The 57,671-nt window shown below is 62.6% G+C and carries 46 protein-coding genes and 2 tRNA genes (1 of these 48 only partly in view); 37 read left to right on the forward strand and 11 right to left on the reverse strand.

What is annotated here, in order from left to right; genetic code table 11:
• The first annotated feature begins 37 nt into the window (after window positions 1–37).
• The 9 genes from hfq (at window position 38) to BUA69_RS14085 (ending at window position 12,231) form a co-directional block, all read left to right on the forward strand.
• Window positions 38–289: an RNA chaperone Hfq gene (gene hfq / locus BUA69_RS14045; RefSeq protein ID WP_046136099.1), complete on the forward strand. Its 252-nt coding sequence runs from the start codon at window positions 38–40 to the stop codon at window positions 287–289.
• Window positions 290–297: 8 nt separating this feature from the next.
• A complete protein-coding gene (gene hflX, locus BUA69_RS14050) occupies window positions 298–1,677 on the forward strand; it encodes a GTPase HflX (RefSeq protein WP_046136100.1) in 1,380 nt (459 codons plus the stop codon).
• Between the two features lie 257 nt (window positions 1,678–1,934).
• Window positions 1,935–2,444, forward strand: a complete 510-nt coding sequence (gene ssb, locus BUA69_RS14055) for a single-stranded DNA-binding protein (protein WP_046136101.1) — start codon at window positions 1,935–1,937, stop codon at window positions 2,442–2,444.
• 275 nt (window positions 2,445–2,719) lie between these two features.
• Window positions 2,720–4,426, forward strand: coding sequence for a methyl-accepting chemotaxis protein (locus BUA69_RS14060; protein WP_046136102.1), 1,707 nt, complete (start codon window positions 2,720–2,722; stop codon window positions 4,424–4,426).
• 238 nt (window positions 4,427–4,664) lie between these two features.
• Window positions 4,665–5,171 carry a GbsR/MarR family transcriptional regulator gene (locus BUA69_RS20790; RefSeq protein ID WP_046136103.1) on the forward strand — a complete coding sequence of 169 codons (507 nt, stop codon included), beginning with the start codon at window positions 4,665–4,667 and terminating at the stop codon, window positions 5,169–5,171.
• Window positions 5,161–6,363, forward strand: a complete 1,203-nt coding sequence (locus BUA69_RS14070) for an efflux RND transporter periplasmic adaptor subunit (RefSeq protein ID WP_046136104.1) — start codon at window positions 5,161–5,163, stop codon at window positions 6,361–6,363. Before BUA69_RS20790 ends, BUA69_RS14070 begins: the two co-directional genes overlap by 11 nt.
• Window positions 6,364–9,495, forward strand: coding sequence for an efflux RND transporter permease subunit (locus tag BUA69_RS14075; RefSeq protein WP_046136105.1), 3,132 nt, complete (start codon window positions 6,364–6,366; stop codon window positions 9,493–9,495).
• A gap of 165 nt (window positions 9,496–9,660) precedes the next feature.
• Window positions 9,661–10,740, forward strand: a complete 1,080-nt coding sequence (locus BUA69_RS14080) for a PLP-dependent cysteine synthase family protein (protein ID WP_046136106.1) — start codon at window positions 9,661–9,663, stop codon at window positions 10,738–10,740.
• An 18-nt stretch (window positions 10,741–10,758) separates the two neighbouring features.
• The gene (locus BUA69_RS14085) at window positions 10,759–12,231 is read left to right on the forward strand and encodes a pyridoxal phosphate-dependent decarboxylase family protein (protein ID WP_046136107.1); all 1,473 of its coding nucleotides are present in this window, start codon (window positions 10,759–10,761) and stop codon (window positions 12,229–12,231) included.
• A gap of 49 nt (window positions 12,232–12,280) precedes the next feature.
• Here the strand turns inward: BUA69_RS14085 and BUA69_RS14090 are convergent, their stop codons facing one another.
• The 3 genes from BUA69_RS14090 to BUA69_RS14100 all read right to left on the reverse strand — a co-directional run bounded on the left by BUA69_RS14090 (window position 12,281) and on the right by BUA69_RS14100 (window position 16,654).
• On the reverse strand, window positions 12,281–12,805 hold the full coding sequence (locus tag BUA69_RS14090) for a hypothetical protein (protein ID WP_046136108.1): 525 nt from the start codon (window positions 12,803–12,805) through the stop codon (window positions 12,281–12,283).
• Window positions 12,806–12,996: 191 nt separating this feature from the next.
• Window positions 12,997–15,387, reverse strand: coding sequence for an efflux RND transporter permease subunit (locus BUA69_RS14095; protein ID WP_046136109.1), 2,391 nt, complete (start codon window positions 15,385–15,387; stop codon window positions 12,997–12,999).
• Window positions 15,388–15,595: 208 nt separating this feature from the next.
• Window positions 15,596–16,654 carry a S66 family peptidase gene (locus tag BUA69_RS14100; protein WP_046136110.1) on the reverse strand — a complete coding sequence of 353 codons (1,059 nt, stop codon included), beginning with the start codon at window positions 16,652–16,654 and terminating at the stop codon, window positions 15,596–15,598.
• A gap of 236 nt (window positions 16,655–16,890) precedes the next feature.
• On the opposite strand from BUA69_RS14100, the gene gyrA reads away from it, so the two are divergent.
• The 10 genes from gyrA to map all read left to right on the forward strand — a co-directional run bounded on the left by gyrA (window position 16,891) and on the right by map (window position 28,353).
• Entirely contained in the window at window positions 16,891–19,641 is a 2,751-nt protein-coding gene (gyrA, locus tag BUA69_RS14105; protein ID WP_052950660.1) for a DNA gyrase subunit A, read from the forward strand.
• 139 nt (window positions 19,642–19,780) lie between these two features.
• A complete protein-coding gene (locus BUA69_RS14110) occupies window positions 19,781–21,067 on the forward strand; it encodes an MFS transporter (RefSeq protein ID WP_046136112.1) in 1,287 nt (428 codons plus the stop codon).
• Between the two features lie 12 nt (window positions 21,068–21,079).
• Window positions 21,080–21,571 carry a pantetheine-phosphate adenylyltransferase gene (gene coaD, locus BUA69_RS14115; RefSeq protein ID WP_046136113.1) on the forward strand — a complete coding sequence of 164 codons (492 nt, stop codon included), beginning with the start codon at window positions 21,080–21,082 and terminating at the stop codon, window positions 21,569–21,571.
• Complete coding sequence (locus tag BUA69_RS14120) at window positions 21,568–22,149, forward strand: peptidylprolyl isomerase (RefSeq protein WP_046136114.1); 582 nt, start codon at window positions 21,568–21,570, stop codon at window positions 22,147–22,149. Before coaD ends, BUA69_RS14120 begins: the two co-directional genes overlap by 4 nt.
• A 204-nt stretch (window positions 22,150–22,353) precedes the next feature.
• On the forward strand, window positions 22,354–22,833 hold the full coding sequence (locus BUA69_RS14125; RefSeq protein WP_046136115.1) for a peptidylprolyl isomerase: 480 nt from the start codon (window positions 22,354–22,356) through the stop codon (window positions 22,831–22,833).
• Between the two features lie 138 nt (window positions 22,834–22,971).
• The gene (queA, locus tag BUA69_RS14130; protein WP_046136166.1) at window positions 22,972–24,045 is read left to right on the forward strand and encodes a tRNA preQ1(34) S-adenosylmethionine ribosyltransferase-isomerase QueA; all 1,074 of its coding nucleotides are present in this window, start codon (window positions 22,972–22,974) and stop codon (window positions 24,043–24,045) included.
• A complete protein-coding gene (locus BUA69_RS14135) occupies window positions 24,042–24,680 on the forward strand; it encodes an exopolysaccharide biosynthesis protein (protein WP_046136116.1) in 639 nt (212 codons plus the stop codon). Before queA ends, BUA69_RS14135 begins: the two co-directional genes overlap by 4 nt.
• A gap of 112 nt (window positions 24,681–24,792) precedes the next feature.
• Window positions 24,793–25,920, forward strand: coding sequence for a tRNA guanosine(34) transglycosylase Tgt (gene tgt / locus BUA69_RS14140; protein WP_046136117.1), 1,128 nt, complete (start codon window positions 24,793–24,795; stop codon window positions 25,918–25,920).
• A 32-nt stretch (window positions 25,921–25,952) separates the two neighbouring features.
• Window positions 25,953–27,593, forward strand: coding sequence for a glucose-6-phosphate isomerase (pgi, locus tag BUA69_RS14145; protein WP_046136118.1), 1,641 nt, complete (start codon window positions 25,953–25,955; stop codon window positions 27,591–27,593).
• A 4-nt stretch (window positions 27,594–27,597) separates the two neighbouring features.
• A complete protein-coding gene (gene map, locus BUA69_RS14150; protein ID WP_046136119.1) occupies window positions 27,598–28,353 on the forward strand; it encodes a type I methionyl aminopeptidase in 756 nt (251 codons plus the stop codon).
• A 317-nt stretch (window positions 28,354–28,670) separates the two neighbouring features.
• On the opposite strand, the gene BUA69_RS14155 is transcribed toward map, so the two are convergent.
• The 3 genes from BUA69_RS14155 to BUA69_RS14165 form a co-directional block, all read right to left on the reverse strand.
• Window positions 28,671–29,198, reverse strand: coding sequence for a hypothetical protein (locus BUA69_RS14155; protein WP_046136120.1), 528 nt, complete (start codon window positions 29,196–29,198; stop codon window positions 28,671–28,673).
• Window positions 29,199–29,228: 30 nt separating this feature from the next.
• Window positions 29,229–29,303 (reverse strand) — tRNA-Lys (locus BUA69_RS14160).
• A 77-nt stretch (window positions 29,304–29,380) separates the two neighbouring features.
• On the reverse strand, window positions 29,381–30,148 hold the full coding sequence (locus BUA69_RS14165) for a hypothetical protein (RefSeq protein ID WP_143154522.1): 768 nt from the start codon (window positions 30,146–30,148) through the stop codon (window positions 29,381–29,383).
• Window positions 30,149–30,288: 140 nt separating this feature from the next.
• On the opposite strand from BUA69_RS14165, the gene glmU reads away from it, so the two are divergent.
• Together glmU and glmS are read left to right on the forward strand one after the other, a co-directional pair.
• Window positions 30,289–31,641: a bifunctional UDP-N-acetylglucosamine diphosphorylase/glucosamine-1-phosphate N-acetyltransferase GlmU gene (glmU, locus tag BUA69_RS14170; protein WP_046136167.1), complete on the forward strand. Its 1,353-nt coding sequence runs from the start codon at window positions 30,289–30,291 to the stop codon at window positions 31,639–31,641.
• 2 nt (window positions 31,642–31,643) lie between these two features.
• Window positions 31,644–33,470 (forward strand): glutamine--fructose-6-phosphate transaminase (isomerizing), encoded by a 1,827-nt coding sequence (gene glmS, locus BUA69_RS14175; protein ID WP_046136122.1) that lies wholly within the window; start codon window positions 31,644–31,646, stop codon window positions 33,468–33,470.
• A gap of 228 nt (window positions 33,471–33,698) precedes the next feature.
• Here glmS and recG read toward each other — a convergent pair whose 3' ends face one another.
• Window positions 33,699–35,807, reverse strand: a complete 2,109-nt coding sequence (gene recG, locus BUA69_RS14180) for an ATP-dependent DNA helicase RecG (RefSeq protein ID WP_046136168.1) — start codon at window positions 35,805–35,807, stop codon at window positions 33,699–33,701.
• Between the two features lie 149 nt (window positions 35,808–35,956).
• Between recG and BUA69_RS14185 the strand changes: the two genes are divergently transcribed.
• The 4 genes from BUA69_RS14185 to BUA69_RS14195 are packed head-to-tail and all read left to right on the forward strand — an operon-like array spanning window position 35,957 to window position 40,624.
• The gene (locus BUA69_RS14185) at window positions 35,957–36,235 is read left to right on the forward strand and encodes an FAD assembly factor SdhE (protein ID WP_046136123.1); all 279 of its coding nucleotides are present in this window, start codon (window positions 35,957–35,959) and stop codon (window positions 36,233–36,235) included.
• Window positions 36,232–39,711, forward strand: coding sequence for a transcription-repair coupling factor (gene mfd / locus BUA69_RS14190; RefSeq protein ID WP_046136124.1), 3,480 nt, complete (start codon window positions 36,232–36,234; stop codon window positions 39,709–39,711). Before BUA69_RS14185 ends, mfd begins: the two co-directional genes overlap by 4 nt.
• On the forward strand, window positions 39,711–39,902 hold the full coding sequence (locus BUA69_RS20795) for a hypothetical protein (RefSeq protein ID WP_143154523.1): 192 nt from the start codon (window positions 39,711–39,713) through the stop codon (window positions 39,900–39,902). Before mfd ends, BUA69_RS20795 begins: the two co-directional genes overlap by 1 nt.
• Window positions 39,899–40,624 carry an invasion associated locus B family protein gene (locus tag BUA69_RS14195; protein WP_072866565.1) on the forward strand — a complete coding sequence of 242 codons (726 nt, stop codon included), beginning with the start codon at window positions 39,899–39,901 and terminating at the stop codon, window positions 40,622–40,624. The genes BUA69_RS20795 and BUA69_RS14195 overlap by 4 nt, the downstream gene beginning before the upstream one ends.
• A 273-nt stretch (window positions 40,625–40,897) precedes the next feature.
• On the opposite strand, the gene BUA69_RS14200 is transcribed toward BUA69_RS14195, so the two are convergent.
• Window positions 40,898–42,061 carry an FAD-dependent monooxygenase gene (locus BUA69_RS14200; protein WP_046136125.1) on the reverse strand — a complete coding sequence of 388 codons (1,164 nt, stop codon included), beginning with the start codon at window positions 42,059–42,061 and terminating at the stop codon, window positions 40,898–40,900.
• A 245-nt stretch (window positions 42,062–42,306) separates the two neighbouring features.
• On the opposite strand from BUA69_RS14200, the gene BUA69_RS14205 reads away from it, so the two are divergent.
• The 8 genes from BUA69_RS14205 to BUA69_RS14235 all read left to right on the forward strand — a co-directional run bounded on the left by BUA69_RS14205 (window position 42,307) and on the right by BUA69_RS14235 (window position 47,440).
• Window positions 42,307–43,182 carry a TerC family protein gene (locus BUA69_RS14205; protein WP_082093905.1) on the forward strand — a complete coding sequence of 292 codons (876 nt, stop codon included), beginning with the start codon at window positions 42,307–42,309 and terminating at the stop codon, window positions 43,180–43,182.
• The gene (locus BUA69_RS14210) at window positions 43,179–44,150 is read left to right on the forward strand and encodes a quinone oxidoreductase family protein (protein ID WP_046136126.1); all 972 of its coding nucleotides are present in this window, start codon (window positions 43,179–43,181) and stop codon (window positions 44,148–44,150) included. Before BUA69_RS14205 ends, BUA69_RS14210 begins: the two co-directional genes overlap by 4 nt.
• 52 nt (window positions 44,151–44,202) lie before the next feature.
• A tRNA-Ser gene (locus BUA69_RS14215) sits at window positions 44,203–44,292 on the forward strand.
• Window positions 44,293–44,313: 21 nt separating this feature from the next.
• A complete protein-coding gene (locus BUA69_RS14220; protein ID WP_143154524.1) occupies window positions 44,314–44,550 on the forward strand; it encodes a hypothetical protein in 237 nt (78 codons plus the stop codon).
• A gap of 117 nt (window positions 44,551–44,667) precedes the next feature.
• On the forward strand, window positions 44,668–44,844 hold the full coding sequence (locus tag BUA69_RS21025; protein ID WP_157959773.1) for a hypothetical protein: 177 nt from the start codon (window positions 44,668–44,670) through the stop codon (window positions 44,842–44,844).
• A gap of 258 nt (window positions 44,845–45,102) precedes the next feature.
• On the forward strand, window positions 45,103–45,789 hold the full coding sequence (locus BUA69_RS14225; protein ID WP_046136128.1) for a 5-oxoprolinase subunit B family protein: 687 nt from the start codon (window positions 45,103–45,105) through the stop codon (window positions 45,787–45,789).
• The gene (locus BUA69_RS14230; protein WP_046136129.1) at window positions 45,786–46,682 is read left to right on the forward strand and encodes a 5-oxoprolinase subunit C family protein; all 897 of its coding nucleotides are present in this window, start codon (window positions 45,786–45,788) and stop codon (window positions 46,680–46,682) included. Before BUA69_RS14225 ends, BUA69_RS14230 begins: the two co-directional genes overlap by 4 nt.
• Window positions 46,679–47,440 (forward strand): 5-oxoprolinase subunit PxpA, encoded by a 762-nt coding sequence (locus BUA69_RS14235; RefSeq protein WP_046136130.1) that lies wholly within the window; start codon window positions 46,679–46,681, stop codon window positions 47,438–47,440. The genes BUA69_RS14230 and BUA69_RS14235 overlap by 4 nt, the downstream gene beginning before the upstream one ends.
• A gap of 55 nt (window positions 47,441–47,495) precedes the next feature.
• On the opposite strand, the gene BUA69_RS14240 is transcribed toward BUA69_RS14235, so the two are convergent.
• Complete coding sequence (locus BUA69_RS14240; RefSeq protein WP_046136131.1) at window positions 47,496–48,971, reverse strand: AMP nucleosidase; 1,476 nt, start codon at window positions 48,969–48,971, stop codon at window positions 47,496–47,498.
• A 488-nt stretch (window positions 48,972–49,459) separates the two neighbouring features.
• Here BUA69_RS14240 and BUA69_RS14245 point away from each other — a divergent pair, with 488 nt between their 5' ends.
• Window positions 49,460–50,362, forward strand: a complete 903-nt coding sequence (locus BUA69_RS14245; protein WP_046136132.1) for a bifunctional methylenetetrahydrofolate dehydrogenase/methenyltetrahydrofolate cyclohydrolase — start codon at window positions 49,460–49,462, stop codon at window positions 50,360–50,362.
• On the forward strand, window positions 50,359–50,910 hold the full coding sequence (locus BUA69_RS14250; protein ID WP_052950654.1) for a DUF1643 domain-containing protein: 552 nt from the start codon (window positions 50,359–50,361) through the stop codon (window positions 50,908–50,910). The genes BUA69_RS14245 and BUA69_RS14250 overlap by 4 nt, the downstream gene beginning before the upstream one ends.
• Before the next feature lie 195 nt (window positions 50,911–51,105).
• On the opposite strand, the gene BUA69_RS14255 is transcribed toward BUA69_RS14250, so the two are convergent.
• A complete protein-coding gene (locus BUA69_RS14255) occupies window positions 51,106–51,465 on the reverse strand; it encodes a P-loop NTPase family protein (protein WP_046136133.1) in 360 nt (119 codons plus the stop codon).
• Window positions 51,465–55,232 carry a methionine synthase gene (gene metH / locus BUA69_RS14260; protein ID WP_046136134.1) on the reverse strand — a complete coding sequence of 1,256 codons (3,768 nt, stop codon included), beginning with the start codon at window positions 55,230–55,232 and terminating at the stop codon, window positions 51,465–51,467. The genes BUA69_RS14255 and metH overlap by 1 nt, the downstream gene beginning before the upstream one ends.
• Before the next feature lie 248 nt (window positions 55,233–55,480).
• On the opposite strand from metH, the gene BUA69_RS21445 reads away from it, so the two are divergent.
• Together BUA69_RS21445 and BUA69_RS14270 are read left to right on the forward strand one after the other, a co-directional pair.
• A complete protein-coding gene (locus BUA69_RS21445; RefSeq protein WP_143154525.1) occupies window positions 55,481–56,539 on the forward strand; it encodes a septal ring lytic transglycosylase RlpA family protein in 1,059 nt (352 codons plus the stop codon).
• Between the two features lie 49 nt (window positions 56,540–56,588).
• Window positions 56,589–57,671 carry the 5' portion of a D-alanyl-D-alanine carboxypeptidase family protein gene (locus tag BUA69_RS14270; RefSeq protein ID WP_244468791.1) on the forward strand. The gene runs 63 nt beyond the window's last position, so 1,083 of the gene's 1,146 nt are visible here — the first part of the coding sequence; it begins with the start codon at window positions 56,589–56,591; the stop codon falls past the right edge of the window.

The following is a 57,671-nucleotide window of genomic DNA, read 5'->3' on the forward strand; positions in this document are numbered from 1 at the left end:
ATAACAGCGACAACAAAAGCCGCGAAAAGAGGCCTGAATGGCTAGTGAAAAACAACAAAATCTGCAGGACTCTTTCCTTAATCACGTCCGCAAGCAAAAAGTTCCGGTTACGATATTTCTCGTCAACGGCGTCAAGCTGCAGGGCGTGATCACCTGGTTTGACAATTTCTGCCTGTTGCTGCGCCGGGATGCTCAGTCGCAACTCGTTTACAAGCATGCGATTTCGACCATCATGCCGGGCGCGCCAATCCAGCTGTTCGATCCTGAGCAGAACCAAGATAGCGACTGATCGCATATATGAGTGACCACGAAGGCGACGAGGCCGGCCACAAGGGCGGCCCGAAGGCATTTATCGATCGGCGTCAGCTCGCGACCCGGGTCGGTCTGGTTTGTCCTGATGTCCGCGGCAGTTTCTCTCAGCACAGCATCGAGGCCCGCAAGTCCGAGTTCGAAGGCCTCGCTGGGGCCATCGAGCTGGACATCGTGTTTTCGGAAGTTTTCAAGGTCCGTGAAGTCAAGCCTGCGACCTTCATCGGTGGCGGCCATGTCGAGACACTGGCGCAGCGCGTCAAGGATGAGGACATCGATCTCCTGATCATCGATGCCGCGCTGACCGCCATCCAGCAGCGCAATCTTGAGAAGGAAACCGGCGCCAAGGTCCTGGACCGAACGGCGCTTATTCTCGAAATTTTCGGTGAGCGCGCTGCCACGCGCGAAGGTGTGCTGCAGGTCGAACTGGCGCATCTGAACTATCAGAAGGGCCGCCTGGTCCGCTCATGGACCCACCTGGAGCGCCAACGCGGCAGCGGTGGCTATGGCTTTATGGGTGGTCCAGGCGAAACCCAGATCGAAAGCGACCGGCGCCAGATCACCGACCGCATCGTGCTGCTCGAAGAGCGGCTGGAAAAGGTCAAGAAAACGCGCGCCCAACAGCGCCGGCAGCGCGACGACACGCCGTTCCCGATCGTGGCTCTTGTTGGTTATACCAATGCCGGCAAGTCCAGCCTTTTCAACACGCTGACCGGGGCAGGGGTGTTCGCTGAAGACCTGTTGTTCGCGACCTTGGACACGACCGTCCGTAAGCTGGAATTGCCGCATGGCCGCGAGGTCATGCTGAGCGACACGGTGGGCTTTGTTGCCGATTTGCCCACCGACCTCGTCGCCGCCTTTCGGGCCACGCTCGAAGAAGTCGTAGATGCCGACGTCGTCCTGCATGTGCGCGACATTTCCAATCCCGATCATCTGGCGCAGGCGCAGGATGTGCTCAAGGTCCTGGGCGATCTGGGGGTTTCATCAGAAACGACACCGGTTATCGAAGTCTGGAACAAGATCGACCTGCTGACTGCAGGCAGTGAAGACGGCGAAGACGTGCTGGCGTCGGTCACGCCTGCCGGCCGGGTCGCCGCGGTCATCCGGGCTTCGGCAAAGACCGGTGACGGGCTCGCAGCCCTCAAATTGGCCATCGAAGCGGCGCTTTCGGAGAAGAGCCGCACTTATCACGTCCATGTCCCGCACAGCGCCGGCAGCGATATCGGCTGGTTGCACAGCCACGCTGAAATCATCTCGCGCGATGAGCCCACCGAACAGGGCTCGGGCTTCGTCGTGAGGGTCGATCCGCGTCATAAGACAGCGTTTCTTGAGCGGTTCAATGGCCGCATCGAAAGCTCCGACGCTTAACGCGGCGACGTCAAGAACCTTCGTCTGGGACAGTGCACTGCTCTTGTTGAGTGTGGGCTTGATCAGGTTTGGAGTAGCCTTGACAAACCCGTCGATATTCGGAACATAAAGAGAACATAAATTGGCCGCGCGCAGCGATCCCGGCCACAAGCAACTGTTGATGACGGCAGCTTTAGGCGCGCATCCGGCAACGTAAGGCGCTAAACTGCGCGCAAACGGCGGCAGGACCGTCACTCTGGATTGGAAGGAATATCGCCATGGCGGGCAGCGTCAATAAAGTCATTCTGGTCGGCAATCTTGGTGCCGATCCTGAAGTGCGCAGCCTGCCCAGCGGCGGCAAGGTGGTGAATCTCTCCATCGCGACTTCGGAAAGCTGGAAAGACAAGAACTCCGGTGAGCGTCGCGAAAAGACCGAGTGGCACCGCGTGGTGATCTTCTCCGAGGGGCTGGCCCGGGTTGCCGAGAGCTATCTGCGCAAGGGCAGCAAGGTGTATATCGAAGGCCAGTTGCAGACCCGCAAGTGGCAGGACCAGAGCGGCGCCGACAAGTACTCGACCGAAGTCGTGTTGCAGGGATTCAATTCGAACCTGACCCTGCTCGACGGTCGTGGCGACGGCGACAACGCCGGCGGCGGCGACAATGGTGGCTTCCGCGGCACGCGTCAGTCGGACAATGCCGGCGGAGCCGGTGGTGGCGGTGCCCGTCGTCCCTCCAGCAATGCGCCAGCTTTTGAGCCAGGTGGCATGGATGACGATATCCCGTTCTGAGCCCTGCTGGGGGAACGTGTCTCTATGATCAGCCAATGAGTTGATCTTGGTTTCGGAAATGGGTCGCTTCGGCGGCCCATTTTTGCAATATGGCGCCGATGCGGGTCTAGCCATCCCGGCGGCGTCAGCCTAGCTCGAGTGTCCCCTGAACAATCAAGCCGACGAAGACATTCCAGGGGCTTCTCAGTTCGATAGAGCGAGAGGTCCGACGGTTCACCGCTCTTTAAGATTGAACACTCTATGAGCCTAGGGTTGTTCATCTGGAAGGTGCCGTAATGTTTACCCGCAAGCCAAGGCCGCCAGCCTCGGGTGTGTTTACGGTCAATGACCGACAATTGACCCAGGCGCTGCACCGCGCCCAGGCGGTCATTGAATTCCGGCTCGATGGAACCGTCGTTGCGGCCAATGAAAATTTCCTGGCTTGCATGGGTTATGCGCTCGATGAAATCGTCGGTCGGCATCATTCCATATTCGTCGATCCGAGCCACGCTCAGTCACCGGAGTACAAGGCTTTCTGGAAAAGCCTGGCCGCGGGTGAATATCAATCGGCCGAGTATCGCCGATTTGCCAAGGGCAAGCGGGCGGTGTGGATACAGGCCACATACAACCCGATTTTTGACAGGAATGGCGAGCCCTGTGGCGTTGTAAAATTCGCCACTGATGTCACGGCGCGCAAGCGCAGCGACGCCGATGCGCGCGGTCAGATCGATGCCATTTCGCGCTCGCAGGCGGTGATCGAATTTGAGACCGACGGCACGATCATTACCGCAAATGAGAACTTCTGTTCCGCACTTGGCTACAGTCTCGAGGAGATCGTAGGACGGCACCACCGGATCTTCGTTGACCCCGCTGAAGTGGCAAGTGCGGCCTATACCAGTTTTTGGAATCGCCTGCGGGATGGTCAGTATCAGAGTGCCGAATATCGCCGCATCGGCAAGAATGGTGCCGACGTGTGGATCCAGGCCACCTATAATCCTATTTTTGCGCCGTCTGGCCGCATCTACAAGATTGTGAAGTTCGCCACCGACATCACCGCGCGCAAGAACGCGGTGCGCGTGCTGGGCTGTCAATTGGAGGACATGGCCAACGGCACCATCGTCGACACGCTGTCGGAGCCCTTGCCCCGGGAGTTTGACGATATCCGACTTGCACTTAAGTCCACCTTGGCGCGCTTCGTCAGTTTCGTGCAGGATCTCAAGGCCACTGCCCATGAGCTGCGCAGCGCCACCGCTAGCATCGCGTCTGGTGCGAGGGACCTTGCTGGCCGAACAGAACAGCAGGGGCGGGGCGTCGACGATCTGTCTCGCGCGACCGCGCAATTGTCAGGCACAATCACCGCCAACGCGCAGCGCGCAGAATCGGCGAGCCAAAAGGCCCGATCCGCCGCGGCCATCGCCAGCGAGACCGACGCAGTCGTCGGGGATGCCAACAAGGCCATGATTTCTATCTCTGAATCATCAGCGAAAATCTCCGGCATTATCGGCATCATCGACGACATCGCCTTCCAGACAAACCTGCTTGCCCTCAACGCTTCGGTCGAGGCAGCACGGGCAGGTGAGGCCGGCAAGGGCTTTGCTGTTGTTGCCGTCGAAGTCCGTCGCCTCGCTCAGTCGACTGCAACCGCATCCTCACAGATCAAGGGTCTGATCGAGACTTCCGGCAGGGAAGTCGATCGCGGTACCCGCTTGGTCTCTGAGACCCACGACAGGGTTGAGGCACTGTTAGGCTCTATTGCCGACGCCAGTCGGCTGGTGGCGGAAATCGCCGACGCCACCAGGGAGCAGGCGGCCACGATCGGCAACGTTTCTGATGCAGTGCGCCTCATCGACCAGATGACACGCCACAATAGCGGCCTTGTTCGCGAAACTAATCAAGCCGTATCGATCGCGGACAGTGAAGCCATGACCCTGGACCACATCGCCGACAGCTTCACCGTCGATGCGGCAGCAAGTGACAAGCTGCGCATGCGCCAGGCGGGATAGTTCGTCCCTGGGGAATGGACTGCCAACCCATCGGAACGCGGGTCGCGTAAGCGGCCCGTTTGCTTTTTCGGCAACCCAAACCCGAGGTCCCTAAATGTACCCTGGATTGTGCCGCTTGGGCTTTCGCCATAGTTTGGCAGGGTAAGCCTAGGCAGTGCTCGCCCTCTGTCGGCCCAGATCTGTAGCATTCATTTCGTTCAGTATTGACTGAACGATACCTCTTCGGTACGGGGACCTTATGCAGTCGACCGACCCAATTGACAGATTCGTCGAACAGATGGGGCTGATCACTCAGTCCGATGGCGGACCACGCATTGCCGGTCGGATCTTCGGTTTGCTGCTGGCCGAAGGGCGCCCTTTTGCTCTCAACGAGATGGCTGAACGTCTGAAGATCAGCAAGGCCAGCGCCAGCACCAATGCCCGCCTCCTGCTCAGCGCCGGCATGGTGCAATTGGTCGCCAGACCCGGTGATCGACAGGACTATTATGAAATGGGCGCCGATCCTTATGGCCGGATGGTCGATACCATCAGCGCGCGCATGCGGCGCTCGGCCAAGCAGGTGCTCGAGGCAGAAGCATTAATCCCCGACAGCCAGGGCGATGCGAAGCGACGCGTGCGAGAGTTGGCAATTTTTTACGACCGCTCCGCCGATTTCTTTTCGACTTGGGCCGCGCATCTGGACCAGAGCGCTGCCGACACAGATTTTGGACAACAGACCGAAACGGTACCGAGCCATGACCGCTAATTTTTCCAAGCCCGATTGGGCGCAAAGCAAGCACGACAAGGAAAACGTGGCCCGTATTGCCGCAGGGGAGAAGCCTCGCCGTCGACGTTGGCCGCTGATCCTGCTCGGCGTGGTCGTGCTCGCAATCGTCGGATTTGTTGCATTCCAGCTGTTGAAGCCGCCGGCTGCTGAGCCGGATGTGGTGGCGACCGTACCCGTCATGCAGCTCAATCCGGCCGAAGTCGCCACGATAGAGCCTCAGGTGCTGGCCCAGACAGTCCGGGTCACCGGTTCGCTGGAGCCACAGCGCCTGACCCAGCTTGGTTCGCAGGTGTCTGGTCGGGTGATTGCGGTTATGGCCCGCGCTGGCGACGCGGTGAAGGAAGGCGATGTGCTGCTGCAGATCGACACCGAAAGCTTGCTCATTCAACTCAATCAGCAGACCAGCACGGCAGATGCAACCCGGGCGCAACTGGCTCTGGCAGAAAGCCAGTTGCTGCGCGCCACGGACCTGACCGAGCGCGGCCTTACCGCCTCATCGAATCTCGAACAGGCCCAGTCGAGCGCCAATGCGCTGCGCGCCAATCTCGCGGCGCTTGAAGCGCAGGTGGAGGGGGCTCGCATCGCCCTGCAGAACGCCACAGTGAAGTCGCCGATGGATGGGATAATATCCGACCGCGCGGTGCAGCCGGGCCAAACCGTACAGCAAGGTGCCACGCTCTTTACGATCGTCGACCTTGATCAGCTTTATCTCAATGGCTCGGCCCCGGTGGGCGCCAGCGCCCAGATTGCCAAGGGTCAGGCGGTCAGCATCGCGGTCGAAGGTTTCCCCAACCGCACCTTTGAGGGCACGGTCGATCGCGTCAATCCCATTGCAGTCGCCGGCACCCGCACCATCCCGGTCTACATTATGCTCTCGAACGACGAGGGGCTTTTGCGCGGCGGCATGTTTGCCACGGGTCAGATCGTTGTTGCAGAACAGGTCGACGGCATTGCCATACCGGCCGTGGCCATTCGCGAGGATGCCGATGGCTACTTCGTGCTCAAGCTTGTCGATGGCACTGTCGAGCGGCAGGCCGTGGAGCAGGGGGCTTCCTGGAATGGCGGCCGCCTGATCGAAATCGCCGCCGGCCTAGCGCCGGGCGATCTCGTCGTTACTGCGGCGCTGACCCAGCTGCAGCCGGGCGACAAGTACGAAATGGTGGAGGGCTAGATGTTCCTCACCCGCATCAGCGTCAACCAGCCGGTTTTCGCCACCATGATCATGGTGGCGATGCTGGTCTTCGGTATCTATTCCTATCAACGCCTGCCCATTGAGCAGCTACCCGATATCGATCTGCCGGTTGTGGCAGTCGTCGTCGGCTATCCCGGCGCATCGCCTGAAGCCGTCGAGAACGATATCGTTCGTCCCATCGAAGAAGCCGTTAATACGATCAGCGGCCTCGACACCATCCAGTCGACCTCGCGGGCCGGCCAGGCCATGGTCATCATCCTGTTCGACATGAGCGTCAACTCGCAGGCCGCTGCGCAGGACGTGCGCGACCGTTTGGCGACCGTCGAGGCAGGCTTCCCCAACAATGCCGGCGATGCCCAGGTGCTGCGCTTCGATCCGTCGGAACTGCCGGTGATGTCGCTGGCGGTCAGCTCCGACACGCTCTCGCCCCGCGACCTGACCGCGCTGACCGAAGACGTCATCGTCGCCCGCCTCTCCAACATACCCGGGGTTGGCCGTGCCACAGTGGTTGGTGGCGTACCGCGCCAGCTCAATGTGCTGATCGATCCCGATCGCCTAACTGCCTTCAATGTCGGTGTTGGCCAGGTCGTGCAGGCTTTGTCGCAGGAAAACCAGAACCTGCCAGCCGGCTCTATCACCGAGGGCGCGCAGATTCAGTCCATCCAGGTCGAAGGCCGGATCGAGGATGCCGATGACTTCCTCAATATCGTCATCGCTCGCCTGGGCGGTCAGCCCGTGTATCTGCGCGACGTCGCCACCATCGAAGACGGTCAGGCCGACGTCTCCAGCCTCGCGCTGCTGAACGGCGAGCGGGCGCTGGCCATCGACGTGGTCAAGACTCAGGGCGCCAACACAGTTGGTGTTGCGGCGGCCATCCGCAAGACAATCGCGGAAATGCAGGCCAAGGAACTGCCTGAGACCGTCCATGTGGAGGTTGTTCGCGACAATGCCGTGCCGGTCGAAGAGTCCTTCCACGCCGTGCAGAACATGCTGATCGAAGGCGCCATTCTGGCGGTTTTCATCGTCTTCCTGTTCCTCAATTCATGGCGCTCGACGGTAATCACCGGCCTGACCCTGCCGATCTCGATCATCGGGACGATGGTCGTGCTCTACTTCCTCGGCTTCACTCTCAACATGATGACGCTGATGGCGCTGTCGCTGGCCGTGGGCATTCTGATCGATGACGCCATCGTGGTGCGTGAGAACATCATGCGCCATCTGCATATGGGCAAAAGCCACCGCCAGGCGGCGCTCGACGGTACCAATGAAATTGGTCTGGCCGTCCTCGCAACCACGCTGTCCATCGTCGCCGTGTTCCTGCCGGTGGCCTTCATGGACGGCATTCTCGGTCGGTTTTTCCTGCAGTTCGGCGTCACCGTATCGGTGGCGGTGCTGATATCGCTCTTCGTGGCGTTTACGCTCGATCCGATGATGTCCAGCGTCTGGTACGATCCGGCGGCCAATCCCAATGCCAAGCGCGGCCCAATCGGCCGCGCCATCGCCGGCTTCGATCGCTTCTTTGAGCGTATCAATGGCGGCTATCGCGGCGTGCTGCGCTGGTGTCTCAAACACCGCAAGACCACGCTCTCGGTCGCATTGGCCTCGTTCATTGGCACCTTCTTCATGTTCCCGCTGGTCGGGGTGGAGTTCGTGCCGGCGACCGATACCGGCGAATTCCAGGTCGACGTCGAGACGCCCACGGGCTCGTCCATCGACTACACCGCCAGCAAGATCCGCCAGGTGGATGCGACGCTCAAACGCTTTCCCGAGGTCGAGGGCACCTATGCCACGATCAATGCCGGCACCACGTCCGGGGACAACCGGGCAACGATTGTCGTGACCATGGTGGACCAGTCCGAGCGCGATCGCTCGCCCCAGGACATGACCGGACCCGTCCGTGAAGCCCTGGCGCAGATCCCGGGTGCAGACTTCATGGTTGGTGCTGCCGGTGGCCTGGGAAGCGTCGCTGCCCCGATTTCGATCACCATCTATGGCGACAACTTCACCGTGCTCGAGCAACTGGCTGACCGCCTCGTGGGCAGCATGCGGCAGATCGAGGGTCTGGAAGATATCGAGTCCAGCATGGATGCGGCCCAGCCGGTGATCGGCGTGCGGATCAATCGCGATCTGGCGAGCGATCTGGGCGTTAGCCTGCAGCAGATCGGCTCCACGCTTGGACCGATGCTCGGCGGTGAGGAAGTCACCGATTGGACCGCGCCGAACGGCAACAACTATACCGTTACGGTGAGACTGCCGGAATGGGCCCGCGACAATGTGGAGGCACTTGGCTCCCTGCCGATCACTCAGAGCGGTGCAACGGGCTCAAATGCCATGGTGCGGCTCGATCAGGTTGCCGAGATCGTCCAGTCGCAGGGACCGGGCGAAATCCTGCGTCAGGACCTGTCGCGTCAGGTCAGCGTCACCGCCAATATCTCCGGCGTGGAACTGGGGGCGGTTACCGGCCAGCTGCAGTCGGCGGTCGATGCGCTCGATCTTCCGACCGGCTACCGTGTCTCCATGGGCGGTGATGTCGAACAACTGGCCGAAACGGCTGGTGCCGCGGGCTCGGCGTTGCTGCTGGCGGTGATCTTCATCTATCTGGTGCTGGCCAGCCAGTTCGGCAGCTTCCTGCAGCCTGTCGCCATCATGGTATCGCTGCCTCTGGCGCTGATCGGCGTCATGGTGGGCCTGCTGATCGGCGGATCGACGCTGAACATGTTCTCGGCGATCGGTTTCATCATGCTGATGGGATTGGTGGTCAAGAATGCCATCCTGCTGGTCGATAATGCCAACCAGCACGTTCGCGCCGGCATGAACCTCTACGATGCGCTCGTCGAAGCCGGGACCACCCGTTTCCGGCCCATCATCATGACCACCCTGGCCATGATCTTCGGCATGCTGCCATTGGCACTCAGCCTGCACGAAGGCAGCTCGCAGAACGCGCCGATGGCCCATGCGGTGATTGGCGGGCTTATCAGCTCGACGGCGCTTACCCTGGTGGTTGTGCCTGTGATGCTGACCTATATCGAAACCTTCGGCCGCTTTATCAGCCGCTTTCTGCCCAAGGGGCCCGATGATGAGCACCTGAACGAATCCGTCGCCGCCAAGTAATACGGCAGCCACACTCACTCGACAGCCGGCTCCGCAAGGGGCCGGCTGTTGCCATTTAAGGGAACTTTGTCGCGGCTCTCCCATCTTCGTGCAGATAGGCGTAAACTGCGGCACCGACAGTATGCTCCCGGCGGCGATGGCCGCCTCCACACCGAGGAGATCACTATGTCACCCGTTCGCAGCACTACTGGCCGCGGCCGATTGTTTCCGAGCATTCTCGACACCGTCGGCGATACGCCCGTTATCCGGATAAACAATCTGGGCGTGGTGGGGCGGACGCTGTACGTCAAGGCGGAGTTTTTCAATCCGGCCGCCTCGGTCAAGGATCGCCTCGCCATCAACATCATCGAGGCTGCCGAACGCAGCGGCGCGCTGAAGCCCGGCCAGACGGTGGTCGAGGCGACCAGCGGTAATACCGGCATTGGTCTTGCCATGGTCTGCGCCCAGAAGGGATATCCGCTGGTCGTCACCATGGCTGACAGCTTCTCGGTCGAGCGTCGCAAGCTGATGCGCATGTTCGGGGCCAAAGTCATCTTGACGCCGCGGGCCCAGAAGGGACTGGGCATGTATAACAAGGCTGTCGAGCTCGCCGAAGCCAATGGCTGGTTCCTGGCGCATCAGTTTGAAACCACAGCCAATGCCGACATTCACGAAGCCACCACCGGTCGCGAGATCATCAATGATTTCGCCGGCCAGCGCCTCGACTATTTCGTCACCGGCTACGGCACTGGCGGAACACTCGTCGGCGTCGGCCGCGTGCTTCGCAAGGAGCGCTCCGACGTCAAGATTGTGCTGACCGAGCCTGCCAATGCCCAGTTGATCGGCAGCAGCAAGCCGCAGGAGCGCAATGCCGATGCGTCGCCGGCCTCCAGCCATCCCGCCTTCGAGCCGCACCCGATCCAGGGCTGGACGCCGGACTTCATTCCAAAGGTTCTGCAGGAAGCCCTCGATCGGCACCTCTATGACGAATTGGTTCCTATAGCCGGACCGGATGCAATGCGGTGGGCCCGCGAACTGGCCGCCAAGGAAGGCATCCTGACCGGCATTTCCGGCGGCGGCACCTTTGCCGTGGCCCGATTGATAGCCGAACGGGCCCCGGAAGGCTCGGTCATCCTCTGCATGCTGCCCGATACCGGTGAACGCTATATGAGCACGCCATTGTTCGAGGCCATCGAGGCCGAAATGGATGAGGCCGAGATTGCGCTGTCGCGCTCGACCCCGGGATATCAACTCGCCGCCGAATGACGGCCCAGGGAGGATGCGATGCATGCGGCGGACCAGACGGAGAGTGCCTTAACCGAAGAAACCCTGGACCCCGATGACTGGGATGGGACCAGCGAGCTTGCTCACCAGGTCATCGAGGACGCGATTGCCTATCTCCGTGACGTGCGTGACAGGCCAGCTTGGCAAGATATGCCGGACGACATTCGCGCCGCCTATACTGAACCGCTGCCCCATGGGCCAACGCCGCTGAGGAATGTCTACAGACAGGTCAGCGAACAGTTGATGCCATACCCGATGGGAAACGTGCATCCGCGCTTCTGGTCCTGGTACATGGGGTCAAGCAACTTTACCGGCGCCCTCGGCGACTTCCTCGCCGCCATCCTGGGCTCCAATCTGGGCGGTGGCAACCATGCTGCGGCCGCCATGGACCAGCAGGTGGTCGAGTGGTGCAAGCAGATGCTGGGATTTCCTGCCAGCGCCAGCGGCACACTGGAGAGCGGCGGTTCGATGGCCAATATTGTCGGGCTGACTGTCGCCCGCAATGTCATGGCCGGCATCGATGTGCGCGAGGAGGGCATGGCGGCGCTGCCCAGGCCGCTGCGCTTCTATGGCTCCGAACAGCTGCATTCCTGCCATCGCAAAGCGGTCGAGGCCCTTGGACTAGGCAATCGCGCACTCCGCCGCATTCCGACCGATCCTGCCTTGCGCATGGATATCGACGCACTTCGCCAGGCGATCCGCCATGACCGGATCAACGGCTTCAAACCAGCCTGCATCATCGCAACCGCCGGCACCGTCAATAGCGGGGCCATCGATGATCTTGATGCCATCGCCGATCTGGCCGCAGAGGAGGGGCTCTGGTTGCATGTCGATGGTTGCATCGGTGCGCTCATCGCCATTGCCCCGATCAATCGCGGTCTGGTCGCCGGGATCGAGCGGGCTGACTCCATCGCCCTCGATCCACACAAGCTGCTGCATGCGCCTTTCGAAGTCGGTTGCGCCCTGGTGCGCGACTCTGGAGCCCATCATGGCGCTTTTGCCGTGACGCCCGAATATCTGGAATCCACCCCGCGCGGTCTGGCTTCGGCGGTCTGGCTGCACGAATATGGTATGCAGACCACACGTGGGTTCCGGGCGCTCAAGGTGTGGATGGCCCTCAAGCAGCACGGTATCGAGAAGTTCGGCCGCCTGATCGACCAGAACATTGCCCAGGCGCTCTATCTCACCACACTGATCGAAACAGAACCCGAACTTGAGTTAGCCGCGCCGAACAGCATCAATATCGTCTGTTTTCGGTACCGCCCGGTGCCCTGGACCGGTGACCTCAAGGCCCTCAACACCGAGATCATGCTGCGCCTGCAGGAGGCCGGAACGGCGGTACTGTCCGACACCACCATCCATGGCGAGCATTGCCTGCGGGTCGCCATCACCAATCACCGCACCCGACGCGACGACCTCGATCTGCTGGTGCGCGAAGTGCTGCGCCTCGGCGCCATCATCTTGGCGGAATAGAAAAGGGCGGCCAGGGGCCGCCCGCATCCTCTCAATCCACGCGCTGTCGCTATTTGCTGAACGGCACCTCAGCCCGCAGGCTTTCTCCGGTCTGGTCATAGACCACCTGGAACTGCACATCGATGGCATCGTCGTTTAAAGCGATCTGCGCCGTGATCGTCAGGTCCTTGCCTTCCTCCACCTCCTTTTCGCGGAGATTGAAGATCAGCCCGCCGCCACGCTTCTGGCCAACAGCAATACCGCTGAAGGCGGCATTGGTGGTCATCGCAGCTTCATAGCGCCGCTTCGCGTCGATATAGGCAATGGTGCCGTTGATGGACAGCGTTTGCCCGGCCAGCGTACAGCGGCCGGAATAGTTGACCTTCTCGCTGTTGCCTTCCTTCAGGGACATGCGGCACACGACGGTTTCGGTAGATGCGCCGATAAGGATGCCACGGCCGCGCCAGTCGCCAAGATAGGACTTGAGCAGCGCGATATCGGCAGGCGCCGCCAGAGCAGGCGTGCTGCCAGCTGCGGCAGCGATCAGCAGACCAGCGAGCGCCGCAGCGCGCTGCAGGGGTCCGAAAAAGCTCATATGACTAGGCCTCCAACTGAGAATTAGCCCCCGGCAAATTCCATTCCGCGACAGATATCAAATCTGATCCACGCTTGCATAATGACGTCGCAGTGGCACGCCCCCTAACAACCATCAAATCCCAGTTGCGCCAAGTCGATCCGCGACAATTGCCTCACGAATCAACCGCGTCAGAGGCACCTGCGCCACGCCTAGACGGGCGATGAGCGCGGATTGGCCCCCTCGGTCGTCGTCGCGCCGGCCGGAGCGTCGGGCTCCGCCAGGTGGTCAGCGTTGCGCGCGCGCAGTTTGCCCAGCGGGTGGAAGAACCTGCCGCCCGCCACCAGCAATGACGGTAATATGAACAGGTCGCCCAACACTGCCAGCGCCAGCGTCACGACGAACAGCGCGCCAAACAGCGCCACCTGCGGCAAGTCCGAGAACATGAGGATCGCCGTGCCGGCGCAGAGGATGATCGTGGTCGCCACGATCGCCCCGCCAATGCGCTCGAGCGTGTGCCTGACCGCTTCCAGGTGCTGCCGCCCTTCTGCGCGCCGCGCGTGCAGATAGTGCGACAGGAAATGCACCGTATCGTCGACGGCGATACCAAAGGCGATGGTCAGTGCGATCACTGTGGTCAGTTGCAGCCCGGAACCCGACCACCAGAGCCAGGCCTCCGCCCCCAGGATCGGGAACAGGTTGGGAATGGCCGATGCCAGCGCCACGCGAAAGGATTGAAACGCAAAGCCGATCAGCGCCAGATTGACGAGCACGCTGATCGTCAATCCGAGCTGCAACCCGCGCACGATATCGTCGGTGGCAAACGTGGTCAGGATCTTGAACCCGCCAATCTCCGCCTGCGTCACCCCGGCCGCTGCGAGGGCGACTTCAACCCGGGTCACCAGCTCCCTTAGCTTGTCGCTTTCGATCACCGTGGGCATGAAGCCCGTCACCAGCGCCTGCGCGCCATCTTCGGTAATGAAGCGCTTGCGCATGAACGGCCCCACCGAGTCGAATACGTCCTCCCGGGTAAACCCGCCCTCGGTCGCGTAATTGGCCAGGCTCGCCGCCGAAATCACTTTGTTTTCGCCCAGCTCCGCCTCAAGAATTTCGTGCACGCGCACGATTGCATCATAGTCGCGGGCACTGACATTGGGGTCGTTGTCCCGCAGCGGCACCCGGACGTAGAGAGGCGCCACCCCGCCGACGCCCGCATCGATACTCTCGGCGGCGCTCAGCGCCTGCGATTCCTTGGCAACGAAGTCTTCGAACGAGAAATGCGGCTTGATCAGAAAATACGGGATGAACAGCAGCACGGTGACCGCGATGGCTATGATCGACATTGGCCGCGCAAATTTGCTGGCAATGAACCACGACACCGGCAGCGGTGCCGTCAGCACCAGACTGGACCGCGCTGGCGGTTTGAAGCCCAGCCGCACCGCCAGCTTGAGCAACAAGGGCAGGAAGGTCATGAGGCAGACAAACATCAGGACCGAGCCGATCGCACCCGCCATGGAGAATTCGCGAACACCCTGACCGGGCGTCAACGATAGCGCGGCGAACGAGACCAGCGTCGTCAGCATGGTCAGCGCCGTGGCCGGGCCCACCAGTCTGACGGTGGCATCGACCGCCTTGTCCGGGTCCATGCCATCGTCGCGCCAATAGGCCAGCCAGTTGAAGACGAAGAACATCGACTCGGCGAAGGAGATCACCAGCACCAGCGTCGTGACGATGATAGTCAGGAAGGTGAAGGAGCCGAAGCACAGAACGATGATGCCCATCGCCCACATCACCGCCAGAAACGGCGTTGCCGCCACCAGTAGCGCCCCGGTGAGCGAGCGCAGCGCCAGCAGCGCGATCAACGATCCCAGCGCAAAGCCGTAGACGGTAAACTTCACCTGGTCGCTAACCGAGGCGTCGAGCATTTCCGTGGTCCAGATCGGCGGTCCCGTCAGCTCGATCTGCAGGTCCTCGCCCTCATAATAGGCCAGGGTTTCGCGGATGCTTTCGATCATCCGCTTGGTGCCGTCGCCCTTGGTCATCTCCGCATTGGGAAACATGATCAGGACCACGCCCATCAGGTCGGGCGTAATCAGGTTGCGCATCATCGGGTCGTTCTGCTGCAACTCGCTCAGAGCAATCGCAACCTCGACATAGTCCTGCATGCCCTCGGGCACAGCCGGCACCGAGCCGCCATTGCCATCCGGCTTGCGCAAGGTGAACGGCGACATGGTCCCTACGGCAAACTCGTTGAGCTCAAGATCGAACGCCAGTTCGCGCACCCGCTCCAGAACCGCCGGTTCGGTCAGGTTTTCCGAATTGACCAGCACATAGACGTCGTTCTCGAAGGTGCCGAAAGTCTCGGAGAGTTCTTCATAGGCGTCGTAATACTGCCCGGAATGGGCATAGACCCGCATAAGGTCGCCATCGACACTGGCGCGTGGAATCTGCGAAAAACACAGGATCGAGAACGCCAATACGGCCAGGGCAATGGCACGTGGATATCGCAGCGTTGCCAGCCCGATATTTTCGAGCCCGAAGCCAATCGACCGATCATAAGTAAGATGCGCCAGCAGGCGCTTGAAAACCGACCCAGTAGCCAACAGACTTGCTCCGAAAGGACCGCGCCACAGTGCAGCGATTCCTGCGGTGGCGTAAGTCAGCTGCCCCGCCAGCACACTGCTAAGTTGCAGCACGCTCGCAGACCGCCCGAGGACGCTTGAGCCACAGCGCCTGGTGTCAGCGCCCGATCACTAGCCACGGTGTCATCTCCGGGCGGGCGAGTGTCGCCTCCAGCGACACTGCTGTCCATCACACCACCCCTGCCTCAAGCACCCGCAGGGTCGCCGACGCGCAATCAATCTCGGCTATTGCTCCAAAGGGCAGCGTCAGCATCGGCTGCGTATGCCCGAAATCCAGCCCCGACAGCACCGGCAGTTCAGTCAGTGCCGCCTCCGCCAGGACGTCGACAACAGCTGCCTCAATCCTCGCCCTATAGCCCTCGTCGCCCTGCGGATCCGGCCGCGCCAGCAGGATACCGGCCAGCCCACCCAAAATGCCCTTCGCCGCGTAGTTGCGCAGCCAGTAGCGGATGAAATGCGCAGGTGGTGCATCCTCGGAGGTCTCAAGGAACAGAATGGCGCCACGCCAATCGGCAGCGTTCGGCCACCAGGCCGTATCCTTGACCATCTCCAGTACCTCGGCACAGCCGCCCAGCAGGTGCCCACGCACCACGCCTTCGCCCTGCAACACGCGGGGCGTCTCAGCCGGCCGCAGCACACGACGCTGCGCCTGTACCGCAGGGGCGCTCCAATCCGTCCGCTCGCTCGTCCAGCCCTCGTGGTTGATGGGGATCTCCCCAATCGGCGCCACTTCGATCAGCGCCTTGCGCAGCGCCGCCAGCGTATAGTCATGCATGCCGCCATTCTCGGCAAAACCAGCCATGATGCTGGGACCATAGAACGACGCTAATCCCGCAGTGTAGCAGGCCATGTGCAGACTCGTGGTGTCTGAAAACCCCAGGAACACCTTGGGATTGGCTCTGATTACTTCGCGGTCGAGATAAGGCAGCAGCCGGATCGAATCCTCGCCACCAATGCTGGCAACGATGCCCGCGATAGACGGATCGGCGAACGCCGCCATCAGGTCTTCCGCCCGCGCCTTGGGATTGCCGGCGACCCAATCAGCCGGTGCCAGAGTATGGGCCATCTCCACAACCTCAACGCCCAACGCCGCCTCAAGCTGGCGCTTGCCCGCCCCGTAGCGCTCGGGCACCGTTCCCGGTCCACCCCATGATGGCGAGACCGCTGCGATCCTGTCGCCAGGCTGCAGGCGCTTCGGTTTGATCAGGGCTGTGCGTGCGGCAGTCATCAGTGCAATTCCTGTTGCAGTTCCAATGCCATAACGGCATCGGCGGATTCAGCATTACAGCTTGAGGCGGGCAGGGTGGTCAACCACAGCGCGGCGGCACTGGCTCTCCACAGCTTCGCGCGCCGCCGCGGGCCCCGAAATTAGCAATTTGCGCCGGAATCGCCTATCTAGAGAGCTAGTTTGGCCAAAGTAGAATCAGCCCAGTGACCGATACGCCCGAAGACGTGACCGGCGCCATGCCGCCGTCCGATATCACCATGATCTCGATCACCGACGAGATGCGCCAGTCCTATCTCAGTTACGCCATGAGCGTGATTGTGAGCCGCGCACTCCCCGATGTCCGTGACGGCCTCAAGCCTGTGCACCGGCGCATCCTGTTTTCGATGAGCGAGAACGGCTACGAGTACAACAAGCCATACCGTAAGTCGGCCCGTGTGGTCGGCGATGTTATCGGTAAATACCACCCGCATGGCGATCAGTCGGTCTACATGGCCTTGGTCCGTATGGCCCAGGACTTCTCCATGGGTCAGCTGCTGATCGATGGTCAGGGCAATTTTGGCTCGGTCGATGGCGATATGCCGGCGGCCATGCGTTACACCGAAGTGCGCATGCAGCGCATTACCGGGAGCCTTCTCGACGATCTCGACAAGGACACCGTCGATTTCAAGGACAACTATGATGGCTCCGAGCATGAGCCTGCGGTCCTGCCGGCGCGCTTCCCCAATATGCTGGTCAATGGCGGCGGCGGCATCGCCGTTGGCATGGCCACCAATATCCCGACCCACAATCTGGGCGAAGTGATCGACGCGACGCTGCTCGTCCTTGATCAGCCCTATGTGACAGTCGATGACCTGCTGGCCGTCATGCCCGGCCCAGACTTTCCCACCGCGGGCCTCATCCTCGGTCGCCACGGCATCCGTTCGGCTTACGAAACCGGTCGTGGCTCGGTGTTGATGCGCGGCCGCGTCGCTGTCGAGGAAGTCCGCAAGGAACGCGAAGCCCTGATCATCACCGAGATTCCGTATCAGGTGAACAAGGCGTCGATGATCGAGAAGATCGCCGACCTGGTGCGCGAGAAGCGCATCGAGGGCATCGCCGACATTCGCGACGAAAGCGACCGCAACGGTATGCGCGTCGTCATTGAAATCAAGCGCGATGCGCTGCCAGAGGTGGTGCTGAACCAGCTTTACCGCTTCACCCCGCTGCAGTCTTCATTTGGCTGTAACTTCGTGGCGCTCAACGGCGGCAAGCCGCAGTTGATGAACCTGATGGAAATCCTGACGGCGTTCGTGCATTTCCGCGAGGAAGTGGTCACCCGCCGCGCCCGCTTCATGCTGAACAAGGCCCGTGACCGCGCCCATATCCTGGTCGGTCTGGCTGTTGCCGTCGCCAATATTGATGAAGTCATTGCCCTGATCCGCACCGCGCCAGATCCCGCGACGGCGCGAGAGCAGTTGATGACCCGCCGTTGGCCTGCCGAAGACGTGGCGCCCCTGATCAAGCTGATCGACGACCCGCGTCACCGCATGAATGACGATGGCACCTTCAATCTCTCCGAGGAACAGGCCCGCGCCATTCTCGAGCTGCGTCTGGCACGCCTGACCGCCCTTGGCCGCGACGAAATCGGCGATGAGCTCAATGGCCTGGGCACCGAGATTGCCGACTATCTGGATATCCTGCGCTCGCGCGAACGCGTCATCACCATCATCCGTGATGAGCTGACCGCCATCCGTGACCAGTTCGCGACTCCGCGCCGCACTGAGATCACCGATAGTGCCGCCGATTTCGAGGACGAAGACCTCATCGCCCGCGAAGACATGGTCGTCACCGTGACCCATGGCGGCTATATCAAGCGCGTGCCGCTCTCGACCTACCGGGCACAGAACCGCGGCGGCAAGGGCCGTTCGGGCATGGCCACGCGCGACGAAGATTTCGTCAGCCGCCTGTTCGTCGCCAATACCCACACGCCGATCCTGTTCTTCACCAGCCGCGGCATCGTCTACAAGCTCAAGGTCTGGCGCCTGCCGTTGGCAAACGCTAATGCGCGTGGCAAGGCCCTGATCAATATCCTGCCGCTGGAGCAGGGCGAGCGCATCACCTCGATCATGCCAATGCCCGAGGATGAGGCAACGTGGGTCGATCTCGACATCATGTTCGCCACCGATCGCGGGACCGTCCGCCGTAATTCGCTGGCCGACTTTGTCGAAGTTCGCCAGAACGGCAAGATTGCCATGAAGCTCGAAGAGGGCGACGGCATCATCGGCGTCGACACCTGCTCGGCCAATGACGACGTACTGCTGACCACCGCCCAGGGCCAGGCCATCCGCTTCCAGGTCGATGAAGTCCGCGTCTTCAAGGGCCGCGACTCGACCGGCGTGCGCGGCATCCAGCTGGCCGAGGGCGATATCGTCATCTCCATGGCCATCCTCCGCCACTTCGAAGCCACTTCCGAAGAACGTCTGGCCTACCTCAAGATGAGCCGCGCGGTGCGTGGCGAAGGCGAGAGCGACGAGACTGCAAGCGATGACGGCGAAGACAGCGTCGCCGGCGAACTCGGCCAGGACCGGTATGTCGCCATGAGCGAAGCCGAGCAGTTCATCCTGACCATTTCGGAAAACGGCTATGGCAAGCGGACGTCCAGCCACGAATACCGGATCACCGGGCGCGGCGGCAAAGGTATCACCGCCATGGCGGTCAATAAGCGCAATGGCAAGCTGATCGCCTCCTTCCCCGTCGAGGGCGAGGACCAGATCATGCTCGTCACCGACAAGGGCCAGATGACCCGCATGCCCGTTGAGGGCAAGAAGCCCATCCGCATCGTTTCGCGCGGCAGCCAGGGTGTCATCGTCTTCGATACTGCTGACGACGAAAAAGTCGTGTCGGTTGAGCGGATTAGCGAGCCCGAGGAAGACGAAGACCTCGAAGTCCAGGCCGGTCAGGATACGCCTGAGGCGCCGGAAAATCCGGATGAGCCGGCGGCGGAATAGGTACGGGGAGGGGCGCTGCGGCGCCCCTTGTCATGTGCGATGATCATTGGTTTGGATCGGCGCTGCCAGGAGTGGCCATTATGTTCAGCCTCGCGAGGTTATCCCCTATTTTGGCGCCGGTTCTCTGTTTCGCGTTCAGATGGACCAGCTGAGTCCGGATAATGCCGGCCACGGTGGCTATCGCCGGCTGCTCGCCCTGCCGGTACCCCGCCGTTTAGCGCTGGCCAGCATCCCGGCCGACTTCGCCGACTGGCTCGATTATGCTGCGATCATCGCGCTCCTGGTTTTTGCCTGGGGCGAAGGCCCGTTCGTGCTGGCCCTGTTCGCGCTGGCGCTTACACTGCCCTATATTGTGGTCGGGCCGCTGCTGGCGGTGGTTGTGGACCGGACGCCGCTGCGGCGGATCCTGGTGCTGAGCAATCTGGGGCGCGGGCTGACCACGCTGGCGCTGATCTTCGCGCCCAATACGGCCTTGGTGCTGCTGATCGTCTTTGCCCGCGCCTGCATCGACTCGGCATTTACCCCGGCGCGACAGGCGGCCATCCAGGCATCGACCCCGCCCGAACTGCTGGGCAGCGCCAATGGCCTGCATCAGGCGATCAACCAGACATCCAAGATCGCCGGCCCGGCGCTGGGCGGACTATTGCTGGCTTTTATCCCCGCCCAGGCTGTGTTCGGAATCAACGCTCTTTTGTCCCTGCTGGGGGCAATGATTTGCCTCGGCATGATCCTGCCACCCAAGCCGAAAACCAGCCAGCATGCTGGACTTCTTGCCGAAGCTGCTGCTGGCATCAGCGAATTCCGCCGCAGCCGCCGTCTGCTCGCAGCCCTGATCTTTTCGGCGTTCGCCTATTTCTCGTTCTTTCTCTATGACGCCCTAATTGCCCTGCTGGCTCAGGAGTTTGGACTGGACGCGACCGCTTTTGGCATCAGCATTGCCGCTTCGGGCGGCGGCGGCCTGCTCGGGGCCTTCTGGGCCGGCAAGCTGGCGGGGAGCCATCCCATGCAGACCATGATTGCAGCTGCTGCTTTCTCCGGCTCAGTCACTGTCTTCATCGCGACAGGCGCCCTGATCGGCATCGCCGTTCCAGCCTTGCCCTTTTACCTGGTGCTGGCGCTGATGGGGGGCGCCACCGCCTTCATGCTGGTGCCCTATCGGACCATCGTGCAGAGTGAAACGCCACCCGACCGTATCGCCCGGGTCTTCGCCACCGGCGAGGCCGTCATCACCGCTGTCATGCTCTCGGCGCCGTTCATCGGCAGTTTCATCGCCAGCACCTGGGGCACCGCCATGGCATTCCTGTGTGGCGGCGTCATGCTGGTTACGCTCGGTCTCGTCGGCGCCATGATGCGGATTATCACCCCCTCGCTGCCACCCGCCAACTTGCCTAAACCGCCTGCCCGTGACAAAACCGCGACGAGGTAAGGGGAGGGCGCATTGAGCAAACTGGTCGGCTTTTATCCCGGGTCATTCGATCCGGTGACCAATGGGCACCTCGATGTGATCGAGCGGGCCTGCAAGCTGGTGGACACGCTGGTGGTCGCTGTCGGGATCAATCCCGGCAAGAAGATGCCGCTCTTTGCCCACGAGGATCGCCTGGCGCTGCTCGAGCAGGTGCTGGCGCCGGTGGGCAAGCGCACCGATACCGAATTCCGCATCGTCGATTTCAGCGGTCTGATGGTCAATGCCGCGCGCGAGAATGGCGCCAAGCTGATCATTCGTGGCCTGCGCGATACGACGGACTATAATTACGAGATGCAGATGGTGGGAATGAACGCCCAGATGGCGCCCGATCTGCAGACCGTATTCCTGCCGTCCAGCCCACCTGTACGGCACATCTCGGCCACATTGGTGCGCCAGATAGCCGAAATGGGCGGCGATATTTCCGCCTTTGTCCCCCAAATAGTTCTCAAGGCACTGAAAAAATGAGCGCCATTTCCCGTCCAGCCAGCCGCTTGGCTGGCCTCGCCTTCGCTTTCGCCGCCGTGTTTGCCGCTGCCTTTGCAGCGCCCGCAGTTCAGGCCCAGACCCCGACCGGCACCCCGCATCTGATGCTGACGCTGGAAGATGGCGTCGTCGATATCGAATTGCTGCCTGCACTGGCGCCCAAGCATGTCGAGCGCATCGTGACCCTGGCCAATGAAGGCTTTTATGATGGCGTGGTGTTCCATCGCGTGATCGACGGCTTCATGGCCCAGACTGGCGATCCGACCGGCACCGGCATGGGCGGCTCCGACTATCCGGACCTGCAGGCCGAATTCACCAATGCCGAGAGCTTCCAGCGCGGTGTGCTGGGCATGGCCCGGTCGCAGGATCCCAATAGCGCCAATTCGCAGTTCTTCATCACCTATGCCGATGCCAGCTTCCTGGATGGCCAGTACACCATCTTCGGCAAGGTCGTTTCCGGCATGGAATTCGTCGATGCGCTGGAAAAGGGGCCGGAATCTGCCAATGGCCAGGTCGAGAACCCCGACAAGATCGTCTCCGCCAAGGTCGAATACCGCTAATATCGCAACGGCGCAGCAGGCTTTCGCCCCGCGCCGTTCGACACCCTCGGGTCTGACCCGAGGGTGTTTTCAATTGGGGCAGTACCTGCGGGCTCAGCCCGGGGCTGCGGCTCCAGTTGCGTGGGGCGCACGACAAAACCTTGCGCCCGGCCTTCAATGGCCCTACATCCGGGCCACAAATTTCCAATCAGAGAGCACTGACAAATGGCTGAATACGCGGATCCCGAAAACACCCTCGTCATCGAAACCACCAAGGGCAAGGTCGTTATCGCCATGCGTCCGGACCTGGCGCCGAACCACGTCGCTCATATCAAGAAGCTGGCGCGCGAAGGCTTTTATGATGGCATCGTGTTCCACCGCGTCATCGAGGGCTTCATGGCCCAGACCGGCTGCCCGCAGGGCCGTGGCACCGGCGGTTCCAAGTATCCTGACCTGAAGCAGGAATTCAACGCCGAGCCGCATGTTCGCGGTACCGCGTCGATGGCCCGCTCGTCCAATCCGGACAGCGCCAATTCGCAGTTCTTTATCTGCTTTGCCGACGCACCGTTCCTGAACAAGCAGTACACTGTCTGGGGCCAGGTCATCGAAGGCATGGATGCCGTCGACCAGATCAAGCGCGGCGAGCCCGTGCAGAACCCCGACTCGATGACGTCGGTCAAGGTTGCCGCCGATATCGCTGCCTAAGGCCTGACTCCGCCAAGGTCACCCCGGCTGCGGCCGGGGTGCCATCCCCGAAATATCGGTTTGCCGCACGATTTCGGGGATGGATACCGGCATCAGCCGGAATGACCGGCGGATGACTTGCGGCTGAAGGCGGCCTGCATGCTTGTCTCCGATTTCGATTTCGATCTCCCCGAAGAGCTGATTGCCCTGCATCCGGTCGAGCCGCGCGACAGCGCCCGACTGTTGCTGGTCGATCCCGACAACGGGCTGTTCGACCGCCATATCCCCGATCTGCTGACCCTGTTGCGCCCCGGCGACGTTCTGGTGGTCAATGACACCCGCGTGCTGCCGGCCGAATTGCGCGGCACCCGCATTCGCGGTGAGAACCGGGCGAGTGTTTCCTTCAACCTGCACAAGCGGGTCGATGCGCATACCTGGCGCGCCTTTGCCCGCCCGGCCAAGCGCCTGGCGCTGCTCGACCAGCTGGAACTGGGCAATGGCCAGGCCGATGCCCTGACTGCCCGCGTTGCGGGGAAGGGCGAGACCGGCGAGGTGACGCTGGAATTCGATCTGGGCGGCGCCCGGCTCGATGAAGCCATCAAATCGCATGGCGCCATGCCGCTGCCGCCCTATATCGGGGCCAAGCGCAAGGCCGAAGCCCGCGATAATGTCGACTACCAGACTGTCTATGCCGCCGAGGACGGCGCCGTTGCCGCGCCCACTGCGGGCCTGCATTTCACCGAAACGCTGCTGCAGCAATTGTCTGACCTTGGGGTCAGCATCGAGCGCGTAACCCTGCATGTTGGCGCCGGCACTTTCCTGCCGATGAAGGTCGACAATACCGACGACCACGTCATGCATGCCGAATGGGGCGATATCGATCAGGCCACGGTCGAGCGAATCCTGGCAGCCAAGGCTGCCGGTGGTCGCGTCGTCGCCGTGGGCACCACCAGCCTGCGCCTGCTGGAAACCGCTTCGCGCGCCACCGGCACGCTGCAGCCCTTCATCGGCGATACCGATATCTTCATCACGCCGGGCTTCCGCTTCCGCACGGTCGACGTGCTGATGACCAATTTCCACCTGCCGAAATCGACCCTGTTCATGTTGGTCAGCGCCTTTGCCGGCATGGACACCATGCGCAGGGCCTATGAGCACGCGATCGCAACCGGTTACCGGTTCTACTCCTACGGCGATTCCTCGCTGTTGCTGCGCGCAGAGCAGGACGACGAGTGACCATCGAGCGTGAACTCAGCCCGGTCGAAATCCAGGCTCATGCCCTGGTCGATATGCTGGGCGAGGTCGCGGCGCGCCCCGATCCCAAGCTTACGCTGGCCGGCCTGATCGAGCTGTTGGGCGTCCACTCCCATCTCGTCGTTCTGCTGGTGTTTTGTGTGCTCAACATGGTGCCGGGCCCACCCGGCTATGGCGGCACCATCGCAATTGCCACCTTCAGCTTCGCTCTCGCCATGGTGCTGGACAAGCCGATCCGCCTGCCCAAGTTCATCGGCGAGCGTAGCCTGCCGCTCAAGCTCCTGACCAATATGCTGGGCAAGCTCGCCCGGGCGAGCACCTGGGCCGGACGGCTGTCGCGGCCCCGGCTGCAAATGCTCGCCGGCAATCACGCCCGGCGGCCGGTCGGCATCTTCATCATGTTCGTCTGCGTGCTGATGATGCTGCCGATCCCGTTCATCAACGCCGTGCCCAATGTGGGCCTGAGCATCATCTGCTTTTCCATGCTGAACCGGGATGGGGCAGGGGTCGTGCTTGGCGGCGTGGTCAGCATTGTCGGGCTGTTGATCGGGGCATTGGCGATCTATGTCGCTGTATCGCTGGGGATCGCGGCGACGGATGCGCTCTACGGGAACTAGGGCGGGGAGAGAGGGCGCGAGCCCGTACCGGCAGCGCCTTCGGCAATCCTGGCGAAAATCGTCCGCTACGCGCCTGTTGTCGCGTCCGGCGTGAACGGCTAGAACCCCCGCCATGAAACAAGTCACGTTCACCCTCTCCGCCACCGACGGCAAGGCCCGGCGCGGCCGCATCGATACGCCGCGCGGCGATATCCAGACGCCCGCCTTCATGCCCGTCGGTACCGCCGGCACCGTCAAGGCCATGTATCCCGAGCAGGTCCGCGAGACCGGCGCGGATATCCTTTTGGGCAATACCTATCACCTGATGCTGCGCCCCGGCGCCGAGCGGGTGGCCTCGCTGGGCGGGCTGCACACCTTCATGGATTGGGAACGCCCGATCCTGACCGATAGCGGCGGCTTCCAGGTCATGTCGCTCAGCCAGCTGCGCAAGATGAGCGAGCGCGGGGTGACGTTCAAATCCCATATCGATGGCTCCACCCATGAGTTGACGCCCGAGCGCTCGATCGAGATCCAGACGCTGCTCGATAGCGACATCATCATGCAGCTCGACGAGTGCATTGCGCTGCCGGCCGAGCACAAGGAAATGGAGCGCGCCATGGAGCTGTCGCTCCGCTGGGCCGACCGCTCCAAGACCGCGTTCAACAACCAGGCCAATCGGGCGCTGTTCGGCATCGTGCAGGGCGGCGACGCCCCGGACCTGCGGGCCCGCTCGGCCCAGGGGCTGACCTCCATCGGCTTTGATGGCTATGCCGTGGGCGGCCTTGCCGTTGGCGAGCCGCAGGAAGTCATGTTCCGCGTGCTCGACGAAATCGTGCCGGAACTGCCCACCGACCGCCCGCATTACCTGATGGGCGTCGGCAAGCCCGACGATATCCTGGGTGCCATCGGCCGCGGCATCGACATGTTCGACTGCGTGCATCCGACCCGCGCCGGCCGCCATGGCCATGTCTATACCCGCTTTGGCGTCATCAATCTGAAGAACGCCCGGCATAAGGATGATCACCGGCCGATCGACGAGGCGTCGCCCAATCGCAATTGCCGCCGCTTCAGCCGCGCCTATCTGCACCACCTCGTTAAGACTGAGGAGATTTTGGGCGCGATGATCCTTTCCCAGATCAACCTGGCCTATTATCAAGAGCTGGTCCAAGGCGCTCGCACGGCAATCGAGAGCAGCCGGTTCACCGACTTTGCGGCGGAGACGCGCGCGGCCTGGGCCGCTGGCGATCTGCCCACGCTTTAACCGTATAGACGCGTTTCATAAAGGTTCATCCGATGGCAAAATCCGGACGCAAGGCCAGCTTTACCAGCCTCGACAAGCACCGCAAGCGCCTTGCCGAACAGCCGATGCGCGTACAGTTTGCCGTCGATCCCAACCGCTTCAAGCGCTATTCCGCCAGTGCTGGCGACCTGCTGCTCGACTATTCCAAGAACCGCATCGACGAAGACGCCATGGCGGCTTTGTTCGATCTGGCGCGCGCCGCCGGGGTCGAGGAACGCCGCACCCAGATGTGCGAGGGCGAGCACATCAACATCACCGAGGATCGCGCGGTTATGCATATGGCCCTGCGCTATCAGGGCAATCTCCCGGTGCCGGTCGATGGCGCAGATGTCATGCCCGCCATCCGCGAGGTGCTGGCGCGCATCGAGAGCTTCAGCAATGACGTGCGCAACGGCACCATCCGCGGCCATACCGGCGAGCAGTTCACCGATATCGTCAATATCGGCATTGGCGGCTCCGATCTGGGCCCGGCCATGGTCACGCTGGCGCTGGAGCCCTATACCCGCGCCGATCTGCGCGCCCATTACGTCAGCAATGTCGATGGCGCCCATATCCATGACATCCTCAAGCGCCTTGATCCCAAGCGCACGATGTTCATTGTCGCCTCCAAGACCTTCACCACCGACGAAACCATGACCAATGCCGGCTCGGCCCGGAAGTGGCTGGCCGATGCGCTGGGCGATGCGGCGGTCAATGACCACTTTGCTGCGGTCTCCACCAATATCGAAGCCTGCCAGAAATTCGGCATCAAGCAGGAGCGCATCTTCGGCTTCTGGGACTGGGTTGGCGGGCGTTATTCGGTGTGGTCGGCCATTGGCCTGCCGATCGCCATTGCCGTCGGCTACGACAATTTCGCCGCCTTCCTCAAGGGCGCCGATGCGATGGACCAGCATTTCCTGTCCACGCCGCTGGAAAAGAACCTGCCGGTGATCATGGCTGTTCTCGGCGTCTGGTATCGCAATGTCTGGGGCTTCTCGACCCATGCCGTGCTGCCCTATGACCAGCGCCTGAGCCGCTTCGCCGCCTATCTGCAGCAGCAGGATATGGAATCGAACGGCAAGTCGGTGACGCTGACCGGCAAGCCGGTTGGCTGGTCCACCGGCCCAATCGTCTGGGGCGAGCCCGGCACCAATGGCCAGCACGCCTTCTACCAGCTGATCCACCAGGGAACCGACGTCATCCCCTGCGACTTCCTGATCGCCGCCAGGCCGCATGAACACCTGCCGCCGCACCACGACAAGCTGGTCGCCAACGTGCTGGCACAGTCCGAAGCCCTGATGCTGGGCAAGACCGAAGAAGAGGTTATCGCCGAACTCAAGGCGCAGGGTATGGACAAGGCCCAGATCAAGGCACTCACCCCGCACAAGGTGTTCCCCGGCAATCGGCCGTCCAACACGCTGTTCTACCCGCAACTGACCCCCGAAATGCTGGGTTCGCTGGTGGCGCTCTATGAGCACAAGGTGTTCGTGCAGGGCGTGATCTGGAACGTCAATTCCTATGACCAGTGGGGCGTCGAGCTCGGCAAGCAGCTTGCCAAGGCACTGCTGCCCAAGGTGGAAGGCAAGGCGGACGCGGAGGGGCATGACGCCTCGACGCAGGGCCTGCTGGCCTACTATCGCGACCACAAGGCTTGATCGCTTGACCATCACCACGGAAGAACAGCTCGAAAAGCTCAAGGCCATCGGCCGCATCTGCGCCATAACCCGGGACGCCATGGCCGAGGCCATGCGTCCGGGCATGACCACGCTCGAACTCGACGAGATCGGCCGCAAGCTGCTGGAAGCCCATGGCGCCCGTTCGGCCCCGGAAGTGACCTACAATTTTCCGGGCGCCACCTGCATTTCGATCAACGAGGAAATCGCCCACGGCATTCCCGGCGACCGCATCATCGCCGCCGGCGACCTGGTCAATATCGACGTCTCGGCTGAGAAAGACGGGGTCTTCGCCGATACCGGTGCATCCTTCCTGTTGCCGCCCGGCGATGCACGGCTCGAAGCCCTGTGCAGCGATGGCAAGAAGGCCATGTGGGCCGGTATCCGCGCGGTGAAAGCCGGCGCGCCGCTGGCCGATATCGGCGATGCCATCGGCAAGTTCGCCAAGAAGGGCGGCTATACGCTGATCCGCAACCTCGCCAGCCACGGCGTTGGCGATAGCCTGCATGACGAGCCCGGTGAAATCTCCACCTGGCCGGACAAGTCAGAACGCCGCCGGATGAACAATGGCCTGGTGTTCACGATTGAGCCGTTTCTGTCGCTCGGTGGGCGCATGGCGGACCAGAAGTCGGATGATGACGAATGGACGCTGGTGAGCCGCCCGGCTGCGCCTTGCGTGCAGTATGAGCATACCGTGGTGGCAACACCGCGCGGCGCGATTGTGGTGACGCTGGCGGCGTAACAGTGCGGTTACAGGGCGCTGCGGCTACCGGGGTGTCGTTGCTGATCCAACCACGAACACCGGGCTGCCCGCGGGCTTGACCCGTGGGCCACTCTTAACTCGGCACAAGCGGCGAATGGTCCAGGGGGCAAGCCCGTGGACAGCGCGGTGCGTGGAGGCCGCAAAAGCAATCCGCGCCCCCCGGAATTGTTTTCGAGAACCTGGCCAATGCCATCTATCACCAGGTCATTCCCGCGCAGGCGGGAATCAATTCGTTCCTGTGGCGTGGCGGGACAGAATGGATTCCCGCCTGCGCGGAAATGACTCCGTGGAGCCCCCTACAGCGACACCAAGACAATCGGCCCCAGCAGAATCAGAGCTGCCGCGATGGCGAAGCGCAGGGCGCCGGAAGCGCGCAGGGACGAAAGCCGCAGCACGCTGGCGAGGACGAAGAAGATCACCAGCGCAATCGCCAGGCGGTTGAGACTGGCGAGGGACAGCTCGGTCCCTGCGCTCAGGCGCATATAGAGCCAGATGCCGCCGAAGATGCCGAAGGCGGCGGTGATGATCAGGGTCATCGCCTTGGCGAAGATCAGCATCGCCATATCCATGGTCTGGCTGGTCAGGATCAGCGTCAGGCCGCTGCCGGTGAGGAAGGTCGCCCCCAGGACGACGAGCCAACGCACGTCCACCAGCAGGGGAATCGCCGCAGGCGGCTCATAGGAGGGCAGGGAGCCAATGATGGGCAGGTTGCCGCCAAAGGTGCGATAAGCGAACAGCAGGTACATCATGACCACGGTGCTCAGTGCGAACACCAGGAGGATCACCACCATTGCCTTGAGGAGATCAATCGTGTCCTGCGACATGGCAACGCCTCTAACGATGAAAAGGGGAGGTGGTATGCCGGGAGGGGGTCGAACCCTCGACCATTCGATTAAAAGTCGAATGCTCTACCACTGAGCTACCGGCACGCACTGAGGCGGACGCCAGTGGCGTCGCGGCGGAACATAGTCACTGGCGATCCACTGTCAACCGCCTTCGCGCGGTTTTATAAGGTTAGCGGTGTACCGGTGAACGGCACGGGCACGCAGGTGATGGCAATACGCTCCAGCCGCACGCACAGCGCATTGGCCTCCGACAGCTGGGTAATCGGGCCGACAACGATGCGTTTTTCGGCGCTGTTGGCCTCATCGGCCAGCAATGGCGCCAGCCCAAACAGCAGGGGACCGAGCTTGCCGGACAGGTCCGTCCACGCTGCCGGTGCGCCCTCGAAAGAGGTCTTGGGACCAATGGCAATGCCGAAAGCCGCCGCATCGGGAACCGCAGCAAGCTGTTGCGGCATGCCCTGGCCGGCCCGCGCAGCAAGCATTGGCATGGGCTGCTGTCGCACCATCACCGAGCCGCCATCGGCCTCATACATCTGCGTCTCGCCCCCGCCGATGGAGGCAGTGAGGGAGGAACGGTCGATTTCGGCGGTGTCGGGGAGCGCTTCAATCAGCTTGGGCAGGCTGACCTCCAGCGCGCCAACCCGGTGGACCACGTCGTTTCCGGCCTGTTCCTGCAGGGCGAAGCGGGTGGTCAACACGTCATTGTCGCGCTTGAGCTGGGCCGATTGCTCCCGCAATTCGCCGACCTGTATGCGCAATTGGTCGAGGCTGGCGCCTTCCAGCCGGGTCTTGTGCAGCCCGGCCAGCACACTTTGCGGGATCATGGCGGAGACATTGGCGCCGAGCACCGCCGTGGCCCCGCATACCAGGGCGACAATGCCCCAGATGGTCACGTCCGATTGTCGGAATTGCTCTGATGCTTTAGCCAATGTACGGCTCCCGAGGGCGCAGTCGAATCAAGTAATATGCTCAAGATACACTGCTGGCGGTCGTTAGTGGTTCACCAACGCCGGCATGCCATAAAAATGTGCAAATGCGCGAAGACAAGCGCGCATCCGGAGATGGCTATATGACCCAATTGTTGTCGATTATTCTTGCCGCGGGCGAGGGCACCCGTATGCGCTCGGCAACCCCGAAGGTTTTGCACCCCGTCGGTGGCATGCCGATCATCGGACATGTGGCCCGCGCCGCCCGCGAAGCCGGCTCGACCGACATCGCCCTCATCACCGGCCCGCAACACGATGCAATCCGAAAAGCGGTGACTGCGCTGCACCCCGGGGTGACCCATTTCGAGCAGGCCGTGGCGCGCGGCACGGCGCATGCCGCCGCGATGGCCCGTCCGCTGTTTGAGAAAGCCGAAGGCTATATTGCCGTGGTCTATGGCGACCATCCGCTGCTGCGCGGCGTCAATTTCCGCGCCGTGCTCAATCGGCTCGATGCCGGACTGGACGTCGCCATCCTCGGCTTCGAGCCCAAGGATCCAACCGGCTATGGCCGCTTCATCACCGATGGCGAAACGCTGCTGGCAATTCGCGAGCACAAGGACGCCACCGAAGACGAGCGGCGCATCCGCCTTTGCAATGCCTGCATCCTGGCGTTCCGCGCCGAAGTCTTCCGCGACCTGATCGACAAGGTGCAAACCAATAACGCCCAGGGCGAGTACTATCTGGGTGACCTGGTGGAACTCGCAAATGCCGCCGGCAAGAAGGTTGGCTATGGCGTGGCGCCGGAAAATGATGTCATGGGCGTCAACGATCGCAGCCAGCTGGCGCGCGCCGAGGGCCTGTTCCAGGACGTGCGCCGCGAGGACTTCATGAAAGCCGGCGTGACCCTGAAGGATCCGTCCAGTGTCTGGTTCTCCTATGACACCGAAATCGCCCCCGACGTCACCATCGAGCCCAATGTGTTCTTTGGGCCCGGCGTGGTGATCGAAGCAGGCGCTGATATTCATGCCTTCTCGCACATCGAAGGCGCCCATATCGGCCGCAATGCCTCGGTCGGCCCCTTCGCCCGGCTGCGCCCGGAAGCCAACCTGGCCGAGGGCGCCAAGGTGGGCAATTTCGTCGAGATCAAGAAGGCCGACATCGGCAAGGGGGCCAAGGTGAACCACCTGAGCTATATCGGCGACGCGACTGTTGGCGCGAACGTCAATATCGGCGCTGGCGTCATCACCGTGAACTATGATGGATTCAACAAATTCCGAACCACTATCGGCGATAATGCCTTTGTCGGCTCGAATTCCTCGCTGGTCGCGCCGGTGACCATCGGCGAGGGCGCGCTGGTCGGCAGTGGCAGCGTCATCACCGAGAACGTTGACGCCGATGCACTGGCGCTGGGCCGCGCGCGCCAGGTGGCGATGCCGGGCCGAGCCAGAACAATCTTTGAACGTGCCGAAGCCTTCAAGAAATCCAAGGGGAAATAAGCATGTGCGGCATCGTCGGTATCGTCGGCACTGAGCCAGTCGCCTCCCGTCTCGTCGATGCGCTCAAGCGCCTGGAATACCGGGGCTACGACAGCGCCGGTGTTGCCACGCTGGAAGCCGGCGCCATCAGCCGCCGCCGCTCCGAAGGCAAGCTCGGCAATCTGGCCCAGAAGCTGGCCTTCGAGCCGCTGGGCGGCCAGATCGGCATTGGCCACACCCGTTGGGCGACCCACGGCGCGCCGACCGAAACCAATGCCCATCCCCACGCCACCGACCGCGTTGCGGTGGTGCATAACGGCATTATCGAGAATTTCCGCGAGCTGCTGGCCGATCTGGCCAAGGATGGCTACCTGCCCAAGACTCAGACCGATACGGAATCGGTGGCGCTTTGGGTCAGCCGCGAACTGGCCAATGGCGCCGATCCTGAGCTGGCCGTCGCCCGCACCCTCAAGCAGCTGCGCGGCGCCTTTGCACTGGCTTTCCTGTTCAAGGGCGAAGAGGGCCTGCTGATCGCCGCCCGCAGCGGCGCGCCGCTGGCCATCGGTTATGGCGCGACGGAAATGTATCTCGGCTCCGACGCCATGGCGCTGGCCCCGTTCACTTCGCGCCTGACCTATCTCGAGGATGGCGACTGGGCAGTGATCACCCCCAGGGGCGTCACCATCCGCGATGGCAAGGACGCCATCGTGCAGCGCGAACAGCAGATTTCGCAGGCCTCGGCGCTGCTGGTCGACAAGGGCAATCACCGCCATTTCATGGCCAAGGAAATTTACGAACAGCCCGAGACCATCTCGCATACGCTCAGCCATTATGTGGATATGGGCGCCGAACGGGTCGCATTGCGCGAAACGTTGCCCTTTGATTTCGCCGACCTGACGCGGCTGACCATCAGCGCCTGCGGCACCGCCTATCTGGCCGGTGCGGTGGCCAAATACTGGTTCGAGCGCTATGCGCGGCTGCCGGTGGATATCGATGTGGCGTCGGAATTCCGCTACCGCGAGCCACCGCTGGACAAGGGCGGGCTGTCGCTGTTCATCTCCCAGTCGGGCGAAACCGCCGACACGCTGGCCGCGCTGCGCTATTGCGCCGGGCAGGGGCAGCATATCGCCTCGCTGGTCAATACCCAGGAATCCACCATCGCCCGGGAATCGGGCGTGGTCTTCCCCATCCTCTGCGGCCCGGAAATCGGCGTCGCCTCGACCAAGGCGCTGACCGCGCAGCTGACCGCACTCGCCAGCCTCGCCGTGGCCGCCGGCCGCGCCCGTGGCGTGTTGAGCGTCGAGCAGGAGAACGAACTGGTCCGCGCGCTGACCAGCCTGCCAGCCGCCGTTTCAGCTGCTCTCGGCTCGGAAAGCCAGATCATCGACATCGCCAAGCGCCTGTCCAAGGCCAAGTATGTGCTCTATCTGGGCCGTGGGCCGATGTTCCCGATCGCCATGGAAGGCGCGCTAAAGCTCAAGGAAATCAGCTATATCCACGCCGAAGGTTATGCAGCAGGTGAGCTAAAGCACGGCCCCATCGCGCTGGTGGATGAGGACATGCCGGTCATCGTCGTCGCCCCCTCCGATGAGCTGGTCGACAAGACGCTGAGCAACATGCAGGAAGTCGCGGCGCGCGGCGGCAAGATCATCCTGATCACCGATGCCGAAGGCGCCAAGACGGTCGGGCACGGCGTCGCCGATATCATTATCATCCCGCATGTGTCGAACTTCGTCGCGCCGATCCTGGCGGCAATCCCGGTGCAGCTGCTGGCCTATCATACTGCCGTGTTCATGGGCACGGACGTTGACCAGCCGCGGAATTTGGCCAAGTCGGTGACGGTGGAATAGGGCGCCTCTTTTTCTAACACCCCCCTTTTCGTCACGATCCATTCCCAACCCACCGCGCTGCCCACGGACTTGATCCGTGGGCCTTTCGTCGCGCATGCCGTGTTGGGAATGGCCCTCGGGTCAGGCCCGAGGGCAGCGCCGGTGATTGGGACAGAACAATGCGGGGCAAAGCCAGAATGGATTCCCGCCTGCGCGGGAATGACTCCGGGACATGCACGAAGTCCGGTCTTATCCCGCCCGGATCAGCGGGATCGCCAGGTCCTTGCGGAACAGATAGAGCAGCGTCCGCATGGCATCGCCTTCGGGGCCGACAAGGCCCGGATTGGCCGCGAGGACGGCCTTGGCGTCGTCATGGGCGAAGTCGATCAGGTGGCGGTGCACATCCGGCACGGCGAGGCGATAGCCGGGCATGCCCGATTGGCGGGTGCCGAGGACGTCGCCCTGACCGCGAAGCTCCAGATCGCGCTCGGCGATCTCGAAACCGTCTTCAGTGGATTTGATCGTCTCGAGCCGCGCCTTGGCGGTTTCGCTCAGCGGATCCTTGTAGAGCAATAGGCAAGCCGAGCGTTGCGAGCCCCGGCCGACGCGGCCGCGCAGCTGATGCAACTGGGCCAGACCGAAGCGCTCGGCATGCTCGATGATCATGATCGAGGCATTGGGCACGTCGACGCCCACTTCAATGACGGTGGTGGCGACCAGCAGTTTCAGCTCATTGGCGGAAAACCGCTGCATCACCTCCTGCTTGGCGGCGGCGCTCATGCGGCCATGTACCAGCGCCACCTGATCGCCAAACACCTTGCGCAGTTCGGCAAAGCGGTCTTCGGCGGAGACGACATCGAGGTGCTCGCTTTCCTCGACCAGTGGGCAGACCCAGAATGCCTGCGCGCCTTCGCCCAGCCGCGTCTGCAGCCGCGAAATCACCCTTCCATAGTCGCCGATCGACAGGACGGCCGTGTCGATGGGCTGGCGCCCGCGCGGCTTCTCCCGAAGCACGCTGACGGCCATATCGCCGAAATGGGTGAGCACCAGCGTCCGTGGAATCGGCGTCGCGGTCATCACCAAGAGGTCGGTATGGCGGCCCTTGTCCGAGAGCGCCAGGCGCTGATGCACGCCGAAGCGGTGCTGCTCGTCCACAACGGTCAGGCCGAGATCGTGGAACTCGACACCGCTCTGGAACAGCGCATGCGTGCCGACGACAATGCTGGTTTCCCCGCCCGCCAATCCGGCGAGAATGCCCCGGCGTTCGGCCGCCGGCATCTTGCCGGTCAGCAGCACACAGCCGAGCCCGGCGGCGTCGCAGAGCGGCTTCAGCGTCTTGAAATGCTGCGTCGCCAGCAATTCGGTCGGCGCCATCAGCGCCGACTGCGCGCCGCTCTCGGCCATGGCGGCCATGGCCATCAGGGCCACCACAGTCTTGCCCGAGCCCACATCGCCCTGCAGCAGCCGCGACATGCGATCCTCGGAGGCCATATCAGCACGAATCTCGGTCACGGCCTGTAGCTGGCCCTCGGTGAGCGAAAAGGGTAGCGCCGCATTTACCCGCGTCGTGATTTCGCCGGTGAACTGCCGCGCCACGCCGCGCGCCGCCACCATGGTGGAGCGGATCAGCTGCAGGGTGATCTGGCCGGCAAAATACTCGTCATAGGCCAGCCGCATCCGCGCCGGTGCCCACAATTCGGCCTCGGCGGGATTCTCGGGCGTGTGCACGGCGCGCATCGCGGTGCCGAAACTCGGCCAGTTGTGACGCGCCCGGGTCTCCTCGGGAATCCACTCCGGCAGCGCGGGCAGGCTGTCCAGTACCTGCCGGGTCAGCTTGGTCAGCGCCTTGGAACTCAGCCCATTGGTCAGCGGATAGACCGGCTCGACCAGGGGCAGGGTGGCGAACTTGTCCGGTTCCACCACATAGTCGGGATGGGTGATCTGCTTTTCGCCGTTGAAGAAATCGATCTTGCCGGAAACGAAGCGTTCTTCGCCAACCGGCAGCGCCTTTTCCACCCAGCCGCCCTGCGCGCGAAAGAAGACCAGCTGCATGTCGCCGGTTTCGTCATGGGCGAAGACCCGGTGGGGTACGTGCGGCCGGCCACGCGGCGGTGGCTGATGCCGGTCGATATGCAGGCGCAGCGTGACGATCTGGTTGAGATAGGCTTCGGCCACGCCAACCTGCCGGCGGCGGTCCACCACCCCCGATGGCATATGCATCAGGATATCGAGCGCCATCGCCTCCTGGCCCTCGGGCGCGCCGAAGAACCGGGTGAGCAGGGCGGCCAGCTTGTCGCCGACACCCTTGATGGAGTGCAGCGACCGGAACAGTGGATCGAGAGTTTCGGGACGCGACACGATTCGGGTTTCCTGTTTGCGCACAGGGTATAGCGCGGCGGGACGATGTTCCAAGACAGAGAACGAAACCAGCACAAGTCTTGCTGACAAGTCCCATCAATCGGGTTAAAGAGGCTGCCATCAACCACTCCCAGGATCATGGCGTTCAAATGACTGCCGGTGAAGACCTCTCCATGCGCCGCAAGATGATCCGTTACCGCGCCTGGCATCGCGGTACGCGTGAAATGGACCTCGTTCTGGGTCCATTTGCCGATGCGCATATCAATGACCTCAGCGCCGAAGACCTGGATCGCCTGGAACGGGTGATGAGCGAGGAAGACCCGCCATTGCTCAAATGGGTGCTGGGGCAGGAAACCCCGCCGGAGGGCTTCGACGTGGCGTTCCTGGCGCGGATCATCGCCGACCATCGCGCCCGGATTGCCAAATGAATCAGATTCTCCCGCCCAGAACGCTCGCCAATGTCCCGGACGGAATGCAGCCCGTGGTGCTGGCGCGCCTGATCGAGCAACGCCTTGCAGCAGCGCCGGAGGATGCGGCCAGCCTGGTATTCGTGGCGCGCGACGGCCGCCGCCTGCAACGCATGGCCGATGTGCTGACCCAGATGCTGCCGGGCCATACCGTCCTGACGCTGCCGGCCTGGGACTGCCTGCCCTATGACCGGGTTTCGCCCAATAACGTCACCATTGCCGCGCGGATGAATACGCTGGCCGCGCTGACCAGCGGCGCCAGCAAGGGCAATATCGTCCTCACCGCCGTCAATGCGCTGATCCAGAAACTGCCGCCGCGCGATGTCGTTGCCGGCATGTCGTTCTCCGCGGTCTCCGGCCGGATCGTGGAAAGCGACAAGCTGATCGGCTGGGCCGCCAATAATGGCTATCTGCGCGTGCCTACCGTGCGCGAATCCGGCGAGTTCGCCGTGCGTGGCGGGTTGGTCGACCTGTTCCCGGCCAGCGCCGACGTACCCCTGCGATTCGATTTCTTCGGTTCCCAGCTCGAATCGATCCGCACCTTCGATCCCGACAGCCAGCGCACCACCGGCACACTGAAGCGCATCGACCTGACGCCGATGAGCGAAGTGGTGCTGAACGAAGACACCATCCGCCGCTTCCGCCAGAACTATACCCGCGCCTTTGGCGGCAATACTGCCGACGATTCGCTCTATGCGACCGTCAGCGGCGGCTCACGCTATTCCGGCACCGAACACTGGCTGCCGTTTTTCTACGATCATCTCGATACGCTGGCCGACTATGTCGGCGACGCGCCCTTCGTCTTCGACGATCAGGCGGCCGAGGCCTATGCCGACCGCCAGGGCCAGATCAAAGACTATTACGAGGCCCGCGAGCATGCGCGCCTGAGCCCGCAGATTGCCGGGGCAGGGGCGCCCTACAAACCGGTAGAGCCATCGCTGCTCTATGCCATCGACCAGCATCCCTATGCGCTGGCCGGCGCCTCGGTGCTGCAGCTATCGCCATTCCAGGCGCCCAATGCCCGCGCCAATGACGATATGGGCGGCCAGATCGCCCCCAGCTTTGCCTCCGAGCGCCTGGCGACGGATATCAACCTGTTCGAGGCGGTGGTGCAGCGCCTGCTGGCCGAGCGCAAGGCCGGCCGGCGCACCATCATCGCCTGCTGGAGCACCGGCACCCGCGACCGCATGGTCCAGGTGCTCAAAGATCATGGCCTCACCAATCCGCGCATGGCGGAAAACTGGCGCGATGCCGAAACCACCAGCGCCGCCACTACCTCGCTGGTGGTGCTGCCGCTGGAAAGCGGCTTCGAGACCAAGGACCTGCTGGTCCTCAGCGAACAGGATATCCTGGGCGAACGCATCCTGCGGCCGCAGCGCAAGAAGAAGGCCAGCGACGCGCTGACCGAGGCGACGAGCCTGTCCACCGGCGATCTCGTGGTCCATGTCGATCACGGTATCGGCCGCTTCCTCGGGCTCAAGGTTATCCAGGCCGGCGGCGCACCGCATGAATGCGTCGAAATCGAATATGCCGGCGATACCAAGCTCTACCTACCGGTCGAGAATATCGAGCTGCTGTCGCGCTATGGCTCCGACGATTCCAATACTTCGCTCGACAAGCTCGGTGGCGTCGCGTGGCAGGCCAAGAAGGGCAAGCTCAAGAAGCGCATCCGCGAGATGGCCGAGCAGCTGATCAAGATCGCTGCCGCGCGCCTCTTGACCCGCACCGACCCGATCGAGCTGGCGCCCGGCTCCTATGACGAATTCGCCGCCCGCTTCCCCTATGAGGAGACCGAGGACCAGCTCGCCGCCATCGATGCGGTGTTCGAAGACCTCACCACCGGCAAGGTCATGGACCGGCTGGTCTGCGGCGACGTGGGCTTCGGCAAGACCGAAGTGGCGCTCCGCGCGGCGTTTGCCGTGGCGCTGGGCGGCAAGCAGGTCGCCGTGGTGGTGCCGACGACGCTGCTGGCGCGCCAGCACTTCAAGACCTTCCGCGACCGCTTTGCCGGCCTGCCGGTCAATGTCCGCCACGCCTCGCGCCTCGTCTCGGCTGCTGAACTCAAGGCCACCAAGGAAGGCCTCGATAACGGCCAGGTCGATATTGTCGTCGGCACGCATGCACTCCTGAGCAAGACCATCAAGTTCAAGGATTTGGGCCTGTTGATCATCGACGAAGAGCAGCATTTCGGCGTGGGCCACAAGGAGCGCCTCAAGGAGCTCAAGGCCAATGTCCATGTGCTGACGCTGACCGCGACGCCGATTCCGCGGACCCTGCAGCTGGCCCTGACCGGCGTGCGCGACCTCAGCCTGCTGGCAACGCCGCCAGTCGACCGCCTCGCCATCCGCACCTTCATCTCGCCATTCGATCCGCTGTCGGTGCGCGAGGCGCTGCTGCGCGAAAAATATCGCGGCGGCCAGAGCTTCTATGTGGTGCCGCGCATCAAGGACCAGCACGAGATTGCTGAATTCCTCAAGGCGCAGGTGCCTGAGGTCTCGTTCATCGTCGCCAATGGCCAGATGCCGCCGGGCGAGCTCGACGACATCATGAACGCCTTCTACGACAACAAGTTCGACGTGCTGGTGGCCACCACCATCGTCGAATCGGGCCTCGATATCCCCAACGCCAATACGCTGATCGTGCATCGCGCCGATCACTTTGGCCTGGCCCAGCTCTATCAGATCCGTGGCCGCATCGGCCGCGCCAAGGCCCGCGCCTATGCGCTGTTCACCATCCCGCCCGACCGCAAGCTCACCGATACCGCCGAGCGCCGCCTGGGCGTGCTGCAATCGCTGGAAAGTCTCGGGGCAGGGTTCCAGCTCGCCAGCCACGACCTCGATATCCGCGGCGCCGGCAATCTGCTGGGCGACGAACAATCCGGCCATATCCGCGAAGTGGGCTACGAGCTTTATCAAGCGATGCTTGAAGAAGCCGTCGCAAACCTCAAGAATGGCGAGGAAGATTACGAGGACAAGAACGAGTGGAGCCCGCAAATCTCCCTCGGCATGCCGGTGATGATCCCCGAGCATTACGTCCCCGACCTGCAGCTGCGCATGCAGCTTTATCGCCGGCTGGGCGATCTGGCCGATATCCGCGAGATCGATGCCGCCGGTGCCGAACTCATCGATCGCTTCGGTCCCTTGCCCGAGGAAGTCGAGGCGCTGCTCAAGGTCATCCTGGTCAAGGCGCTTTGCCGCCAGGCCAATGTCGAAAAGGTCGATGCCGGTCCCAAGGGCGCGGTCATCACCCTGCGCAACAGCGAATTCCCCAATCCGGTGGCGCTGGTGCGGCTGGTTTCCGATCCCGCCAACCAGGTTCGCATCAAACCCGATCAGAAACTCGTGTTCGCCCGCAACTGGCCAACCCCGAATGATCGCCTAAAGGGCGCAGCTTCCATCCTGTCGCGTTTGGCAAAACTGGCGGAAACTGGCCCATAATGAGCGGAAATCCGGTCACTTTGTTGTGCCAATTAAGGTTTACGCCCTATGATGCGGCGTTGACCAAGCCAAATGCTTTGGCAATGACTATCGGTCATGTTATTGCCCGAATTCAGCACTTGAAGGGCTGTTCTATTCGAGGTGGCACAAAGGTCACCGGGACTGCCAAGGAAGCCAAGGAAATTCTATGAACCTCAGGAACCCTCTCGTCGCCGGATTTACGGTGGCCGCGCTCATGCTGTCCTCGGTGTCGGCATATGCTCAGGATGCCGCCGCTCCCGCACCGGAGGCGCCTGCCGCCGAAGCGCCTGCAGCACCCGCTGCCGACGCAGCAGCTGCAGCTACTCCGGCAACTGCCGCTCAGCAGAACTGGCTCAAGGTTTGCGATCCGCTGCCCGATGGCCAGCAGGCCTGCATCATGCGCCAGGTCGTTCTGGCCAATGGCCAGTTCCTCGGCTCGTTCCTGCTGCGTGATGATCCCGGCCAGGAAAGCCGCCTGCTCGCCGTCGCCGCCGTTCCGCTCGGCGTGCTGCTGCCGTTCGGCCTGACCTGGCAGATCGATGGCGCCAAGCCGATCCGCGTCCCCTACATGCTGTGCGATCCCACCTCCTGCGCGACCCAGCTGGTCATCAACGAGCAGTATGTGAACTCGCTCAAGAAGGGTGGCACGCTCAAGCTCACTGCCAAGAACCGCCAGAACGAAGACCTGACCATCGAGATCACCCTGGCCGGCTTCACCGCCGCCTATGATGGCGATGCTGCGCTGACCTTCGACGAATTCCGCAAGGAAACCAGTGGCGAGAACGCCCTTGAGCAGGTCCTGCAGGATCGCGCCGAAGAACTGCGCAAGCAGCTCGATGGCGGCGCTGCTGCCCCCGCTGCCGAAACCCCGGCTGCTCCGGCCGCTCAGTAAGCGCGCCGACATTGTGATTTTTGAAAGGGCGCGGGCAACCGCGCCCTTTTGTTTTGTGGGTGTTGGGACGGCGAGCGCCGTTGGCAGTGGCGCAGTTGCTCCCCCACAGAGCTAACCTCCCCACCGCGCTGCCCACGGACTTGATCCGTGGACCACTCCCAACCCGATACACGCGGAGAATGGCCCTCGGATCAAGTCCGAGGGCAGCGCGGTGGAGAGTGACGCGAGGAGAGAAGCGATGTGGGTGTGGTGAAAAGGGGAACGAGTAGGGGCCTACCGCCCACCCATCCCAATCGAGAACGCCTGCTTGCGCAGGGCTGGCATCAGCTTGAGGGCCCAGAGGCCACCGGCGCGCAGGGCCTGTGCCGGCAGCATGTCGGCCAGCAGCGAGCGGAACAGCGTGTCCACCATGCCGCCAGTGCGGGCCAGATCGCTGGCGCGGCGGCTGGCATAGTCCTCGCTGAGCGCAATCGCCCAGTCCGGGCGCGTCCGGTCGACCGCCGCCAGCGCTGCCGACAGGTCGGCCACGTCGCGCAGACCCAGATTGAGCCCCTGTGCGCCAATCGGCGGGAAGGCATGGGCCGACTCGCCCGCCAGCACCACCCCCCTGGCGCCCGCCCGGTCCACGCTCAACGTGCTCAGCGGGAAGACATGCGTCGGCGTGGCAATGGCAATGGCACCGAACAGGCGCTGCGACTTCTCAGAGAAGAGCGCCGCCAATGCGTCCTGGCCGCTGGCCTGGGCGGCTTTGAGCACATCGAGATCATCGATCCAGACCAGGTTGGCGCGTGTGCCACCAGCTGGAACTAGGGTGAACGGCCCCTTGGGATAGTGGAATTCCACCGAGGCGCCGCCCAGCGGCCGCCCCAGTTCCAGATCGCAAACCAGCGCCGCCTGCTTGAAACCGGTCTCGCGGGCATGAAAGCCGCTAGCGCTGCGAACCAGCGACTTCTTGCCATCCGCCCCAACCACCAGCGGCGCCCGCAGCATGCTGCCATCGGACAGTGTCAGCCGGTGACCATCGGGATCAGACGTGAAGGCCGCAAGGCTGGCATCGCGCACCGAAAGATTGGGCAGCTTGGCCGCAACGGCCTGAAAGCGCTCCATCAGCCGGATATTGGCAAAGTTCCAGCCAAATGCCGTCAGACCGGCTTCGCTGGCGTCGAACAGCGTCTCGGGCGCCCGCAGCAGGCGCGGCGTCGCATCGATGATGCGGATCTGCGTCAGTGGATTGCCGACCGCTTCGGGGTCATCGATCAAGCCGGCCGTGCGCAGATAATCGACGCTGGGCATCATCAGCGCCGAGGTGCGCCGGTCTGGTGGGCCGGGTGGAGCAAGGTGAATGGTCGAAAGGCCTGCCTGTGCAACTGCGATGGCCGCAGCGACCCCGGCCAGTCCACCGCCGACAACGATGGCGTCGGCATCCAGCGTGATCATCGCGTCCGACTCCCGCCACCAATGGCGGATAGCGGCATCAGTGATTTCATCTCCAAACTCCGGGAACGGCCAGTGAGCTGGGACGTTAGCACCCTCGCGCGGGCGGAGCCAGCAAGCGGAGGCCTCGTGCGTGCAGCCAAAAGGCCGCACTTGCAGAATGACTTGCAAACTTTGCTTGCGCCACTTTCCACTATCGCGGCCAGGCCGTAGATATAGGAACCTGTAAATTCGAAATGGAGCCGACAATGTTAGAGCTATTGGCAGATCCCAATGTGTGGATCGCCTTTGCGACCCTGACCGTTATGGAAATTGTTCTGGGTATCGACAACATCGTCTTCATTTCAGTGTTGGTGTCCCGGCTGCCGAAAGAACAGGCCGACAAGGCCCGTAAACTTGGCCTGGCTCTGGCCCTGATTTTCCGCATTCTGCTGCTGCTGGTCATCAGCTGGATCATCAGCCTGACCCAGCCTGCCATCAGCGCATTCGGCCTTGAGCTGTCCTGGAAGGACATTATCCTGATCGCCGGCGGCGTGTTCCTGGTCTACAAGGCCACCCACGAAATGCACGCAGCCGTCGAAGAGCCGCACGAGGTCGATATCGCCAAGCAGGCGACTGGTGTGTTTGCTGCCGTCATCGGCCAGATCATCGTCATCGACATGGTGTTCTCGATCGACTCGATCGTTACGGCCGTGGGCATGGCCGACCATGTCGAAGTCATGATTGCCGCCGTTGTCGTTGCCGTCGGCGTCATGTTCGTGGCCTCGGGCCCGGTGGCCAAGTTCGTGTCCGAACACCCCACCACCAAGATGCTGGCGCTGGCGTTCCTGCTGCTGATCGGCGTTTCGCTGGTCGCCGACGGCCTCGGTTTCCACATTCCCAAGGGCTATATCTACTCGGCCATGGCCTTCTCGGTGATGGTTGAAGCGATCAACATCATCGCCTCCGACCGCCGCAAGAAGGCGGCCGGCGCCCACAACGCGGCCGTTGCGCCGTTCACGGGTGCCAGCGGCTCCATCACAGCAGAAGCCGGCGCAGCGGCGACCAAGCCGAAGCCCAGGAACAATCCGAACAAAAGCGCCCAGGCGCGCCCGAAGTCCGCACCGCGAAAGCCCAAGCCATGACCCGGGCGATCGTCGTCAACCAAAGCGGTGGTCCCGAAGTCATGCAGACACAGGACTGGCCAGTGGCCGGTCCCGGGCCGGGCGAAATTGCCATAAGGCAGACCGCGATCGGCCTCAATTTCATCGACACCTATCAGCGGTCGGGGCTTTACCCGGTTGCGACCCCCTTCGTGCCCGGCAATGAAGGCGCTGGCATCATCACCGCACTCGGCGATGGCGTTGATTTCCTCAGCATCGGCCAGCGCGTGGTCTATCAGGGCCAGCTCGGCGCCTATGCCGAGGAGCGCGTGATCAAGGCCGACAAGGCCATTCCGCTCCCGGACGGGATCGACGACGCCGTCGCCGCAGCTTCAACGCTCAAGGGTCTGACTGCCTATTACCTGCTGTTCAAGACCTGGCCTGTGGCCGCAGGCGAAACCATCCTCTGGCACGCTGCTGCCGGTGGCGTCGGCCTTATCGCCACGCAATGGGCCAAATCGCTGGGGGTCCGGGTGATTGGCACTGTTGGCAGCGCCGACAAGGCCGAACTGGCGCTTCGGCATGGCTGCGACGCGGTGATCAACTACAATGAGGAAGACTTTGCCATTCGGGTGCGCGAGCTGACCGAGGGCAGGGGCGTCGATGTCGTCTATGACGGCGTGGGCAAAGCCACCTTCCACAAGTCGCTGGACTGCTTGCGCCCACGCGGCCTTCTGGCCAGCTTTGGCAATGCCTCGGGGGTGGTGAGCATTCCCGACCTGGGCATCCTGTCGCGCAAGGGTTCGCTATATGTGACGCGGCCCACCAGCGCGCACTATTTTGCGCAGCGTCAGGAGCTGCTCGAAGCAGCCAGCGCGCTGTTCGACGCCATTGCCAGCGGCACGATCAAGGTTGCGGTCAACCACACCTTTCCGCTGGCTGAGGCACGGGCCGCCCACATCGCCCTCGAGACCCGCCAGACCACCGGTTCGGTCGTCCTTTTGCCATAGTCGATTTGCGCCACTGGACAGCCGGTGGCGCAATCGCTAAACGCACATCGACGGGTAGGTGGCAGAGCGGTTGATTGCTCCGGTCTTGAAAACCGGCGAACGTGAAAGCGTTCCGGGGGTTCGAATCCCTCCCTACCCGCCATTGCCCAGAAGGAACGTGATAGTGAGCCGTAAGGAATTCGAGGCATCCAGGATGCGCCGCATGCGCCGGGTTGCCGGTCGCTACGGACTAACGATTCTGACCGCTGAGAAGCTCAACGCCAAAACCGGCAAGGGCGGCCATGCGCTGCGCGATGACGAGAGCTTCAAGGTGATCTTTGGCGATAAGCCCCTGCCATTCACGGCGACGCTCGACGATATCGACGCGTACCTGACCAAGCTCGAAGAAGGCGAAGAGTAGGGGCATCCGCCGGACTGCGCAACGGCCTGCGCATGGCGGAAATCTCATTCCATTATTTGTTCTGTAACAAGAATCGACGCACACTCAGACCATTGGCTACTTTGGAGGTGCGTTATTGTGTTCACCCTGATCAACGCCGACGCCGAAGACGACGACGCAGAAATCACCGATCCCCAGGAAATTGCAGAGCTGTTTGCTGCCATTGCCGCGGTCGCCATTGAGGCAATCGGGGCGGGCCAGGCCCGGCAATTGTTCGACGCCGTTGTCGAACAGGACGGCAAGGACCCGAACTAGTTTCGGGTTCGGCGGGTCGACACGGCGGCTGCCGCACATGGCAGCCTGATGGAGACATTCGCCATCGGTGGATAAGGCTGGCTTCGAACTTGTTCGGGTGCATGGCTGCCACTACGTCCCAAGCCGCACGCTTCCCGGTTCGCATAACGAATTGTGGAGGTCAGGCCGTATGCAGTGGCTCACATGGGCTTGAGATAGCGTTGTAACCCGCTCAGGGAACGTTCATCCTGCCAGTCTTTCAGGCCCAGGGAGGCTGCCATGGCCCCCCAGGCCACCGATATGGCCTTGGCCAGTCCGACACTTATCCCCCTTGGCGACAGCGCCTTGCTGGTTCGCTTTGGCAATGACTTGTCGGAAGCGGCCAATTTCGCCGCAATTGCCTTGGCACGCCGGTTGATTGCCGATCCCTTGCCCGGCGTGGTGGAAGTCTCCCCCAACCTGGTTTCGGTGCTGCTGCGCTATGATCCCATGCGGACAAGTTTTGCCGAACTGACCGGAGAAGTTCGCCTGCGGACCTATAGTATGGGTGGAGCTGCCTCTGCCTCTGGCTCGGTCGCCCGCCACAGGATCGCCATCACCTTCGGTGGCGAGGCGGGACCGGATCTGGATGCAGTGGCTGCATCGCTGGGGCTATCGGCTGCCGATTTCATCAAGGCGCACAATGCCGTGCCCCTGCGCGTTCTCAGCACGGGTTTCTCTCCCGGTTTCCTCTATTGCGGCTTCCACCCCGCCGCCTTGGTAGTATCGCGCCGCTCCGACGTGCGCGCCAGTGTACCCGCCGGCAGCGTCCTTTTTGCCGCTGGGCAGACCGCCATCGCGGCGACGGCCATTCCGACCGGCTGGCATCTCATTGGCCATACCAAGCTGCGCAACTTCAATCCCCATGCCAATCCACCGACGCAGGTCCGCGCCGGCGATGAAGTGGTTTTCGAGGCAGCGCCATGACCGCCATCCTGGCCATTACCCGCGCCGGGCCGCTGACGAGCGTGCAGGATCTGGGCCGGTTCGGCATGCTCGGAAATGGCATCAGCGCCGCCGGGGCGATGGATCGGGCTGGTTATCTGGCGGCTGGCGAAGCCGTGGACGCGCCGGTTGGGGCGATTGAAATCACCCGCGCCGGTCTGGATCTGGTGCTTGAGCAGGGCAGTTGCCGTGTGGGTTTTGCCGGCGGGGATTTCATCCTACGCCGCAATGGCGAGCCGCTGGCCTGGCCCGGCACGACCCGGCTGTCCTCTGGCGACAGGCTGACGATTACACCGGGCGCCGCCGGCAATTACGGCTATCTGCGTTTTGATGCGCAGATCGATGTCCCCATGCTGCTCGGCAGCCTCGCAACCAGCAGCAGGGCGCAACTGGGAGGTTTCTCGGGCCGTGCCCTTGCCGCTGGCGACCGTATCCGGCTCAAGTCGGCGCAGCCGGAACGGCCAATGACAGCCTGTCACCCCGGGGCTGGGCCGATCCGGGTTATCTGGGGGCTGCACGCCGATCTATTTGCGGCGGAGGTGCGTAACCGCTTCGTCACCAGTCCGTTCACCATCTCGGCGCAGCTGGATCGCATGGGCGTGCGGCTGGGTGCCCCCCCAAATATGTTTGCCAGCAGCGCCAACCTCTCGCTGGTGTCCGACGCCATCGTCCCCGGCGATATCCAGATACTCGGCGATGGCACGCCGATCGTCCTGATGCGCGACCACCAGCCAACCGGTGGCTATCCCCGCATCGCGACGGTCATCTCGGCCGATTTCGACCGTTTCGCCCAGTTGCGGCCCGGCACAGCGGTTGCTTTCCGGCCAGTGACAGTTGAGCATGCCCACCAGCTGTTGCGGAGCTCATTGAAATGACGGTGATCGATCTCAACGCCGATCTTGGCGAAGGCATGGGCACGGATGATGATCTGCTGGCCATCGTTTCCAGCGCCTCCATTGCCTGCGGCGGCCATGCTGGCGATGCGGCCACCATCCGACATATCCTCACGGTCTGCAAAGCGCGCGGCGTGCGGGCCGGGGCCCATCCCGGCTACGCCGATCCCAAGCGTTTTGGGCGTTTCCGGCTGGTCATGCCGCTGGATCAATTGCTGTCACAAATCCGCTCGCAGCTGCTTCTGGTGCGCTTCATTGCCGATGAGGTCGAACTGCCGCTGTCCTATGTGAAGCTGCATGGGGCTTTGGCCAACCAGACGGCGGAGGAGCTGGCCTTCGCGGTCGGCATCTTTGCGACCATCCAGGCGATGGACCCGCATGTCGCGATTCTGGCGCTCGACAACAGCCAGCAGGTGCGGGCGGCCAAGGCTGTCGGCCTGCCACTGATCCGCGAGGCCTATGCCGACCGGGCCTACACTGCCGAGGGCCTGCTGGTGCCACGCAGCCAGGATGGCGCGGTCATCCACGATGTGGACGCGGTGATCGAACGCTGCATCCGCCTGGCGCTCAAGGGCGAGATCGTGGCCATCGATGGTACGGTGCTGCAATCGTCGGCCCGCTCGATCTGCCTGCATGGCGATACGCCGGGCGCCGTCGATCTGGCCCGTGAAGTGCGCGATGCGCTGGAAGGCGAGGGCGTCGAAATCCGCCCAGTCGAGCCGGAAACGGCCGATATCTAGAGCCCGGGAGCCATCCCCGCTTGCGCGGGAAGGGCTGTGTTCAAGGGTGCGAAACCTACTGGAATGCGGTTTCGGCAAAACTGCGCAGCTTGCGCGAATGCAGGCGCTCGGCCGGCTGGTCGCGCAGGATTTCCATGGCGCGCAAACCGATCAGCAGGTGGCGATTGACCTGAGTGCGGTAAAAGTCCGAGGCCATGCCCGGCAGCTTCAATTCACCATGCAGCGGCTTGTCGGAGACACAGAGCAGGGTGCCGTAGGGCACGCGGAAGCGGAAGCCATTGGCCGCTATGGTGGCGCTTTCCATGTCGAGTGCCACGGCGCGCGACTGGCTGAGGCGCTGAGTGATCTCGGTCTGGTCACGCAGCTCCCAATTGCGGTTGTCGAAGGTCGCCACCGTGCCGGTGCGCATGATGCGCTTGGTCTCGAGGCCTTCCAGTTGGGTAATCTCCTCGACCGCCTGCTCCAGCGCCACCTGAACTTCGGCCAGGGCCGGGATCGGTACAGACAAGGGCAGATCGGCATCCAGCACGTGGTCTTCACGCACATAGGCGTGGGCCAGCACGTAATCGCCCAGCTCCTGGGAATTGCGCAGGCCGGCGCAGTGGCCGAGCATGATCCAGGCATGTGGGCGCAGCACGGCGATATGGTCGGTAATGGTCTTGGCGTTGGACGGACCGACGCCGATATTGACCATGGTGATACCGCGACTGCGGCCGGCGGTCAGGTGATAGGCCGGCATTTGCGGCGCGCGCGGCAGCGGGCTGCCGGTGACCTTGCCGCCCAGACGCACGTTCTCGGTGATGACATTGCCCGGCTCGATGAAGCTCTCGTAATGCTCATGGCCATTGGCCATATAGTCCTTGGCGACCCGGCAGAACTCATCGATGTAGAACTGGTAATTGGTAAAAATCACGAAGTTCTGGAAGTGGCGCGCCTCGGTGCCGGTATAGTGGCTGAGCCGGAACAGCGAGTAATCCACGCGCGGCGCGGTGAATGCCGACAGCGGGTAGGGGCCACCCTTGGGGGGCACGAAGGTGCCATTGGCGATCTCGTCATCGGTATTGCCCAAATCGGGCGCATCGAACACGTCGCGCAGCGGAATATTAAGAGCGTTGAGCGCCTCGCCATCGACCCGATCATTGGCAGCGACAGCAAAGTGCAGCGGGATCGGGGTATCGGACTCGCCGATATCGATAGTGCCGCCATGGTTCTTGAGGATGACCGTGAACTGCTCCTGGAAATAGGTGCGGAACAGGTCGGGTGCGGTGACCGTCGTCCGATAGAGACCCGGCGTGTGCAGATAGCCATAGGGTAGGGTCGATTCGCCCTTGCCGAAGCTGGTCGAACGCACCTCCACCTGCGGATAGTAGGCGCGCACCCGGCCTTGCGGGACGGTGCCATGCGCCAGGGCATTGAGATGCCCGCGGATGAAACTGGTATTGCGGTGATAGATTTCGGCGAGGTGCGCCCAGGCCTTCTCGGGATCGGTAAAGGACTGTTTTTCAAGGCGCGGCGGGCTGATAGTGGTCATACATTCTTCTCGTTTGCGGGCCCCGGATTGGGCCGCGCCATCTCGCTGATCAGGCGCGGACTGCTCAGTCCTCTCCTAGCGTCTTGCCATGACAGCTTGTCGGCGAACCGGCAACACGCCGATGCAGCAGGATAGCAAATTCACACTTCGGTGAAGGGGACTTTTCCTGCCGCAATTAGGCACCATCTTGATGGCAGTTCATTGGACACGCAAGCGACCCATGCGACCGGTGAGCCAGGGAAGATCGTGTCTGCCGCTTGTCCCCCAAGCCCTCAACAGTGCGGTGGATGATCAACCCCAAGGGCTGCAATGACAGAGATGTCTTGCGGCCCTTTCTTTTTGCCGTGGGTAGGCGCTGTGCCCACCAAGGCCATGGACGGATCAGCCCGGTTTGCATAAGGAAAGCGCATTCGGCCCGGCAGGCAATAACCCTTGCCGCATCCGCTGGGCAACGCACCAAAGTTCCACAACCCCCGCGGGAGCACGACATGGTCGCCACCATCATCGACGGAAAAAGCTTTGCCGAAGGCCTGCGGACCCGCATCGCCGGCCATGTTGCGCGCCTGAAGGCCGAGCATGGCATCACGCCCGGCCTCGCCGTTGTCATTGTCGGCCATGATCCCGGCAGCCAGGTCTATGTGGCGCAGAAGGCCAAGCAGACCGTCGAAGTCGGCATGCACTCCGAAAAGTACGAGCTGCCCGAGACCGTCAGCGAGGCCGAAGTGCTGGCGCTGGTGAAAAAGCTCAATGCCGATCCGGCCATTCACGGCATTCTGGTGCAGCTGCCTGTGCCCGATCACATCGATCCCAAGAAGATCATCGGGACCATCGACCCGGCCAAGGACGTCGATTGCTTCACTCCGGCCAGCGTCGGCAAACTGGCCATCGGCCTGCCGGGCCCGGTCTCCTGCACGCCGCTCGGCTGCCTGATGCTGCTGCGCGACAATCTGGGCGATCTGTCGGGGCTGCATGCCGTCGTCGTCGGGCGCTCCAATCTGGTCGGCAAGCCGATTGCCCAGCTGTTGCTGCGCGAGAACTGCACCGTCACCATCGCCCATTCCCGCAGCAAGGACCTGCCGGGGCTGGTGCGCCAGGCCGATATCGTCATCGCCGCCGTCGGCCGGCCGGAAATGATCAAGGGGGACTGGATCAAGCCGGGCGCGACGGTGATCGATGTCGGCATCAACCGCATTGCGGCGCCGGAGCGCGGCGAGGGTAAGACCCGGCTGCTCGGCGACGTCGAATTCGCCTCGGCCAAGGAAGTCGCCGGAGCGATCACACCAGTGCCGGGCGGGGTGGGTCCAATGACCATTGCGTGCCTGTTGGCCAATACCATCACCACGGCCTCGCTGATCAACGGCCTGGTGCCGCCGAGCGATCTGACGGCATGAGCGACGGCGCCGGACACGATCCCGGGGGCAAGGTTCGCCTTGCCCTCATGCCGGGCGTCAGGGGCGATGCCACCTTCAGTGCCGACGGACGCTATCGCCAGCTGATGCGCCGCTGGACCGGGGATGAATTCCCCGAGCGCTACATCATGTTCATCGGCATGAACCCGTCGACCGCCGACGCCACCGTCAATGACCCAACCTGCGCCCGCGAATGGACTTTTGCCAATCGCGAGGGGTTTTCGGCCATGGTGAAGGCCAATGTCGGCGACTATCGCGCCACCGTTCCCAAGATGCTGCTGGCGGAAGGTGTGGTGGCGGTGTCCGACGACAATCTGCCGACCATTCGCCGTTCTGCGGCCGGCGCCGGGCTGGTGGTGCTCTGCCATGGCAAGCTGAACAAGGCGCTGGTCCAGTCCGGCCGGGACATCGTCGCCGCTCTCAAGGCAGACGGCATCGACCTCTGGTGCTTTGGCACCAATGGCGACGGATCGCCGAAGCACCCGCTGTATCTGCGCGCGGATACGCCGCTGGTGAGGTTTGGGGGGTAGAGCGGGTTTGCCGCCACCACTCGCCGGGTTGCATGGCCCGATGCCTTTAGCTTTTTCACGGAGTCATTCCCGCGAAGGCGGGAATCCATTCTTGCTTTGGTGCCCGAAAGAATGGATTCCCGCCTTCGCGGGAATGACTCCGTGGGATAGTGAACCGTGGGTTGTCGGGTGTGACCGTGGAGGCACGCGGCCCACTTACCCCACCAGATAGAACCGCCGCGCTACGGTGTGGTCGCGCAGGGCCTGGGCTGGGAGTTTCCCTGTGAGGGCAGCGATTACCTTGGTCGTGTCGCCAAGACCACTGGCGTCCACCACAACCCGCGTAAACGCCGGATGCAGGCCCTGCCTTGCGCCTTCGAGCAGTTCGAACAGCATGGTCCGCACGTCGTCGCGGCCGGCGCAGGCGGCGCAATGCTGGCCATCGGCGTGGCCGTGGCCGCTATTGGGTGGCAGCTTGAGATAGGCGGTGTCCCTGTCCATCGGCACCAGCGCTGATGCATCCGTCACCAAGGTGACGGGAATGGCATCGGGCCGGTGCTGCAGGGCGGCGGTCATCACTCGGCCGCCACGATAGTGGGGGCGGGGATGTAGTTCAGGATCGGGCTCAGCCAGCGTTCGACCTCGGCCACGCTCATGCCCTTGCGGGCAGCGTAATCGAGCACCTGATCGCGCTCCACCTTGGCGACGCCGAAATAATAGGCGTCGGGATGGGACAGGTAGATGCCCGAAACCGAGGAGCCCGGCCACATGGCATAGCTCTCGGTGAGCCGGACGCCAGCGGCGTTCTCAGCGTCGAGCAGGTTGAACAGCGTGGTCTTTTCCGTGTGGTCCGGCTGGGCGGGATAACCCGGTGCCGGGCGGATACCGCGATAGTTCTCGCCGATCAGCTCTTCTGGAGCGAGCGTCTCATTATGCGCGTAGCCCCAATAGTTTCGGCGTACATCCTCATGCAGCTTCTCGGCAAAAGCCTCGGCGAAGCGGTCGGCCAGCGCTTTTACCAGGATCGAGGAATAGTCGTCATTGTCCTTTTCGAAGCGCTCGGCAATCGCCACTTCCTCGATACCGGCGGTGACGACGAAAGCGCCGACATAGTCGGGCTTGCCGCCATCGCGCGGGGAGACGAAATCGGCCAAAGCCACATTGGGATTGTCGCCACGCTTGCTCAGCTGCTGGCGCAGGGTGAACAGCGTTGCCAGCTCTTCCTCCCGGCCTTCATCCTTATAGAGCCGAATGTCGTCGCCCACGGCATTGGCCGGCCAGAAGCCAAGCACGGCGCGCGGATGGAACCACTTCTCCGAGATGATCTGAGCCAGCATTTTTTGCGCATCGGCGAACAACTGGCGGGCGGCTTCGCCCTGCTTTTCGTCGCTGAGGATCGCCGGATAGCGGCCCTTGAGCTCCCAGGTCTGGAAGAAGGGAGTCCAGTCGATATATTTGGCCAGCGTCTCCAGATCGTAGTCGTCGAACACCTTGGTGCCGAGGAATTTCGGCACCGGCGGGGTGTAGCCATCCCAGTCCGGCTTGAAGGCGTTGGCGCGGGCCTTGACCAGCGGCAGGCGCTGCTTTTCTTCTTCGGCCCGCAGATGGGCGGCGGCGGCCTTGGCATATTCGGCGCGCACGTTCTCGATGAACGTCACCTTGGTATCGGGCGACAACAGGTTGGACACGACGCCCACGGCGCGGCTGGCATCGTTGACATAGACAGCCTGGCCACGCTCGTAGCGCGGGTGGATCTTGACCGCGGTGTGGACGCGACTGGTCGTCGCGCCACCGATCAGCAGCGGGATGTCAAAGCCCTCGCGCTCCATTTCGGCGGCCACATGGGCCATCTCGTCGAGCGAGGGCGTGATCAGGCCGGAGAGGCCGATAATATCGACATTCTCGTCGCGCGCGGTCTGCAGGATCTTGGCGACAGGCACCATGACGCCGAGATCGATGATCTCGTAATTATTGCAGGCCAGCACGACGCCGACGATGTTCTTGCCGATATCGTGGACGTCGCCCTTGACGGTCGCCATCAGCACCTTGCCGGCGCTCTGGCGTTCGCCCTCGGCGCCGCCATTGGCCAGCTTTTCGGCTTCCATATAGGGCAGCAACAGCGCCACGGCCTGCTTCATCACGCGGGCTGATTTCACGACCTGGGGCAGGAACATCTTGCCGGAGCCGAACAGGTCGCCAACAATGCTCATGCCGGCCATCAGCGGGCCTTCGATGACGTGCAGCGGCCGGTCGGCCTTTTGGCGGGCCTCCTCGGTATCGGCGTCGATGAATTCGGTGATGCCATTGACCATGGCGTAACCAATCCGTTCCTCGACCGACTTTTCGCGCCAGCTCAGGTCCTTGGCCGCGGCCTCCTTGCCGCCGGTGCCGCGATACTTTTCAGCAATTTCCAGCAGGCGATCGGTGCTGTCCGGGCGGCGATTGAGGATCACGTCCTCGCAGGCGTCGCGCAGTTCCTTGTCGATGCTCTCATAGACCGCCAGCTGCCCGGCATTGACGATGCCCATGTCCATGCCATTCTGGATGGCATAATAGAGGAACACGGCGTGCATGGCCTCGCGCACCGGCTCATTGCCGCGGAACGAGAAGCTCAGGTTCGAGATACCGCCCGAGATGTGGACATGGGGCAGGGTCTCGGTGATCTGCTTGGCCGCACCGATGAAGTCATTGCCGTAATTGTTGTGCTCTTCGATGCCGGTCGCGACAGCGAACACGTTGGGATCGAACACGATGTCTTCGGGCGGAAAGCCGATCTTCTCGGTGAGCAGCTTATAGGCGCGGGTGCAGATCTCGACCTTGCGCTCCAGCGTATCGGCCTGACCCTGCTCGTCAAACGCCATCACCACGACGGCGGCGCCATAGGCACGGCAGAGGCGGGCATGATGCAGGAAGGCCTCTTCGCCCTCCTTCATCGAGATGGAGTTGACCAGCGCCTTGCCCTGCACACATTGCAGGCCGGCTTCGATCACCTCCCATTTGGAGCTGTCGATCATGATCGGCACGCGCGCAATGTCGGGCTCGGCGGCAATCAGATTGAGGAACTCGACCATGACTTTCTTGGAGTCGATCAGGCCTTCATCCATATTGATGTCGATGATCTGGGCGCCATTCTCGACCTGATCGCGGGCAACGGCCAGCGCGGCCGTATAGTCGCCAGCGGTGATCAGCTTGCGGAAACGGGCCGAGCCGGTGACGTTGGTGCGTTCGCCGACATTGACGAAGGGAATGTCCTTGGTCAGCGTGAAGGGCTCGAGGCCCGACAGGCGCATCAGCGGCGGTACTTCGGGAATCTGGCGCGGCGGATGCTTGCCGACAGCATCGGCGATAGCCTTGATATGGTCGGGCGTGGAGCCGCAGCAGCCGCCGACGACGTTGATCAGGCCAGCGGCCGCAAAGCCTTCCAGCTGCTCGGCCATCAACTCCGGGGTTTCGTCGTAACCGCCGAATTCATTGGGCAGGCCGGCATTGGGATAGGCGCAGACAAAGGTATCGGCGACAGCCGAAATTTCGGCGACATGGCCGCGCATCAGGTCGGCGCCAAGGGCGCAGTTCAACCCGATGGTGAAGGGCGACGCGTGACGCAACGAATACCAGAACGCGGTCGGCGTCTGGCCGGACAGGGTGCGGCCGGAGAGATCGGTGATGGTGCCCGAAATCATGATCGGCAGGCGGACACCCTTTTCGGCGAACACTTCCTCGGTCGCGAACACGGCGGCCTTGGCGTTCAGCGTATCGAAAATGGTTTCGATCAGGATGATGTCGGCGCCGCCATCGATCAGCCCGTGCAACTGCTCGGCATAGGCAATGCGCAATTCATCGAACGTCACCCCGCGATAGCCGGGATTATTGACGTCGGGCGAGATCGAGGCAGTCCGGTTGGTCGGTCCAAGCGCCCCGGCCACGAAACGCCGACGGCCATCTTCAGCCGTGGCGCGATCTGCGGCCCGGCGAACGATGCGGGCGCCTTCATAGTTCAGGTCATAGACCACATGCTCCATGCCGTAATCGGCCTGGGCAATGCTGGTCGCCGAGAAGGTATTGGTCTCCATAATGTCGGCGCCGGCCTTGGCGTAGGCATAATGGATGTCCTCAATGGCCTGCGGCTCCGTCAGGATCAGCAGATCATTATTGCCCTGCAAGGGCTTGGCCGAATCGACAAAGCGCTCGCCCCGGAAATTGCTCTCGTCGAACCCGAGGCGCTGGATCATCGTGCCCATGGCGCCATCCAGGATCAGGATGCGCTCACGCGCAGCCTGCGTCAGCGCCGCGAGAATCTCGGCGCCATCGGGCTTGGCAATCGGTCGAATGGGGGAGGGGCTCATCGCCGGTCCTATCTGCTGGTTCAATGCAGGCAATCAAGTGTGGGCAGGGCATCACATAAAGATATCTTTATGTCAATCAATCGGCAAACACGGCCACCCTGCGGCCGACATCCATCGCATTAACCCAAAATGCGATTCCGCGTGTTAACGCATTGCTGGCCTTAACCTACCCTCAACCAGTATCCGCTTCCATGCGCGCGGGTGGGGCAAGCTTGAGTTAGTGTACCGCATAGAGTGACAAAAAGCGTATGAGTTTGAGTACCGTGACGACTTCCTGGCGAAACGCCGTCCGTATCGTAGCCTTGACCATCATGGTCGCTCCAGTGATCGCTGCCTGTGGCGGCGGACTGGGCGCGACCGTCAAGCGCGGGGCTTTCACCTCATCGGAATACGGCGTCGGCGTCTCCCCCCGCGTCACCAATAATCCCAATCCGCCCAAGGGTGGTGGCCGCTATCAGGTCGGCAAGCCCTATACCGTGCGCGGCAAGGTCTATACCCCCAAGGAAGATCCAAACTACACCGGCAGCGGCCAGGCCTCCTGGTATGGCTCCGATTTCCACGGCCGCCGCACTGCCAATGGCGAAATCTTCTCGGCCAACGCCATCACCGGCGCCCATCCGACATTGCCGCTGCCGTCCTATGTGCGCGTCACCAATGCCGACAATGGCCGTTCCATCGTCGTGCGCGTGAACGATCGCGGTCCCTATATGCCGGGACGCATCATGGACCTGTCGCATCGCGCGGCAGACATGCTTGGCTATGTGAACAATGGCCACGCCAATGTGACTGTCGAATATGTCGGCAGGGCGCCGCTTGAGGGTGACGATACCCGCATGTTGATGGCCAGCTATGAGGGCCCGTCCAACTTTGGCGGCAATAGCAGCAATACCCGTATCGCCTATGCCGACAATACCAATAGCGTCGTCGATATCGCCGGCAACTTCTTCAGTGGCCTCTTCTCCTATGCGGACACCACGCCCGAGCAGCAGGACATCAATATCGAGTCCGCCCATGCCGCGGTGACCGCCATGGCCACCCGCGCGCCCGACCTCAAGGACTGGGCTCAATCGGTCGACGCGGATTCGCGCACGATCCGCCTCGGCCTTGGAATCTATGCCGACCAGGCCAACGCGATTGCCCTGTCGGAGCGCTTCGCTCTGCTCGGCGCTGTCGATGAAGAAAATGTGACCGTGAACGGCAGGGCCGCTACCCGCCTGACCCTGACGCATTTGAAGCCTGGCGTGAGCCGTGTCGATGCGCTCGATCTGGCCCGGGAACTTGGACTCACCGACATAAAGCTCTATTAGTGAACGCAATGGCGCTGCTTCGGCGCCTCTGATGAAATGGTGCGCTAAGGTGAGACGCTTCCTGCCGTTTGCGATTGCGTTGCTGGCGTGTACTGCGCCAGCTTTTGCGCAGGCGGACTTCGACACCAAGGCCAAGTTCGCCGTGTTGATGGACGAGGAGTCGGGCACCGTCATCTTCCAGAAGGATGCCGACCTGCCGATGGAGCCGGCCAGCATGGCCAAGCTCATGACCATCGCGGTCGTGTTCAATGAAATCCGCGCCGGCCGGGTCAAGATGGACGACGAGTTCTTCGTCTCCGAACATGCCTGGCGCACCGGCGGCGCAGCCTCTGGCGGCTCGACAATGTTTGCTGAGCTCAATTCCAAGATCAAGGTCGAGGACCTGCTGCGCTCGGTCATCATCCAGTCCGGCAATGACGCCGCAATCGTGCTTGCCGAAGGCATTGCCGGCTCGGAAGCCAGCTTCGCCGCGATGATGAACGAGCAGGCCGAGGACATGGGCCTGGAAAACTCGCACTTCACCAATCCGACCGGCCTGCCGGATTCGGACATGTATGTGACGGCGCGCGACCTGGCCGATCTGGCGCGCTACCTGATCAGCGAATTCCCGCAATATTATCACTACTTCTCCGAGCCCGAGATGGAGTGGAACAACATCAAGCAGTCCAACCGCAATTCGCTGGTCGAACTGGGAATCGGCGTCGATGGCCTCAAGACCGGACATACGGAAGCGGCAGGTTACGGGTCGGTGATCTCGACCGACGATGGCGGCCGCCGTCTGGTGGCGGTGGTGCACGGGCTGACCTCGATGGCGCAGCGCACAGAAGAGGGGCGCAAACTGATTACCTGGGGCGCCCGCGCCTTTGAGCGCGTCTCGGCCTACCCGGAAGGCAAGGTCGTCGGCTATGCCAATGTCTATGGCGGCACTGCCGGTAGCGTTGGGCTTGTCGGCAAGGGTGAAGTCGCGCTCTACCTGCCGCGCGGCTCGCGGAAATGCCTCCAGGGCACCATTGTTTATACCGGGCCACTTTTGCCGCCTGTTCAGCAGGGCGACAAGGTTGCCGAACTGCGCGTATTCTGCGACGACCAGCTGGTGCAGACAGCGCCGCTCTTCGCCGCCGAAACGGTCGAG

It is taken from the genome of Devosia limi DSM 17137, from assembly GCF_900128975.1.
Lineage (GTDB): Bacteria > Pseudomonadota > Alphaproteobacteria > Rhizobiales > Devosiaceae > Devosia > Devosia limi.

What these genes read in the sequence shown, in the direction of transcription:
- hfq (WP_046136099.1), top strand. Translation starts at nt 38, where the DNA reads ATGGCTAGTGAAAAACAACAAAATCTGCAGGACTCTTTCCTTAATCAC.
- hflX (WP_046136100.1), top strand. Translation starts at nt 298, where the DNA reads ATGAGTGACCACGAAGGCGACGAGGCCGGCCACAAGGGCGGCCCGAAG.
- ssb (WP_046136101.1), top strand. Translation starts at nt 1,935, where the DNA reads ATGGCGGGCAGCGTCAATAAAGTCATTCTGGTCGGCAATCTTGGTGCC.
- BUA69_RS14060 (WP_046136102.1), top strand. Translation starts at nt 2,720, where the DNA reads ATGTTTACCCGCAAGCCAAGGCCGCCAGCCTCGGGTGTGTTTACGGTC.
- BUA69_RS20790 (WP_046136103.1), top strand. Translation starts at nt 4,665, where the DNA reads ATGCAGTCGACCGACCCAATTGACAGATTCGTCGAACAGATGGGGCTG.
- BUA69_RS14070 (WP_046136104.1), top strand. Translation starts at nt 5,161, where the DNA reads ATGACCGCTAATTTTTCCAAGCCCGATTGGGCGCAAAGCAAGCACGAC.
- BUA69_RS14075 (WP_046136105.1), top strand. Translation starts at nt 6,364, where the DNA reads ATGTTCCTCACCCGCATCAGCGTCAACCAGCCGGTTTTCGCCACCATG.
- BUA69_RS14080 (WP_046136106.1), top strand. Translation starts at nt 9,661, where the DNA reads ATGTCACCCGTTCGCAGCACTACTGGCCGCGGCCGATTGTTTCCGAGC.
- BUA69_RS14085 (WP_046136107.1), top strand. Translation starts at nt 10,759, where the DNA reads ATGCATGCGGCGGACCAGACGGAGAGTGCCTTAACCGAAGAAACCCTG.
- BUA69_RS14090 (WP_046136108.1), bottom strand. Translation starts at nt 12,805, where the DNA reads ATGAGCTTTTTCGGACCCCTGCAGCGCGCTGCGGCGCTCGCTGGTCTG.
- BUA69_RS14100 (WP_046136110.1), bottom strand. Translation starts at nt 16,654, where the DNA reads ATGACTGCCGCACGCACAGCCCTGATCAAACCGAAGCGCCTGCAGCCT.
- gyrA (WP_052950660.1), top strand. Translation starts at nt 16,891, where the DNA reads ATGCCGCCGTCCGATATCACCATGATCTCGATCACCGACGAGATGCGC.
- BUA69_RS14110 (WP_046136112.1), top strand. Translation starts at nt 19,781, where the DNA reads ATGGACCAGCTGAGTCCGGATAATGCCGGCCACGGTGGCTATCGCCGG.
- BUA69_RS14120 (WP_046136114.1), top strand. Translation starts at nt 21,568, where the DNA reads ATGAGCGCCATTTCCCGTCCAGCCAGCCGCTTGGCTGGCCTCGCCTTC.
- BUA69_RS14125 (WP_046136115.1), top strand. Translation starts at nt 22,354, where the DNA reads ATGGCTGAATACGCGGATCCCGAAAACACCCTCGTCATCGAAACCACC.
- queA (WP_046136166.1), top strand. Translation starts at nt 22,972, where the DNA reads ATGCTTGTCTCCGATTTCGATTTCGATCTCCCCGAAGAGCTGATTGCC.
- tgt (WP_046136117.1), top strand. Translation starts at nt 24,793, where the DNA reads ATGAAACAAGTCACGTTCACCCTCTCCGCCACCGACGGCAAGGCCCGG.
- pgi (WP_046136118.1), top strand. Translation starts at nt 25,953, where the DNA reads ATGGCAAAATCCGGACGCAAGGCCAGCTTTACCAGCCTCGACAAGCAC.
- BUA69_RS14155 (WP_046136120.1), bottom strand. Translation starts at nt 29,198, where the DNA reads ATGTCGCAGGACACGATTGATCTCCTCAAGGCAATGGTGGTGATCCTC.
- glmU (WP_046136167.1), top strand. Translation starts at nt 30,289, where the DNA reads ATGACCCAATTGTTGTCGATTATTCTTGCCGCGGGCGAGGGCACCCGT.
- glmS (WP_046136122.1), top strand. Translation starts at nt 31,644, where the DNA reads ATGTGCGGCATCGTCGGTATCGTCGGCACTGAGCCAGTCGCCTCCCGT.
- BUA69_RS14185 (WP_046136123.1), top strand. Translation starts at nt 35,957, where the DNA reads ATGACTGCCGGTGAAGACCTCTCCATGCGCCGCAAGATGATCCGTTAC.
- mfd (WP_046136124.1), top strand. Translation starts at nt 36,232, where the DNA reads ATGAATCAGATTCTCCCGCCCAGAACGCTCGCCAATGTCCCGGACGGA.
- BUA69_RS20795 (WP_143154523.1), top strand. Translation starts at nt 39,711, where the DNA reads ATGAGCGGAAATCCGGTCACTTTGTTGTGCCAATTAAGGTTTACGCCC.
- BUA69_RS14195 (WP_072866565.1), top strand. Translation starts at nt 39,899, where the DNA reads ATGAACCTCAGGAACCCTCTCGTCGCCGGATTTACGGTGGCCGCGCTC.
- BUA69_RS14200 (WP_046136125.1), bottom strand. Translation starts at nt 42,061, where the DNA reads ATGATCACGCTGGATGCCGACGCCATCGTTGTCGGCGGTGGACTGGCC.
- BUA69_RS14205 (WP_082093905.1), top strand. Translation starts at nt 42,307, where the DNA reads ATGTTAGAGCTATTGGCAGATCCCAATGTGTGGATCGCCTTTGCGACC.
- BUA69_RS14210 (WP_046136126.1), top strand. Translation starts at nt 43,179, where the DNA reads ATGACCCGGGCGATCGTCGTCAACCAAAGCGGTGGTCCCGAAGTCATG.
- BUA69_RS14225 (WP_046136128.1), top strand. Translation starts at nt 45,103, where the DNA reads ATGGCCCCCCAGGCCACCGATATGGCCTTGGCCAGTCCGACACTTATC.
- BUA69_RS14230 (WP_046136129.1), top strand. Translation starts at nt 45,786, where the DNA reads ATGACCGCCATCCTGGCCATTACCCGCGCCGGGCCGCTGACGAGCGTG.
- BUA69_RS14235 (WP_046136130.1), top strand. Translation starts at nt 46,679, where the DNA reads ATGACGGTGATCGATCTCAACGCCGATCTTGGCGAAGGCATGGGCACG.
- BUA69_RS14240 (WP_046136131.1), bottom strand. Translation starts at nt 48,971, where the DNA reads ATGACCACTATCAGCCCGCCGCGCCTTGAAAAACAGTCCTTTACCGAT.
- BUA69_RS14245 (WP_046136132.1), top strand. Translation starts at nt 49,460, where the DNA reads ATGGTCGCCACCATCATCGACGGAAAAAGCTTTGCCGAAGGCCTGCGG.
- BUA69_RS14250 (WP_052950654.1), top strand. Translation starts at nt 50,359, where the DNA reads ATGAGCGACGGCGCCGGACACGATCCCGGGGGCAAGGTTCGCCTTGCC.
- BUA69_RS14255 (WP_046136133.1), bottom strand. Translation starts at nt 51,465, where the DNA reads ATGACCGCCGCCCTGCAGCACCGGCCCGATGCCATTCCCGTCACCTTG.
- metH (WP_046136134.1), bottom strand. Translation starts at nt 55,232, where the DNA reads ATGAGCCCCTCCCCCATTCGACCGATTGCCAAGCCCGATGGCGCCGAG.
- BUA69_RS21445 (WP_143154525.1), top strand. Translation starts at nt 55,481, where the DNA reads ATGAGTTTGAGTACCGTGACGACTTCCTGGCGAAACGCCGTCCGTATC.